The 41,561-nt window shown below is 32.4% G+C and carries 43 protein-coding genes; 6 read left to right on the forward strand and 37 right to left on the reverse strand.

All coding sequences use genetic code 11. The features are described 5' to 3' along the window. Positions 1-24: 24 nt before the first annotated feature. The 3 genes from sigG to spoIIGA all read right to left on the reverse strand — a co-directional run bounded on the left by sigG (position 25) and on the right by spoIIGA (position 3,023). A complete protein-coding gene (gene sigG, locus COC46_RS17410; protein ID WP_056471070.1) occupies positions 25-804 on the reverse strand; it encodes an RNA polymerase sporulation sigma factor SigG in 780 nt (259 codons plus the stop codon). Between the two features lie 583 nt (positions 805-1,387). Further along, positions 1,388-2,107: an RNA polymerase sporulation sigma factor SigE gene (sigE, locus tag COC46_RS17415; protein ID WP_088013032.1), complete on the reverse strand. Its 720-nt coding sequence runs from the start codon at positions 2,105-2,107 to the stop codon at positions 1,388-1,390. Between the two features lie 10 nt (positions 2,108-2,117). Next, entirely contained in the window at positions 2,118-3,023 is a 906-nt protein-coding gene (spoIIGA, locus tag COC46_RS17420; protein ID WP_255294954.1) for a sigma-E processing peptidase SpoIIGA, read from the reverse strand. Between the two features lie 213 nt (positions 3,024-3,236). Here spoIIGA and COC46_RS17425 point away from each other — a divergent pair, with 213 nt between their 5' ends. Beyond that, positions 3,237-3,905, forward strand: a complete 669-nt coding sequence (locus COC46_RS17425; protein ID WP_098811191.1) for a class I SAM-dependent methyltransferase — start codon at positions 3,237-3,239, stop codon at positions 3,903-3,905. 51 nt (positions 3,906-3,956) lie between these two features. On the opposite strand, the gene ftsZ is transcribed toward COC46_RS17425, so the two are convergent. The 17 genes from ftsZ to COC46_RS17510 form a co-directional block, all read right to left on the reverse strand. Continuing rightward, complete coding sequence (gene ftsZ / locus COC46_RS17430) at positions 3,957-5,102, reverse strand: cell division protein FtsZ (RefSeq protein WP_098811192.1); 1,146 nt, start codon at positions 5,100-5,102, stop codon at positions 3,957-3,959. 35 nt (positions 5,103-5,137) lie between these two features. Beyond that, entirely contained in the window at positions 5,138-6,418 is a 1,281-nt protein-coding gene (gene ftsA / locus COC46_RS17435) for a cell division protein FtsA (protein WP_098811193.1), read from the reverse strand. Between the two features lie 226 nt (positions 6,419-6,644). Beyond that, positions 6,645-7,394, reverse strand: a complete 750-nt coding sequence (locus COC46_RS17440) for a cell division protein FtsQ/DivIB (RefSeq protein ID WP_098811194.1) — start codon at positions 7,392-7,394, stop codon at positions 6,645-6,647. 169 nt (positions 7,395-7,563) lie between these two features. After that, the gene (gene murB, locus COC46_RS17445) at positions 7,564-8,472 is read right to left on the reverse strand and encodes a UDP-N-acetylmuramate dehydrogenase (protein WP_098811195.1); all 909 of its coding nucleotides are present in this window, start codon (positions 8,470-8,472) and stop codon (positions 7,564-7,566) included. Positions 8,473-8,551: 79 nt separating this feature from the next. After that, on the reverse strand, positions 8,552-9,640 hold the full coding sequence (gene murG / locus COC46_RS17450) for an undecaprenyldiphospho-muramoylpentapeptide beta-N-acetylglucosaminyltransferase (protein WP_098811196.1): 1,089 nt from the start codon (positions 9,638-9,640) through the stop codon (positions 8,552-8,554). A 433-nt stretch (positions 9,641-10,073) separates the two neighbouring features. Then, positions 10,074-11,147 (reverse strand): stage V sporulation protein E, encoded by a 1,074-nt coding sequence (spoVE, locus tag COC46_RS17455; protein WP_098811228.1) that lies wholly within the window; start codon positions 11,145-11,147, stop codon positions 10,074-10,076. Between the two features lie 64 nt (positions 11,148-11,211). After that, positions 11,212-12,564 (reverse strand): UDP-N-acetylmuramoyl-L-alanine--D-glutamate ligase, encoded by a 1,353-nt coding sequence (gene murD / locus COC46_RS17460; protein WP_098811197.1) that lies wholly within the window; start codon positions 12,562-12,564, stop codon positions 11,212-11,214. Next, the gene (gene mraY / locus COC46_RS17465) at positions 12,565-13,539 is read right to left on the reverse strand and encodes a phospho-N-acetylmuramoyl-pentapeptide-transferase (RefSeq protein WP_098811198.1); all 975 of its coding nucleotides are present in this window, start codon (positions 13,537-13,539) and stop codon (positions 12,565-12,567) included. A gap of 103 nt (positions 13,540-13,642) precedes the next feature. Next, positions 13,643-15,109, reverse strand: a complete 1,467-nt coding sequence (locus COC46_RS17470) for a UDP-N-acetylmuramoyl-L-alanyl-D-glutamate--2,6-diaminopimelate ligase (protein ID WP_098811199.1) — start codon at positions 15,107-15,109, stop codon at positions 13,643-13,645. Between the two features lie 25 nt (positions 15,110-15,134). Beyond that, positions 15,135-17,087, reverse strand: a complete 1,953-nt coding sequence (locus tag COC46_RS17475) for a stage V sporulation protein D (protein ID WP_098811200.1) — start codon at positions 17,085-17,087, stop codon at positions 15,135-15,137. Between the two features lie 134 nt (positions 17,088-17,221). Continuing rightward, entirely contained in the window at positions 17,222-19,414 is a 2,193-nt protein-coding gene (locus COC46_RS17480; RefSeq protein WP_098811201.1) for a penicillin-binding protein, read from the reverse strand. 11 nt (positions 19,415-19,425) lie between these two features. Then, on the reverse strand, positions 19,426-19,791 hold the full coding sequence (ftsL, locus tag COC46_RS17485) for a cell division protein FtsL (RefSeq protein ID WP_098811202.1): 366 nt from the start codon (positions 19,789-19,791) through the stop codon (positions 19,426-19,428). Between the two features lie 12 nt (positions 19,792-19,803). Then, a complete protein-coding gene (gene rsmH / locus COC46_RS17490) occupies positions 19,804-20,736 on the reverse strand; it encodes a 16S rRNA (cytosine(1402)-N(4))-methyltransferase RsmH (protein WP_098811203.1) in 933 nt (310 codons plus the stop codon). Positions 20,737-20,766: 30 nt separating this feature from the next. Beyond that, positions 20,767-21,198: a division/cell wall cluster transcriptional repressor MraZ gene (mraZ, locus tag COC46_RS17495; RefSeq protein WP_098811204.1), complete on the reverse strand. Its 432-nt coding sequence runs from the start codon at positions 21,196-21,198 to the stop codon at positions 20,767-20,769. 124 nt (positions 21,199-21,322) lie between these two features. Further along, complete coding sequence (gene bshC / locus COC46_RS17500; protein WP_098811205.1) at positions 21,323-22,951, reverse strand: bacillithiol biosynthesis cysteine-adding enzyme BshC; 1,629 nt, start codon at positions 22,949-22,951, stop codon at positions 21,323-21,325. A gap of 29 nt (positions 22,952-22,980) precedes the next feature. After that, positions 22,981-23,373, reverse strand: a complete 393-nt coding sequence (locus COC46_RS17505; RefSeq protein WP_098811206.1) for a DUF3397 family protein — start codon at positions 23,371-23,373, stop codon at positions 22,981-22,983. Between the two features lie 6 nt (positions 23,374-23,379). Continuing rightward, a complete protein-coding gene (locus tag COC46_RS17510) occupies positions 23,380-24,267 on the reverse strand; it encodes a 2-dehydropantoate 2-reductase (RefSeq protein ID WP_176545205.1) in 888 nt (295 codons plus the stop codon). A 147-nt stretch (positions 24,268-24,414) separates the two neighbouring features. Between COC46_RS17510 and COC46_RS17515 the strand changes: the two genes are divergently transcribed. Then, a complete protein-coding gene (locus COC46_RS17515; protein ID WP_255294952.1) occupies positions 24,415-24,828 on the forward strand; it encodes a GNAT family N-acetyltransferase in 414 nt (137 codons plus the stop codon). A 103-nt stretch (positions 24,829-24,931) separates the two neighbouring features. On the opposite strand, the gene COC46_RS17520 is transcribed toward COC46_RS17515, so the two are convergent. From COC46_RS17520 to COC46_RS17535, 4 genes are all read right to left on the reverse strand, one after another. After that, positions 24,932-25,513: an RsfA family transcriptional regulator gene (locus tag COC46_RS17520; protein WP_098811208.1), complete on the reverse strand. Its 582-nt coding sequence runs from the start codon at positions 25,511-25,513 to the stop codon at positions 24,932-24,934. An 85-nt stretch (positions 25,514-25,598) separates the two neighbouring features. After that, positions 25,599-26,357: an enoyl-CoA hydratase/isomerase family protein gene (locus COC46_RS17525; protein WP_098811209.1), complete on the reverse strand. Its 759-nt coding sequence runs from the start codon at positions 26,355-26,357 to the stop codon at positions 25,599-25,601. A gap of 175 nt (positions 26,358-26,532) precedes the next feature. Further along, a complete protein-coding gene (gene rpmF, locus COC46_RS17530; protein WP_025672195.1) occupies positions 26,533-26,706 on the reverse strand; it encodes a 50S ribosomal protein L32 in 174 nt (57 codons plus the stop codon). A 55-nt stretch (positions 26,707-26,761) separates the two neighbouring features. Beyond that, complete coding sequence (locus COC46_RS17535; protein ID WP_098811210.1) at positions 26,762-27,277, reverse strand: YceD family protein; 516 nt, start codon at positions 27,275-27,277, stop codon at positions 26,762-26,764. Between the two features lie 368 nt (positions 27,278-27,645). On the opposite strand from COC46_RS17535, the gene COC46_RS17540 reads away from it, so the two are divergent. Next, on the forward strand, positions 27,646-28,881 hold the full coding sequence (locus tag COC46_RS17540; RefSeq protein WP_098811211.1) for a nucleotidyltransferase: 1,236 nt from the start codon (positions 27,646-27,648) through the stop codon (positions 28,879-28,881). Between the two features lie 81 nt (positions 28,882-28,962). On the opposite strand, the gene COC46_RS17545 is transcribed toward COC46_RS17540, so the two are convergent. Both COC46_RS17545 and COC46_RS17550 read right to left on the reverse strand, forming a co-directional pair. After that, positions 28,963-29,988, reverse strand: a complete 1,026-nt coding sequence (locus COC46_RS17545; RefSeq protein ID WP_098811212.1) for a SepM family pheromone-processing serine protease — start codon at positions 29,986-29,988, stop codon at positions 28,963-28,965. Beyond that, positions 29,963-30,769, reverse strand: a complete 807-nt coding sequence (locus COC46_RS17550) for a patatin-like phospholipase family protein (RefSeq protein WP_255294953.1) — start codon at positions 30,767-30,769, stop codon at positions 29,963-29,965. The genes COC46_RS17545 and COC46_RS17550 overlap by 26 nt, the downstream gene beginning before the upstream one ends. Before the next feature lie 153 nt (positions 30,770-30,922). On the opposite strand from COC46_RS17550, the gene ylbJ reads away from it, so the two are divergent. After that, positions 30,923-32,164 (forward strand): sporulation integral membrane protein YlbJ, encoded by a 1,242-nt coding sequence (gene ylbJ, locus COC46_RS17555; RefSeq protein ID WP_255294955.1) that lies wholly within the window; start codon positions 30,923-30,925, stop codon positions 32,162-32,164. A 51-nt stretch (positions 32,165-32,215) separates the two neighbouring features. On the opposite strand, the gene coaD is transcribed toward ylbJ, so the two are convergent. Both coaD and rsmD read right to left on the reverse strand, forming a co-directional pair. Continuing rightward, positions 32,216-32,707 (reverse strand): pantetheine-phosphate adenylyltransferase, encoded by a 492-nt coding sequence (gene coaD / locus COC46_RS17560; protein WP_098811215.1) that lies wholly within the window; start codon positions 32,705-32,707, stop codon positions 32,216-32,218. A 17-nt stretch (positions 32,708-32,724) separates the two neighbouring features. Next, the gene (gene rsmD, locus COC46_RS17565; protein WP_098811216.1) at positions 32,725-33,282 is read right to left on the reverse strand and encodes a 16S rRNA (guanine(966)-N(2))-methyltransferase RsmD; all 558 of its coding nucleotides are present in this window, start codon (positions 33,280-33,282) and stop codon (positions 32,725-32,727) included. 368 nt (positions 33,283-33,650) lie between these two features. Here rsmD and COC46_RS17570 point away from each other — a divergent pair, with 368 nt between their 5' ends. After that, positions 33,651-34,040: a DUF7147 family protein gene (locus COC46_RS17570; RefSeq protein WP_098811217.1), complete on the forward strand. Its 390-nt coding sequence runs from the start codon at positions 33,651-33,653 to the stop codon at positions 34,038-34,040. A gap of 158 nt (positions 34,041-34,198) precedes the next feature. On the opposite strand, the gene COC46_RS17575 is transcribed toward COC46_RS17570, so the two are convergent. The 6 genes from COC46_RS17575 to COC46_RS17605 form a co-directional block, all read right to left on the reverse strand. Then, complete coding sequence (locus tag COC46_RS17575; RefSeq protein WP_098811218.1) at positions 34,199-34,471, reverse strand: YlbG family protein; 273 nt, start codon at positions 34,469-34,471, stop codon at positions 34,199-34,201. Between the two features lie 471 nt (positions 34,472-34,942). Continuing rightward, positions 34,943-35,398: a YlbF/YmcA family competence regulator gene (locus COC46_RS17585; protein ID WP_098811220.1), complete on the reverse strand. Its 456-nt coding sequence runs from the start codon at positions 35,396-35,398 to the stop codon at positions 34,943-34,945. Positions 35,399-35,459: 61 nt separating this feature from the next. Beyond that, positions 35,460-36,032 carry a histidine phosphatase family protein gene (locus COC46_RS17590; protein ID WP_098811221.1) on the reverse strand — a complete coding sequence of 191 codons (573 nt, stop codon included), beginning with the start codon at positions 36,030-36,032 and terminating at the stop codon, positions 35,460-35,462. 74 nt (positions 36,033-36,106) lie between these two features. Then, positions 36,107-36,385 (reverse strand): YlbE-like family protein, encoded by a 279-nt coding sequence (locus COC46_RS17595; RefSeq protein ID WP_098811222.1) that lies wholly within the window; start codon positions 36,383-36,385, stop codon positions 36,107-36,109. 10 nt (positions 36,386-36,395) lie between these two features. Continuing rightward, positions 36,396-36,812, reverse strand: coding sequence for a YlbD family protein (ylbD, locus tag COC46_RS17600; RefSeq protein ID WP_176545206.1), 417 nt, complete (start codon positions 36,810-36,812; stop codon positions 36,396-36,398). A 115-nt stretch (positions 36,813-36,927) separates the two neighbouring features. Beyond that, the gene (locus tag COC46_RS17605) at positions 36,928-37,971 is read right to left on the reverse strand and encodes a CAP domain-containing protein (protein ID WP_098811224.1); all 1,044 of its coding nucleotides are present in this window, start codon (positions 37,969-37,971) and stop codon (positions 36,928-36,930) included. A gap of 176 nt (positions 37,972-38,147) precedes the next feature. Here COC46_RS17605 and COC46_RS17610 point away from each other — a divergent pair, with 176 nt between their 5' ends. Next, positions 38,148-38,519: a YugN family protein gene (locus tag COC46_RS17610; RefSeq protein ID WP_098811225.1), complete on the forward strand. Its 372-nt coding sequence runs from the start codon at positions 38,148-38,150 to the stop codon at positions 38,517-38,519. 73 nt (positions 38,520-38,592) lie between these two features. On the opposite strand, the gene COC46_RS17615 is transcribed toward COC46_RS17610, so the two are convergent. From COC46_RS17615 to COC46_RS17625, 3 genes are all read right to left on the reverse strand, one after another. Beyond that, positions 38,593-39,057: a DUF420 domain-containing protein gene (locus COC46_RS17615; RefSeq protein ID WP_098811226.1), complete on the reverse strand. Its 465-nt coding sequence runs from the start codon at positions 39,055-39,057 to the stop codon at positions 38,593-38,595. 11 nt (positions 39,058-39,068) lie between these two features. Continuing rightward, on the reverse strand, positions 39,069-39,968 hold the full coding sequence (ctaG, locus tag COC46_RS17620; RefSeq protein WP_176545207.1) for a cytochrome c oxidase assembly factor CtaG: 900 nt from the start codon (positions 39,966-39,968) through the stop codon (positions 39,069-39,071). 519 nt (positions 39,969-40,487) lie between these two features. Further along, on the reverse strand, positions 40,488-41,384 hold the full coding sequence (locus COC46_RS17625; RefSeq protein WP_098811227.1) for a LysR family transcriptional regulator: 897 nt from the start codon (positions 41,382-41,384) through the stop codon (positions 40,488-40,490). Between the last annotated feature and the right edge of the window lie 177 nt (positions 41,385-41,561).

The raw sequence follows: 41,561 nt of genomic DNA on the forward strand, positions 1-41,561 counted from the left end.
AACAGTCGCCTCCGCTTTTCGTTATTATCCTTGAATATTCTTATTCATTTGTTTAATGGCTGATTTTTCTAGTCTGGATACTTGTGCTTGAGAGATTCCGATCTCTTCTGCGACTTCCATTTGTGTTTTTCCTTGGAAAAATCGTTTGCTTATGATCATTTTTTCTCGATCGTTCAGTCTTTTCATTCCTTCACGTAGTGCTAGTTCTTCAACCCATTGCTCGTCCTTATTTTTATCATCACTTAGCTGATCCATTACAAAAATTGGATCTCCGCCATCATTATATATCGGTTCAAATAACGAAACTGGATCTTGAATTGCATCTAATGCGAATACGATTTCTTCATGTGTAACACCTAATACTTCTGCGATTTGAACAGGAGTTGGTTCTTTTGAGTTCTCCGCTAAAAGTCGCTCTCTAACTTGTAATGCTTTATAAGCAATGTCTCTTAATGATCTAGACACTCTTATAGGGTTGTTATCTCTTAAATATCTTCTAATTTCACCAATAATCATCGGTACAGCATACGTCGAAAATTTTACATTTTGGCTTAAATCAAAATTATCAATAGACTTCATAAGGCCTATACACCCTACTTGAAATAAGTCATCCACAAATTCACCGCGATTATTAAAACGCTGAATTACACTAAGTACAAGTCGTAAATTACCATTTACGATTGTTTCTCTTGCGCTTCTGTCACCGCTTTGCATTGCATGAAATAACTTACGCATCTCATCATTCTTTAAAACTGGAAGCTTTGATGTATCTACACCGCATATTTCTACTTTGTTTCGTGTCATGATGTTCCCTCCTACTTGGAGTTGCTGTACTATAGGTAAGTATCTCCTTCAGTGGAAAATTTATGCACGAAAAAAAATATACAAAAATAATAAATTTATGTTTAAAATGACAGATTATGAAATGGTAAGTATAACAAAAAAGAAAATCATTTTATAAATGATTTTAGCAGATATTAAAAGAAAGTTTATAACAAGCTTCCAATAAAAAAAATAAAAGATTGTTGTGCCTCTTATTTCTTAATTTAGGTAGAATTAGCTGATAATTAGGGAAACTATAAAGCCATATAAGGTCATAATATACTTTGTTACTATGTAAAATTATGTTGTTCTAAATATATTTTCAAGTATTGAATTGTTATAGAGAAGTTGATTAGAACGGAAGGGTGCTCGACTCCTATGGGAAATGCGGGAAGGCTAAAGACCCCGCAGGCGTGCCGAGGAGGCTAAAGAATCTCGCTACATGGAAAGCCATCCTGGAGTGGAAATCAACTATTCTTCTTTTATAGAGTATTAATAGTCACCACCATCGCAAAAAAAAACCGATTAGAATTTGAGTCACAACTCAATCTAATCGGTTTTTACTTTAAACCATTTTATTAAACTCTTTTCGAAGTCTTTTAATAATTCGTTTTTCTAATCTGGAAATATATGATTGCGATATCCCAAGCATATCTGCTACATCTTTTTGCGTTTTTTCTTCAGTTCCATCTAGTCCGAATCGTAGTTCCATTATTTGTTTTTCACGATCATTCAGTTGATCTAATGCCTTTGTTAATAAAGATTTATCAACATTGGCTTCTAAGTCCTTCGTTATAATATCGTCTTCTGTTCCTAAAACATCCGAAAGTAATAATTCATTGCCATCCCAATCGATGTTTAGTGGTTCGTCGAATGATACTTCAGATCGGTTTTTATTATTTCGTCGTAAATGCATTAATATTTCATTTTCGATACATCTCGAAGCATAAGTAGCCAATTTAATTTTTTTCTCAGGATTGAAGGTATTAACGGCTTTTATGAGTCCGATTGTACCAATACTGATTAGATCTTCAATATTTATTCCCGTATTCTCGAATTTTCTAGCGATATAAACTACTAATCTTAGATTTCTCTCAATTAATAGTGATCTAGCTCCTAAATCCCCGTTAGGTAATTTCTGTAATAGTTTTTCTTCTTCTTCCCGAGTTAATGGCGGGGGTAATGCTTCACTCCCTCCAATGTAATAAACTTCATCGGCTTTCAAACCAAGCTTTACTAATAACTTATAAAAACCTAACTTTAGTTTTAAGAAAAATCGATTCATTTTCTACCTCCTATGCAATTTCATTAATTGTTCCCTGCATCATTTTTGGATGTAGGATACATTCATATAAATTGTCTGAAGACAAAGTAACATGACTCAATCCAACTAAAACCGAACTCGATGAATACCATTTCCCATTAATTTTCAACTTAACAACAGTAGGTTTTATTGCGACGAGGAATTGATTACTTTGACCAATACTTTTAAAAGGTATATAGGTTCCTTGAAAAAAACTTAAGACATCGAGCGCTTCAGTATTATGTAATGTATTTTCTGAACCCCTAACTAACTTTACAAGCTCAGTAGGTAATCCATAATCACTAGTTGAACAATCTAAAATAATAACTGGCTTTCTAGAAAGCGGCTCATGAAGTGAATTTCCACTATCCATTAACCCTCTAATTTTAATCGAAGTGTTACGCCATATAATTTCCATTTCATACATTTCGTTCAATTTCCATTTTGTAAACGATATCTGGTTGATTGATTTTCTGGCATAAAATAGTACGATTGGTAGCATTCCGATTACAAAATACCAACTTACTGGATCTCCATAAAAGGACGATTTGGTCAAATTGGATTCATTCGTAGCAAATAAATAATGTAAGCCTAAAAGTGCACCACCTAAAATGAATGTTGAAAAATAGAAGATACTAATTAACTGTAAAAAAGTGATAACCCGTTGTCTTCCAAATGCAAAAAATACTATGAAAAACGATAATAATATTTTCATAAAGGGTGAACCAAATACATAAGCATATGGAGTAAACGTCATTAAAACAACGATTGAACCTAATAGTGCCCCTAACAATGACCGCAATATAGATACATTTCTTTTTAGAATTAAGCCTGTCAACTGAATAATCAAGAAGTCCATTAACAAGTTTAATAACCAAACAAGATCGCCATATATCACCAATTTTGTTCGCCATCCTCTATATAGTATTCATTATATGTAAGTATAGGATGAGCACGGTAAGAAGTCTGTCAAAATAAGGGTTCTTCTTTGAAGAGTTTTTCGACAATACCATTACGAGATTTGGTTTGGACAGGTCAGGTTTTTCTATCGAAATCTTTAACCAATTTCCTTTCAACTTTCCATTAACCTGCCCTAAAAAGGAGTGATAATTTGGATAAATGGCTATATAATTCACCTATTTTTGAGTTTGACCAAAATAAACCATTAATAAGGCAACACTCTGCGTGGAAGGGACATGCAAAGTTCGCCTACGATTTAGTTCAATTCATGAAACCGAAAAAAATTGTAGAATTAGGTACTCACTATGGATTTTCTTTTTTCTGTTTTTGTCAAAGTGTGAAAGATCATAAGCTTTCAACTGAATGTTTTGCAGTTGATACTTGGCAGGGGGATTTGCATAGTGGTATGTATAGTAATGAAGTTTTTGATACAGTTTCTGAAGTAATTCAAAATCACTATCAAAAAGAAGCTAAAATGCTACGTTGTCCATTTGACGAAGCAATCCAAAATTTTGAAGAAGATTCGATCGACATTCTTCATATAGACGGTTTTCATACAATTGAAGCCGTGTTACATGATTACACTACTTGGCTTCCAAAAGTAGCGAAAGAAGGTATTGTTTTAATCCATGATACCGAAGTAAAAATTCGAGATTTTGGGGTTTATAAATTTTGGGATGCCATTAAACAACAATATCCCTCTTTTGAATTTACACACTCACATGGTTTAGGTGTTTTATTCCCTAAGGGGTGTAGCGAAAAGTTTAAAAATGTCATAAATGATCAAAAAAATTTAAAAAGTCATTATTCAAAAGAATGAAAAAAAACCAAGATAAGAGGTTAATCTTATCTTGGTTTTTTATTACTTTTATTAACGTCTTTTACGATTACGTAAGAACGCTGGAATATCTAAGTCATCAAGACTAGTAACATTTTTCGTCGTTTCAACAACCGGAACTTCTTCGCGGATTGGTTCGCGTTTAATAGTTGGTTGTGAAGTTTGAGTTGGTTGTGAAATTGATGATGGTCTTGCCATAGGTTTTGGAGTAGGTGGTGCTGTAATAACACCTTCAAATCCAGTCGCAATTACCGTTACGATAATTTCATCCTTTAAGTTTTCATTGATTACAGAACCGAAAATCATATTTACTTCTGCATCACATGCAGTTGATACAATATCCGCTGCTTCTTGAACTTCATATAAACTTAAGTTCGTTCCACCAGTGATATTCATAAGAACACCTTGTGCTCCATTAATTGAAGTTTCTAATAATGGACTTGAAATAGCCTTTTTAGCTGCTTCAGCTGCACGGTTTTCTCCACCAGCAACACCGATACCCATTAATGCAGAACCTTTATTCGACATAATTGTCTTAACATCTGCAAAGTCAAGGTTAATTAATCCCGGAACAGCGATTAAGTCAGAAATACCTTGAACCCCTTGACGAAGTACATTATCTGCTTCGCGGAATGCTTCTAGCATTGGAGTATTACGATCAACGATTTCTAATAATCGGTCATTAGGAATAACAATTAAAGTATCAACGCTTTCCTTCATTGCAGCAATTCCTGTAGCTGCTTGAGTCGAACGCTTTCTACCTTCAAATGTAAATGGACGAGTAACTACACCTACAGTTAATGCACCTAATTCTTTTGCTACTTGTGCAATTACTGGAGCTGCACCTGTTCCTGTACCGCCGCCCATTCCAGCAGTTACGAATACCATGTCCGCTCCTTTAAGAGCTTCTTGTAATTGTTCTCTACTTTCTTCCGCAGCTTTTTTACCAACTTCTGGGTTAGCTCCTGCTCCTAAACCACGAGTAAGTTTGCCGCCGATTTGCATTTTCACTTCAGCTTTTGATAGATTTAGAGCCTGTGCATCAGTATTTACAGCAATAAAATCTACACCTTGTACTCCATGTTCAATCATTCGGTTAACGGCGTTATTTCCTCCGCCACCAACACCAATTACCTTTATCTTCGCTAATGCATCTACATTTGTATCAAAATCTAACATGATTGATCCCCCTACTATTCAAATTCATCACAAAATTAATCCCATAAATATTTAAAAATGCTTTTAACTTTACTCATGACGCGTTCTTCATCCTGCTGTTTTGGTTTTGTATTTGAATTTGTAACAGCTACAGGTTTTCGCTCATTTGATTCGAATGCAATATTAGAGCTAAGTTTTTTTCCACGCATTTTTGATTTATAAAAAGCATACTTGATTAAACCAACGCCAGTGATGTATTGAGGCTCCCTGACACCGATATAGTCTGGTGTTGCAACTCTTACATTATTTTTAAATACTCTTTGAGCTAGATCGATTACCCCAGTCATCGTTACTGTTCCACCAGTTAAAACAAATCCACCAGGTAAATTGCTACCTCTCATTCTTACAAGTTCATTTTGAACCATATGGAAGATTTCTTCTAATCTAGCTTCAATTATGTCTGAAATTTCTTGCTGACTGTATTGCTGATGTTGTTCACTACCCATGATTGGAACACTTAATACTTCTTCAGGTAATGCAGTATCATAAAAAGCATGTCCAAATTTCACTTTAATTTTCTCTGCATCTTCTGTTGAAGTTTTTAGACCAATTGAAATGTCTTTTGTTATATGGTCTCCTCCAACAGGTAGTACTGAAGTTGCCATTAATACGCCTTCTCTAAAAAGAGAAATTGTCGTTGAACCGCCACCGATATCAACAAGTGCTACACCTAAGTTTTTCTCATCCTGCTTTAGTCCTATTGTACTTGCAGCCATTGGTTGTAAGCATATATCTGTTACTTCTAATCCCGCTCTTTCAACACAACGAAGTATATTATGTACCAATGTTCTAGAACCAGTAATTAATGTCCCTTCCATTTCCAATCGTACACCAATCATCCCTCTTGGGTCTTTTACCTCAGAAAGGCCATCTACAATGTATTCATGTGGCACAACATCGATAATTTCTCTTTCCGGTGGGATAGAAATTACTTGGGCCTGATCCATTACTCTTAGAACATCTTCATTGTCAATTTCTTTATTTTCCTTAGAAACTGCTACTACGCCGTTAGTACTAATTAATTGCACTTGATTTGCACTAACCCCTACAATTACTTTGTCAATGTGAATGCCAACCATTCGTTCTGCTTGATCAATTGCTTTTTTGATTGATTTGACTGTATCATCTATATCAACTATTGACCCACGTTTTAAGCCCGAAGATTTAACATTACCTACGCCAATAATGTTAAGTGTGTCGTTAACTAGTTCTCCTATGATTACTTTAATTGTTGAAGTTCCAACGTCAAGACTCACATAGATCTCATTGCTGTTCATGATGGCACCTCCTTTTTTTCTCTATCTATTATAATCGAACATCAATTCATTCTTAAATATCATATATGACATCTATTCAACATTTACGGGATTTTTTCCTCTTTTTTAAATTTGATTTTTCATAATCTTTTTAATTTTTTTCATTATTATCTATTTAACTATTAGTCTACACTAACAATCAAAGATAAAAAAGACTTGAAAGTACTGTTTACTAATGATAAATCTCCTAATTATTATCAGTACTATAAGGAGAAAAGTATGCCCCTACTTCTAAGTGAATGATCCCTTTTTGATTTTTAGGTATTGACTTTAAAATTAATGGGTAATTTGACATTTTATTTGAGAATTTTCGAATCGTCGTCCTTACCTCATACCCTTCATTTGTAAAAACCGTTATTAACAAAGGATCATCCTCACTTGGAGTATAATCAATTTCAGAAATTGAATTAAATATGCTTTGTGGCATTTTTTTCAATTCTGCAGCCATTTCCTGCAACTCATCGCCTTGTTTCCAATCAATCATTTCTGGAGCAGTTGTATTTCCTAGTGAATCTTTTACTAGTACGCCACTTTCTAACAATAAATACGTTTTCCCACCAAATATTCCTTGTCCAACAGGATGAAATTCTTTTAGTTCGATTTCTACTTTATTAGGAAATCTTCTATGTACGGTGGCAGTTTGAATTGTGTTACGACTTTCAAGCCTTTCTTCTACCTTTTTTGACCTAATCGTTAAAAAGTTATCATCAACGTTTAAATCGGCTAATTTTTGAATTTCTTTATCAGAATACAAATGATTTCCTTTAATTACTAAATTAATTTGTGAACCGATTGATGTTTGGAAATATAGTACACATAAAAGCAAAGAAAAAAACACAAGAATTGTCACAAGCAATCGTATATTTGATTTTTTACGCTTTTTATTACGTAAAACAGGTACACGGTCTTCTAAACTAATAATCTTATTTTCCTGCATAATTATGCCTCCATTATCAATGTTCAACTAATAATACCTTTTTAATTTACGTTGCTTAGAAGTAATTTAAGAATAATAAAAAATAGAACAGCAAATGAATGCCATTCTATCTTGGTCATCATATGCTAATGTAAATTATAGCATATAATTTGGTTAGGTTAGAAGAAACTTACATTTTTTTCCCAACTATTTCTACTTCTGTTTCAAGTTGCACGTTAAATTTTTCTAATATAGTTTTCTTGATAAATGCTATTAAGTCCAGAACATCTTTTGAAGTGGCATTTCCAGCATTAACAATAAAATTACCATGCATTTCAGAAACTTTAGCACCACCAATTTGATACCCTTTTAAATCTGCACGCTCTATTAAATTACCGGCATACTGTGGTAATGGATTACGGAAAATACTTCCTGCACATGGATAATTCCAAGGTTGTGTTTCTCTTCGATAATCTTTGTTTTTTTGCATTAACGCAGTTGAAGCTTCTTTTGAACCTTCTTGTAATTGAAGTTCTGCTTCTAGAACAAATCCTTTGCGTTTATGTTGTAAAACTGAAGTACGATAAGAGAACTCTAATTCTTCATTTGATAACCATTCCATCGTTCCATCTGGAAATAGTACATGTGCCCTAGAAGTTATTTTTGAAAAATCCGATTGATGAGCACCAGCATTCATATAAACGCCGCCACCAACACTACCTGGTATTCCACTTGCAAACTCTAAACCAGATAAACCTTTTCTGCTTAATTGAGTTGCTAATCGAATAACTGAATAGCCAGCACCTACAATTACTTTCGTACCTTCTACTTCGATATGATCTAAACAATCACTAATTTTAATGACGACACCTTCAATACCTTGATCCGATACAAGTAAATTTGACCCTCTTCCGATTACAGTCACATTTACTCCAAGTTTATTTGCAAGGTTAATAATCTCTTTAATTTCATTAACTGTTTTAGGAATGACCAAATATTCAGCTGGTCCCCCAATTTTCATTGTCGTATGGTTTGCTAAAGGCTCATTTATTAGAAGACTCGAGTCATTTAATATTTCCTTTAATTTTGTTTCAAACATCGATATATTTCCCCCTTTAGCTTATAGAATCCTCTGATACATTTTTATTTTTTTTCGAACTTGTTCGTGCAAGTTCTACTTACTTAATTTCTTCTATTAATTTTACTAGTTTATTTGCAGCATCTGGTACACCCATTTTTAATGATGCATTTTTCATCTCTTCAAGTTTAATAGGATTTAGTAATACTTTTTCAATTTCATTTACTAAATATTCACCATTAAAGTTTTTTTCTAATATAACAATTGCCGCACCGTTTTTCTCGAGTGATCTAGCATTAACTTCTTGATGATTATTTGTTACATATGGACTTGGTATTAAAATACTAGGTTTTCCTAAGGCTGTTAATTCAGCTAAAGTAGTTGCACCTGCTCTTGAAACGACTAAATCCACTTCTCTTAATATTTCAGGCATATTATGTAAAAATGGCTTAACAACAACGTTTTCTGGGTTTCCTACTTTATTTACTTCCTGGGTTACTGAATCGTAATGTACTTCTCCTGTTACATAAATCATTTGGTAATCTTTATTACCTAATTGATTGACACTTTTAAGAAACGCTTGATGAATTGGTCGAGCTCCCCTTGATCCACCAACAATTAATACAGTACGTTTATCAGGTTTTAAACCTATTGATTCTAATACTGTAGGATTTGGTTTTCCAATTACTTCAGAAGCTCTTGGATTACCAGTAAATACTACCTTTTCTTTATTAAAATATTCAGCAACCTCTTCAAAACAAATTGCAACTTTTGATACATAGCGATTTAAAAATTTATTGGTTAATCCGGGTATACTGTTTTGCTCATGGATAACTGTTGGGATTCCTAATTTTGCTGCTGCATAAACGACAGGTCCACAAACATATCCACCAGTTCCAACTACTACATCTGGCTTAAATTCACGGATTATTTTCTTACTATCAGATACACCCTTAAGGAATCGATAGACAGTTTTAAAATTCTCTAATGATAAGCTTCTTTTGAACCCTGTAATAACAATAGATTTAAAAGGTATGTTTTCTTTTGATACAATTCCTTTTTCTAATCCATTTTCTGTACCAACATATAAGCATTCTACATTGGAATCTTGTTTTTTTAACTCTTTAATTAGCGCAAGTGCTGGATAAATATGTCCACCAGTACCCCCACCACTAACTAAAATTTTCATAAAGATCCTCCTAAATTACAAAACATAAATAACTTCAAACAGTTTAAGTAGTTATTATACCAATTTTATCACTATCATTCTAACTGTTTTTTCCCTAAAAATAAAGAAACTCGCGATGCAATGGCTTAAAATCGCTGGTAAATATAGTAACGTGGTTATGAATGGACTATAGACTCAGCTGAAAAAGTAAAATAACAACCTGTTTTAGTCATATATCAACGAGTAATCACTCTATATCAACGAGAATTATTGTTATATCAACGGAGTTCACAGCTTTATCAATATAGTTCACTTCGTGTTCGTGTTTTTCAATAATCTATTTAACAACTCACTTTTATATAAAAATGGACATACATTTTTGCCGCTCTCCTAAATAAAAAGAGGTTGTCTCANNTTATGAGACAACCTCTTTTTTCAATTTGAGTCGGTTATTTTATGAGCGAGCATGTCTACTAATATTTAATAATACACCAACAGCTAAAAGCATTAACGTTAGTGATGAGCCACCGTAGCTTAAGAATGGCAATGTAATTCCTGTAACAGGCATTAAGCCTATTACTACGCCTATATTAATCATTACTTGTATTGCGATCATAGAGACAATTCCTACTGCTAAAAAAGTACCGAATAAGTCTGGGGCACTTAAGGCAATTCGGATTCCTCTCCATAGCAATAAAGAGAATAATAAAATGACAAAAGAACCGCCAATAAATCCTAGCTCTTCTGATAGAATTGCAAAAATAAAATCAGTTTGTGGTTCAGGCAAATACATAAACTTTTGTCTACTTTGTCCTAATCCTAAACCAAACAAGCCACCTGGACCAATTGCATAAAGTGATTGAATAATTTGGAATCCAGTTCCTAATGGATCAGACCATGGATCTAAAAATGAAGTAATCCTTTTTATTCGATATGGAGCAGAGGCAATCAAGCCAACAAATCCAGCCACCCCAACGATACCTAGCCCCATAAAATGAGCAATTCTTGCCCCAGCTACGAATATAATAATTACACAAGTACCAACCATTACAGTACCTGTTCCTAAATCTGGTTGAATCATAATTAAACCAAATGCAAGAAACACAAGTCCTAATGTCGGTACTAATCCTTTTTTAAATGACGTTATATTTTTCTGATTATCTGCTAAATATTTTGATAGAAATACCATCATTCCAAGTTTCATAAACTCAGAGGGCTGTATCGAGAAAGCACCGATCCCAATCCAACTTCGTGCTCCACCTCGTACTAACCCAATTCCAGGAATAAGTACAAGCACCAACAAGATAAAACAAGCAATTAATATTTTTTTTGCATGTGTTCTGAAAAGCCAGTAGTCGATATTTGAAACGATAAACATCCCAACTACTCCAACACTAGCAAATAATAATTGCCGCTTAGCAAAAAAGAACGAATCATGAAACTTATATGATGCCCATATTGCACTAGCACTGTAAACCATAATCATACCGACTGTTAATAATGATAGCGTTACGAGAACAAGAATCATGTCTGGACTATTATTTTTCTTTGTTGGCACTTAAATACACCTCAACTTTTGAATTAAACAAGCCTTACATTAGCTTATGCACTGCTTGTATAAATTTATTACCACGATCTTCAAAAGTCTTAAATTGATCCCAGCTTGCACATGCAGGTGACAATAATATAATATCTCCAACTTCTGAATGAGCGAATGCTTCATTTACAGCATCTTCAACATTATCTACCGATTTTACTGCTTTCATTCCTGCTTTTTCTGCTGAATCAATTAATTTTTCTGCTGTTTGACCATAAGTGACCATTTTTTTGACGTTTTTAAAATAAGGAATTAAATCGTCAAAGCTATTTCCTCGATCTAACCCACCAGCTATTAAAATTACCGGCTTTTGAAATGAAGAAATTGCCTTTTGTGTTGCTAAAATATTTGTTGCTTTTGAGTCATTATAAAACTTTCTTTTATTTATTTCTGTTACAAATTGAAGTCGGTGCTCAACACCAGTGAAAGTTGTTAATACCTTTTCAATCGCATTATTTTCAACATCAAGAAGTTTTGTAATTGCGATAGCAGCTAATATATTTTCTAAATTATGTTTACCTGGTAAGACAATCTTTTCAACTTCAATTACTTTTTCATTTTTAAAATAAATACAGCCATTTTGAACATAAGCACCATCTTGAACAATTTTAGTTGATGAGAACGGAATTATTTTTGCTCTTATTTGAGATGCCATCGCCATTACATTTTCATCATCAAAATTAACTACTGCAAAATCATTTTCAGTTTGGTTTTTAAATATATTGGCTTTTGCCTTGATATACTCATCTTTTGTACCATGGTAATCTAAATGAGCTTCAAAAATATTTGTGATTAATGAAATTTTTGGGCGGAACGCTTCAATCCCCATTAATTGAAATGAAGATAGCTCAGTTACAATAATATTTTCTTTTGTCGCATTTTCAGCCACTTCACATGCAACTGTCCCAATGTTTCCCGCAACTAGTGGATTTTTATTACCTTCTTGTAACATGTTTAATGCTAATGTAGTTGTTGTCGTTTTCCCATTCGAGCCAGTAATACCTATAAAAGGTGCTTCACTTACTAAATAAGCAAGCTCTATTTCTGTATAGATCGGTATATTACGTTTCATAGCCTCTAATAATAAAGGATTTGTATAAGGAATACCTGGATTTTTAACGATACAAAACGGTTGAACATCTAGTAAAGATATTGGATGTTCACCACAAACTACGTTAAAGCCTTCATTTTTTAGCTTTTGTGCAATTTCATTTTGTTCAAATGGAGTTCGGTCATTTACAGTAACCGTCGCACCTAATTTTTTTAATAAAATGCTCGCAGCATAACCGCTTTTTGCCATTCCTAATACTAATACGTTTTTATTTTGAAAATTCGTTACGTTTTTCAATTACATCCACACCTCAATATAGATTCCTATTAATGCAAAAAGCAATCCTACAAACCAAAATGTTACAACTACACGCCATTCTGACCATCCAGAAAGTTCATAATGATGGTGCAATGGACTCATTTTAAATACTCGTTTACCTGTTGCTTTAAAAGAAACAACTTGAATCATTACTGAAAGTGTTTCAATGACAAAAATACCTCCAATAATAACAAGTAAAATTTCTAAATTTGTAACAATTGCGACTGCCGCTAATGCCCCACCTAATGCTAATGAACCTGTATCCCCCATAAAAACCTTTGCAGGGTGTGCATTAAATACTAAGAAACCTAGTACAGCTCCTACAACTGCGATTGAAAATATTGCAACATCAAGTTGGTGTTGATTGTAAGCAAGGACTGCATATGCACCAAATGCGATTGCAGCTGTCCCCGACACAAGACCGTCTAATCCATCTGTTAAATTTACAGCGTTTGAAGTACCAACTAGCATAAAGATAATTAATAATACATAAATAAAGCCTAAATCAAATGAATAATCCGTCCCTGGAATAGAAATAGATGTAGAGACTCCCATTGCACGGATTGCGAAAAATACAATGATTGATACAATTACTTGGCAAATGAATTTTTGTTTAGAAGTTAATCCTAGATTTCTTTTTTTAACAACCTTGATATAGTCATCTAAAAATCCGATTACTCCAAAACAGATTGTGACAAATAATAATACATATGTACGAGTTGATAAAACATCAAAATACATAGATATAAAAAGTGCAGATAAACTTAAAGCAATTAATATGATAATCCCACCCATTGTTGGGGTTCCTGATTTCTTTTTATGAGATTGTGGACCTTCGTCTCGGATACTCTGTCCAAATTTAAGTTTTCTTAAGTACGGTATAAAAATAGGCGATAAAATGACTGCAATGATAAATGCTGTAATCATAGCAACTAAAATTGATGTTTCTAGCATTATTCGCCCTCCTTTCTAAAGTTGTCTTTGTTGTTTACTTAATAGTTTAATTCTTTTATAAGGAATTATGAAAGCAATTTTTCACATTACAAAGAAGAGGATATTATCCTCTTCTTTGTAAAATTGCTTCTTTAGCTTCTTCTACATCATCAAAATGTGAAACATTCGTTCCAATAATTTGATATGTTTCATGACCTTTACCTGCAATAACAATAATATCATGTTTTTTTGCATTTTGAATCGCAAATGTGATAGCTTTTTTACGATCTTCTATTACCGTTATATTATTATGCACTAATCCACGTTTCATGTCTTCTAAAATCAAACTTGGATCTTCAGTTCTAGGATTATCGGATGTAAAGATAGCATATGTTGAAAGATCTGCTGCAATTTTCCCCATTAGAGGTCGCTTTGTTCGATCACGATCGCCACCACAACCTACAACAGTATAGATATCATTTTTTGCAAATTGTTTTACTGTATTTAATACATTTTCTAAACTATCTGGTGTATGAGCGTAATCTACAATAACTGTAAAATCTTGACCTGCGTTAACTGCTTGAAAACGTCCTGGTACGCCTTCAATTGTTGAGACAGCGTCTAAGATTGTTTCGATCTCGATGTTTAATGCAATTCCTGCACCAATTGCTGCTAACACGTTATATACATTAAACGTACCAATTAAATTCATTTCCACAACATATTGTTTATTTAAAAAGTGTAGAGTAAATCTAGTTCCAGCATTCGTTAACTCAATTGTATCAGCAAACAAATCAGCTTCTTTACTTAAGCCATATGTTATTAAATTTGCTTGCGTAAACTTCATATATTCATTGGAAGCAGGATCATCATTATTTAGGATTGCAAACTTTGTTTTTTGTGACGAGAAGCTGTTTCCTAATTGAGAGAATAATAAGCCTTTAGCTTTTTTATATTCTTCCATTGTTCCATGATAGTCTAAGTGATCTTGTGATAGATTTGTAAAAACTGCGATATCATATTCACATCCATGAACTCGGCCTAAATGCAATGCATGTGATGAAACTTCCATTACGGCAGTATCAACATTTGCTTCTACCATTTTGGCAAACATAGATTGTAAAGTTAAACTATCTGGAGTTGTGTTTTTTGTTTCAAAAACTTCTTCTCCTATTTTCATGCCAATCGTGCCAATGACTCCCGTTTTTTTCTTATTATTTTTTACAATTTCTTCAATTATATATGAAGTAGTAGTTTTACCATTCGTACCTGTAATACCAACCAAATTTAGTTTACTTGTTGGATTATCGTAAAAACTGTTACCAACTACAGCCATCGAACGATTTGTATCTTTCACATAAGCTACAGGGATATTCGATTCGATTGGTTTTTGTGCAAGTATTGCAACTGCACCTTTTTCAATCGCTTGATTAACGTATTGATGTCCATCAACTGTATACCCTTCAATACAGATGAATAAATAACCTGGCTTAACATTTCTTGAATCCATTTCAACTCCAGTGATTTCCGGATTTTCAGATGGAAGACTTACTAAAGGTTTTAATTTTGACAGTAAAGTATGAAGTTTCATAGTAATTCCTTTCATTTTAACTAAATCATTTTTTATCTTTAGATTTAGATTTAGTTTCTTCTTTCGTTCCTAAATAAATTCTAATTTTAGAGCCTTCTTTTAGTTTTACACCTGCTTTTGGTGCTTGGTCAATAACAATATTTCCACTTCCACTATATTCAATAGTAAAAGTATCTAGCAAAGGTTGCAAATCTTTTTTCTCTAAACCAATTAATTTTGGCACTTCATACGTTGGTGTATCACCGTATACAAATTTTTTCTCAAGCTGATTTTTTCTTGGTGGAACACCTAAAACTTGCATACTATCACGAATAATATTCCCTACAATTGGAGCAGCTACAAGTCCCCCGAACTGAACTGTACCTTTAGGATTATCAACTGCAATATAAACAACTATTTGCGGATCGTCAGCTGGAGCAAATCCAACAAATGAAACGATAAAGCTATTATCATCGTAATGTCCATCCTTTACTTTTTGAGCCGTACCAGTTTTCCCTCCAACTCGGTAACCTTCCACATACGCATTTCTACCTGTTCCTTGTGCTACAACACTTTCTAGTGCTAATCTAACCTTTTTAGACGTTTCAGGAGTAATGACTCTTCTTTTCGAAACAGGTGTTTTTCGGCTCACCACTTCATTTGTAACCGGATCAACAAATTCCTTGGCGATATATGGCTGATATAAAATTCCTCCATTAATAGCTGCCGAAACTGCCGCAACTTGTTGAATTGGTGTAACAGATACACCTTGACCGAAAGCAGTAGTTGCTGCTTCAACTGGACCAACTCGATCCATACTGAATAAAATCCCTGATCCTTCACCTTGTAAATCAATTCCTGTTTTTTGCCCGAAACCAAAATTACGAATATATTTAAATAAACGATCTTCTCCTAATCGATTACCTAATTCTACAAATCCTGGGTTACAAGAATTTTGAACTACCTCAAGGAAAGTTTGAGAGCCATGTCCCCCTCTTTTATGACAACGTAAACGAGCTCCAGCTACTTCAGCAGCTCCATCATCATAAAAATGTTCTTTATTCAAATCTACTAAGCCCTCATTTAATGCCGCTGCAAGTGTAATAATCTTAAATGTAGAACCCGGTTCATAGTTCGACCAAACAGGTAAATTCCGATTATACACTTCAGGTGGTACATTTTTAAAATTCGTAGGATTGAAGCTTGGACGACTACTCATGGCAAGTATTTCACCAGTATTCGGGTTCATCGCAATCCCAATCATTGAATCTGGGTTATATTGAGCCGTTGCATTATTCATTTCTCTTTCAAGAATAGTTTGAATACGCGAATCTACAGTTAATTTTAAATTTAATCCATTAATTGGTGGTATATAGTCATCTGCAATATTTGGCATTCTATGTCCTTTGGCGTCGGAATAAAATTGTACACTTCCTTTTTCACCACTTAATTGTTTATCGTAATAAAGTTCTAAACCGTTTAACCCTTGATTATCGATTCCTGCAAATCCTAAAACATGAGAAAGATAGTCACCAAATGGATAATATCTCTTGGAATCCTCTGCTATGTATACACCAGCTATGTTTAGATCTCGAATTTGTTTAGCTTTCTCATTAGTAATTTTTATACCTTCTGTGCGAATGTGTTCCATACTAGATCTTTTCGTTAATATCTTATAAAGTTTTACTTCGGAGATTTTTAAAATTGGGGCAAGTTTTTCAGTCGCTTCCTTAGGATCTTTTATTTGTCTAGGAACGACTAATACAGATGGAGCACTTTTATTAGTAGCAAGAGCAACACCATTTCGATCTAAAATTTCACCACGCTTTGGCTCAAAAGGAATATCTCGACTCCACGAATTTTTTGCTCGTTTAGTTAAAAGATCCCCCATAGCAAATTGTACATAACCAAGCCTTGTTGCAATAACCGTAAATATTAGCAAACCACAAATGAATACAACAAACAATCGTTTTCGAACTGTTACATTAGATACTCGCATGGAAACGAACACTCCTCTACATTATGTTCGTTTCAATATATGCTTGTACCAATTACAATAGACCTTCTAGCTATTGATTGTCCTAGAACGGCCTATTGTAATTTTTTATTTAATTGAATGTTATTTCCACTTTTTTACTCTTGCACATCAACTTTTACATCTTTTTCTTCATCGACAGATCCATTAGGTTTATTTAATTCAATGGTTAAATAATCATTGTCTCGTAGCTCTGAATCTTCTTTAATACTCTGACTCGTTACATAACCAGAGCCATTCGAAGAGATTTTTAGCTTAAATAATTTACCTAACCGATTAACATCCGCCTTTGACCATCCAATAATTGACGGCATCGTATTTGTACCATCTGTTTTAATATAAATTTTAGTACCTCTTACAACCTGCGTTTTTGACTTAATGGATTGACCAGTAACTTCTAACCCATTACCTAATAATACAGGTTTTAAGCCTTCGGAAGTAGCTAATGATTTTGCTTCATCTAATGTTAAACCTTTTAAATCAGGAATCTCTATACTTTCTTTATCAATTAATTTATCAACTTTCGCTTTTTCAATCGGTTCAACCTTCATATATTCTAATGCGCCCTTTGTTACTGTTCTAAATATTTCAGATACACCATCCGAACCTAGTTCAGTTGCTTCAAGCTTAGGACGAAGCATAGCTACATATACGACTAATTTCGGATCATCAGCTGGTGCCATACCAATAAATGAAAATAAGTTTTGGCCATGTCCTTTAATATATTTCCCGTTTTCGTCAACAACTTGGGCTGTCCCGGTTTTACCTGCTACAGAATACCCTTCAATTGCATAGTTATGTCCAGTACCGTGTGACGCTGTAACGACTGTTTCTAGTAGCGCTCTTTCTTTTTTTGCAGTTTCTTCCGTAATTGGATTACCAACTACTTGAGATTTATAATCTGTTATGACTTTATTCGTATCATGATCAACGATTTTATCGACTATATATGGCTTCATCATTTTTCCATCATTGGCAATTGCACTAGCAGCTTGAATTATTTGTACTGCTGTAACTGTAGAACCTTGACCAAATGCAGTCGTTGTTTTTTCAAGAGGGTAGTTATAGACTAATTTCCCACTTGACTCGCCAGGTAGATTAATATTTGTTTTCTTCGTAAAACCAAAGTTCTTATAATATTGTAAAAAGCGATCTGCACCTATTTTTTCATTTAAAAGGATCGAAATACCTACGTTAGAAGACCTTTGAATACCTTCATCAAAAGTTATTGAACCCCATCCATTTCGATTTACGTCATGGACAGTACCGCCTCCTGGTACTTTATATCGTCCAGATTGGAAGTATTCATTTCCATTATAAACACCTTCATTCATTGCAGCACCTAAAGTGAATATTTTCATTGTGGAACCTGCTTCAAAAGCATATGAAACCGGGTCATTCGTATAGTTTGTAATGTCGTGAAGATTCGGATTAAAGCTAGGTCGATTACTCATTGCAACGATTTTACCTGTTTTTGGATCTGAAACGATGGCCATAATCTTTTCAGGCTCATATTTTTTATCAACTTTCGTCATTGCATCCTCTAGTAAACTTTGAATCTTTGTATCTATTGTTAAATACACATCATTACCATTGTGCGGGGGAACAACCTTCTCATTAGCATATGGTAAAATATTTCCTTTTCGATCGCGTAAAAAGCTTCTTTTTCCATCCTTTTCAGTTAACTCTTTATTCAATGATTTTTCTAATCCCATTTCCCCTATTAAGTCACCATTATCATTTACATTCGTGTAACCTAATATATGAGATGCAAAAACACCATTTGGATAGTAACGTTGCTGTGATGGAGTAAAAACAATACCAGGTAGTTTTAATTTCTCAATTTCTTCTTTTGTGCTTTGAGAAATATTTCTTCCACCTGGTCCTAATTCAACTTGATATTTGGGCTTACCTAATTTTGCTAATAAATCCGATTCATCGATATCTAAAATTGAAGATAATTCTCTTGCTGTTTTTTCTTTTTCTACAACATGCCTTTTCACTTTAGAGTTTTTTGATGCACTTGGATCTAAAACTGCCGACACAGTGTAGGATGTCACTTCTTCTGCAAGTGGAACACCATGCGAATCATAAACGGTTCCCCTTTTTGCAGGAATTTTTTGAGATGTATTATAATTTTCATCTGCATAAACTTTTAAATTTTCCCCTTCAACTGTGTCTGATAATTGAATATAGGAAAGTCTAGCTACAAGCGATATAAAAAGGAGAAAAGTCAATAGAAAAAACCAACGAATACCAAAGTTAGTGTATTTATTCTTTTTCTTACTCATATCACAATCTCCTAGTTGCTAGTGTCGGTATATTTTACATTGTTACTATCAATATTCAAGCCTAACTCTTTTGCTTTTTGCCATATACGCTCATATGTGCTTAATTCATCAATCTTCATTTTCAGCTCTGAGTTATGCTGATTTTCCTTCGCTATTTCATTTTTTACATTTTGGATTTTTAAATTTGTATCATATATAGCAGCTTGGGTTTTAATGATTTTCGTACCAATGAAAAAGCATGCAAAAATAAAAACTAGGTAAAGTAGTTTTTCAAAAGGAGTTATTTTAGATACTTTCTTTTGTTTTTTCTTGTTAGAAGGTCTTTGTTGTAAATCAGTAACTTGTTTTTGTTGTAGCTTTCTAGCCAAATTACTCATTATATTCCCTCCTTATAATTTTTCTGCAACTCTTAGCTTCGCAGACCTTGCGCGTTTATTAAATTCAACTTCTTCATCAGTTGGTAAAAGTGGTTTTCTGTTCACTAATTTTAACTTTGGTTTAAATTCATCAGGAATAATTGGTAAACCTGGTGGTAATGGCGGAAGTGAACTAGCTTCCTTAAAAATCGTTTTACAAATTCGATCCTCTAATGAGTGGAAAGTTATAACGCTAATTCTTCCTTTTGGTTTTATTAGAGTAATTGCATCTTTAAGTGCTTCTTCAAATACACCAAGCTCATCATTTACAGCGATACGAATTGCTTGAAAAATTCTTTTTGCTGGATGACCACCAGTTCTTCTAGCAGGTGCTGGGATTGCATCTTTAATGATTTCAACTAACTCAAAAGTTGTTTCGATCGGTTTTTTGGCTCTTATTTCTTCAATCTTTCTAGCCACTTGTTTAGAGAATTTTTCTTCTCCATATCGGAAAAATATTTTTACAAGTTGCTCATATGGCCAGTCATTTACAACTTCATATGCTGATAATGTTTGTTCTTGATTCATACGCATATCAAGTGGTGCATCTTGATGAAAACTAAATCCGCGCTCGGCTACATCTAATTGTGGCGATGAAACACCTAAGTCAAATAAAATTCCATCGACTTCATAAATTCCTAAATTATGAAGCTCCTCTTTTATATGTTTAAAATTACTTTTTACAATTGTTAATTGATTTTCATATTCTTTTAATCGCTCTTTTGCATGCTTAATTGCTGTTTCATCTTGATCAAAAGCGATTAATCTACCCTTTGATGAAAGTTGTGATAATAAATATTCACTATGACCTCCACCGCCAAGAGTACAATCTACATAAATGCCATCCTCATTTATATCTAAAGAATCAACAGTTTCTTTTAATAAAACCGTAATATGTTCAAACATGATGCTTTCACTACTTTCAATTTGTTAATTTTATAAGTCAAATCCGATTAAGTTTTCTGCTAACTCACCAAATGACTCTTCTGATTCATTCATATATGTATTCCAAGTTGATAAATCCCAAATCTCAATACGATTTGTAACACCAACTACAACACACTCTTTTTCTAATTTTGCGTAATTACGTAAATTAGGTGTTATATTAATTCTCCCCATCTTATCCATCTCACATTCCATTGCCCCAGAGAAGAAAAAACGGGTAAATGCTCTTGCATCTTTTTTCGTTAGTGGTAGTGTACGCAGTTTATCTTCAATTAAACTCCATTCGGCCAATGAATAGCCAAATAAGCATTGATCCAAACCTCTTGTAACAATGAAGTTTTCACCAAGCTTGTCTCGAAATTTTGAAGGTATAATAAGACGTCCTTTTACATCGATATTATGTTGATATTCACCGATAAACATCCTATTCCCCCACTTTCTAACACAAACTTACCACATTCCCCCACTTCTTACCACCTTTTCTATAAAATTCTTTAAAATAACAAAAAATCCTGCTATCTATGCAGCAGGATTTCAATATTTCTTATTAAATTTTCACGATTTGATGAGCGTGATCCCATGATACCTCTAAACTACAAAGTTCATGAACAAAATCAAAGCCGTACTTATTTATATAGTAGAAAATATTTAGAACTCGCTCCTGCGGTTTTCCATTTGGAGATATCGAACAAATGATTCGATCCCATTTCTCAATCTGCTCTTCATGCTGTTTTAAGATTGATTCTTCTATTTTTCGTTCTAAAAGAAGAATTTGTTCTTCTATTTTTATATAGTTCTTTTTAGAAAAGTCCTTTAAGTTCGGTGTTACTTTATTCGTTACATCTTGAAGAGGTTTGTGCAATTCTTCTAAAGATTTTTTCGCATGACCAAACACTTCTTTATAATCTAGTTGTACTTGATCTTTAATCCATTCTACTTTCTTCTCCTCGATTGAAGAATTCAGTGCATCGTTTATATCTAACGAAAAATCTTCTAAAGCCGAGACAATATTTCTTTCGAAAATAGTAAACATATGTCTTAAAAATACTGGTGGCATTTGTAAGTTAAAAACCGTAAAAATGTCTTTTAGTTCAGCCCAGTAAGCAACTTCACCAGGTCCCCCTACAAATGCTAATGTTGGGAATAGGTATTCCTGCATGATTGGACGAGTAACAACATTATTACTTAATAACGCTGGCTGATCATTTGCTATTTCAATCAATTCTGTTTTGGAAAATTGATAATTTTTATTTTTCGTTTGAAAAACTTCCTCATTTTCAGCAACTTCAAGTAGCTGTCTACCTTCATTACTATGGTAAAAAAGATGAATGCTCTGCTCAGCTATTTGTAACGTTTCATGGTAACCCGCTTTAGTTAATCTGCTTTTAGTATCCTTTAAAACGCTTCTTACGATTTGCTGCTTTTGTATCATTTCATTAAATAATGATGACTCTAGCTCTCTTACATTCGGATCATCAGCATCAATTAAGACAAGCCCTTCATTTTTGAACAACTTGAAAATAATTTTCGCAAAAAAATCTACATAAGTTGTAGATTGCTCAATGATTGAATATAGTTCTCCAAGTAGTTCCCTTGAATAATTCGTTTCATCAAAAGTTGTAACTATTTTATCAATCCATTTTCTCATTTCCATTTTATCTATTTCAGTTCTTGAAGCAGCGTTTGAATAAGTAGATTTTTGATAATATGTTTGTTTTTTTATTGCTTTGTTCTCAATTGTATGAATATGATTGATTTCATCTATATCGTGGTCTTCACCCGCAATCCAAAACACTGGGACAACTGTTAAACTATGTTCTTTTTCATATTTCTTAGCCAATTGAATAATAGAAATAATTTTATGTATTGAATACAATGGACCAGTTAATAAGCCTGCTTGCTGACCGCCAATTACTACAAATGAATCTTCATTAAGTAATTTTTTCACATTTTCAAATGATGCATTACTTGCTTTATGTTTTTGATGAAACTTCTCAAGTGCATTAACTAATCCTGTGCGATTATAAGAACGTTCCATTACATTTTTAATTCTATATTCCATTTCTTCCTTTACTAATGGGTTTTCGCCAAAGAAAGAAGAAATTACCTCTTTTCCATTTACAAAATCATTCAGCAATTTATTTTGCCCGACTAAATGGACTTTACTAATTTGCATTACGAACTTCTTCCTCTCTCGTTCTTCAATTAAGCATTATACTCGGTTATTTTTAATACTAAACCAGCCAACATGGTAATAAAGTGAAGAATAATAAATAAAATACAAGACATTCTCCAAAACCCTTTTATTAGCTTATTAAACCGTATATCTCTTTTTGCTTTCCATTGAAGAATAATACTAATAAATAAGATAACCAATAATAAATTAATTAATATCCAACCTGTTGCAGTCGGAAAAAACATATTTAATACAAAGTAAAATGAACTAATATATAGAATTGTAGATAAATCTAGCGTAAAAAGCAAAAGTTTACGCTTGTTATTTTTAAAAAATAACTTTAAAAACATATAAATAAATATGGTAGAAAAAATTGGAAATTCAATTAATAATGAAATAAAGAAAATGAAAAATTTTTCCAAAAAGAATTACCCCTTTTTCTTCTCAAGTCCTTTTATACTATTGTACACAAGTTCAATTGTTGGTACATTTATTTTTTTATCAATTGCCAATTTTTTAACAAATCCTAGCATACTTTCAATTTCAGTTTGTCTACCGTGAAATAAATCCCGATTCATTGATGAATAGTTCTCAGAAGTTTTTTCGCATATTTCAACTAATTTATCCCACTCATTTTGGCGATTTAACTCTAGCACAGTTGCAACCTCATTAAATAATAATTTACAAATTGGTTTAAAATACTCATTAGTGATTATTTCGCCATTTCTAACATTAAATATCGAGGTTAATGGATTAATAACACAGTTAATAAGGCATTTTTGTTTAAGGATGTACTCCCAATCATCTTGGCATTTAAATGGAAACTCAGCGGTGTGTAGACTTGATAATCGCTTTAAAGCATCGATATTACCCTTTAATTGCCCAAAACGAATCATGCCTTTACCAGTATGTGTGACTTCATTTAGCGAAGTTTTTAATGCACCGTGTTCAACTATACCTATAAGACAGTTTGGTATGGATAGATTTTTAACTATTTCAATGTGAGACATGCCATTCTGAAGAAATAATATATTTTCGCCCTCATATTGATCTAAAGTGTTTACAATTTGATTCAAGTGATATTGCTTTACGCAAACGACTAATAGGTCGAACGTGCTGATTTTAGGCAATAATTTATTTGCTGTTATACACATTTGTTTCTTTTTATCATCTACTAATAGTATAACACCTAAACTATTTATTTGATTAGCCTGGTCTTCTGTTCTTGTAAATAATGTAACATCATGTTTATTTTGATATAAATACGATGCAGTAAGAAGTCCTACGGCACCGCCACCTATTATTCCAATTTTCATTGATTTCTCCATTCGAAAAAATTTTTTTACATTATTACTTTACTGATAATAAATTTACACTGAATCCATCTTTTTTTAAATTTAATTGTACGATATAATTATATTTAAAATATTACAAATTTACATTCTTTTTAAGGGGGAGCTTTTTTGAACATCAAGATAGAACGTTTACAAATAAATTTTAAAACACTTGAACAATTTCAGCAATTTTCCGGGTACGGCTTACAAGAATTATCAATGCTTGAAGATCTTGAATCAAATTTAATTGATAACGAGTTCCAATCTCCTTTTTATGGTATCTATTTAGGCAAGGCTCTTATTGCTCGTATGAGTTTATATACACATAGTGACCATAATGAAGAAATTATTGAAATTAATAAAATGGAAGTTCTTCCTTATTATCAAAAGAATGGTTACGGAAAAGAACTAGTTAAATTCGCTAAATCATTTAATAAGACAATAAAAACAATACCAAGAGCAAATTCAAATGAATTCTGGAAAAAACAAGGATTCATCGAATCAGATTCTGAATTTGTCATTTGGAAACCAGAAAATAAGTAAAAGATCTTAAATCTCTTTGGCAGCTACGTCAAGTAAGATTCATCGCTTGTTAATGAAAAAACTCAACTTCCCTTTTGGAGATGTTGAGTTTCTTTATCTATTTTTATTTTACTTTTGTGTCATTTTTAGAACTAATACTTACTATTTTTCGTCTTTGATCTAGGAAATCAAATAAATTTTCATATTCATTTTGGAGCTCATTTAGTTTTTCAACTAATTGTTGTTTCTCTACTTTCAACTGTTCGTTTTCTTGTTTATACCTTAATAGCTTTTTTTCTAAAGATTGTATATCTTTCATTCGTCCACCAGCATCTACTTTTAATCTTAAATATTCTAGGAATTTATAGACGGATTCAAAGGTTATTTCAGAATGGTTTTTTTCTGCTGCAGGTTCTTCATGGGTGTCTTCAGTAACTGGATCTGGCTCGTGTTTTAGTTCTACTTCATTTGATGGAACAGCTTGTTTCTTACTACTTGCTTTTGCTTGTTCAATCTCTTCTTTATAAAATTTTCGGACGAAAGAATTCCATCGATAACCACAAGCAGCAGCTGTTCTTGACAAGTTCTTTGCGACAACTTTAAATGCCATTAATTGAGTTGACCCCTCATTTATCATTTTTAAAACTACTTCAGCTAAGTAGTTATCTTCATCTTTTGTCCATGCATCCTGGCGATTTGCAACCATTTGCAATCCCCTCCAATTTCTTATGCAATAAGCAGATTTTACTAATTCATATGCACAAAAAAATGAAGGTAGAAGATTACTTTTCCTATTTTTTTGTAAATTGTTCGATATTTTTTATATGTTCATCAGAAAACCAAAGTGGCATAGCAGAAAGAACTTCTTCCTCCATACGTTTTTTAAGGTTTTGTTCTGTCCATTTACGGATCAGTATTTTTTTATTTTGATGATGGATTTGAGCAGGTATACTTCTAGATAAATTAATGAAGCTTTCATTATGTAAACTTGTTAAATCTTTCGAGAGTTCGTGAATAAAACCAATTTTTTTAGCTTGAAATGCGGTATAAATATTTGAGGATGATAATAAAGTGAGCCAATCTTGATGGTTCATTTTTTCTTGAAGAACAGTACCTCCACCCCATGAAGTCGGGATGCCCATTCTTCCTTGAATAAATCCTATTTTTGCATTGTGGCTTGCGTATCTAAAGTCGAATGCACTCGCGAGTTCACATCCACCACCTAAAGCATACCCGTTAATAAAACTGATTGTAATTTGAGGTAATGTCGCAATTTGATAAATAACATCACACATTTTTAAGTTAAAAGATTCCAAACCTGATAAATTATTTTTAAACTTTAAGATCGTGTTTAAATCTCCACCCGTACAAAAAAACTTCATACCTTCACCAGTTAAAATAACTAGTTTGCTTTGAGATTTCATTCGGATTTCTTGTATAGTTTCAGAAAGTTTTTCTACCGTGTTTTCATTTATGCAATTCCCGTAATTTGGCCTATTTAAAAATATATAATCTATTTCATCTCTTTTATATGTAATTACTTCAGACATTGCAATCCCTCTCTCTTTACCAAGTTTCCTATTAGTTTTTATTATACTATAGGGGAAATGAAAAGGGCATAGTTATAGGTAGTATGCGTGAAGAGATATGTTACTGATTTATTTTCTATCATGTTTTAAAACAAAAGGAAAAGCACATAGTTTCCTATGTGCTTTAAAGACTAGCTTATTTGCTTAGTACTTGTTTTCCTTTGTAGTGTCCGCATGATTTACATACACGGTGTGCTAATGTTAATTCGCTACAGTTTGGGCATTCAACCATCCCAGGTACCGCTAATTTAAAATGCGTACGACGCTTTCTTTTTACAGTTTTGGACGTTCTTCTTGCAGGTACTGCCATTGATCCCACCTCCTTAAAGTGAGTGTTTGTTATGAAGCCGGTTATCCGGTACTTCTCAATTATCTTGTTTGTCAAAAAATTTTGCTAATCCAGCAAGTCGAGGGTCAATTTTTTGCTCTACTTCGACATGTTCCCTAACTTCCCAATCTGTTCCTGACGTTGGAGCTGTTTCTTTACCCTCAATATCCTCTGCAAAAACTTGCATTGGTATTTCAGCTAAAATACATTCCTCGATCACTGGGGTTAAGTCTAACACATCACCCTCTAGGATGTGAAAATTCTCATCTTCACTTTTCCATTCTGATGTTGTAAAAAATGTTTCTGTTGTGGTAATCGACAAAGGATATTTTACATCAACTAACGTTCTTACACAAGGTAAAATTAAATATCCAGTTATTGTTAAATGAAACGTATATCTGTTCGTTCCAAAATCAACTCGTCCAGTAACTCGAATTGGAGAAACCTCTCGAATCTCAGGATTACGTTCCTTTATTTGACTTACATCAATTGTCTCATCTAAATTTAAACCTTTATGTCTTAATTTCTGCAACTGGTGCACTGACCATTTCATAAATAACCACCTCAAGGCAACAATAAAAATTATATATTCCTTATAATCATTTGTCAATATTTTTTCTTTACACACTTGAAAAGCGGAGGCGACTGTTCAGCCCCGACAAGCATAAGACGATTTTCGACTAAGATTTGCAGTAATTCATTTACCGAAATCTTATCATTTCCCCTTAATCTTTTGGCTATTTCTTATCTCTTTCTATTCCCTTAAATCTTTGATCCTTCTCCAATTATGTAACCCATCTAATATATTATTTTCCACAACAAAATTCAATATAATTCACCCTATGTTGCGAATTATTTCTTAAAACTGGTATTCTTAGTGTATAAATTCGTGAATTTAGTAAATATTGGAGGTGTATTTTCCTGAATTCGGTTGGTGTAGTAGTTGAATATAACCCTTTGCATAATGGTCATGTTTTTCACTTAACTAGTTCTAAAGAAACAACTAATGCTGATGTTGTTATTGCTGTAATGAGTGGTCAATTTTTACAAAGAGGCGAGCCAGCGGTTGTTCCAAAGCATGTTCGAACAAAGTTAGCTTTACAGGCAGGTGCAGATCTTGTTATTGAATTACCTTATAGCTATTCAACACAGCACGCTAGCATTTTTGCCAAAGGTGCTATTTCAATTCTAGATTCCTTAAAATGTGACTACGTATGTTTTGGAAGTGAAGAAGGTAGAATCGAGACATTTTACGATTTAATTACTCAAAAGAAACAGCTTACTTCTTCAATCAATTCAAGTATTCGTACTTTTCTTGATGAAGGATTAAGTTATCCTGCTGCATATAGCACTGCTTTACAAACTAATCTCGAAACATCCAATTTAGATGTTTCATTGCCGAATAATATATTAGGTATACATTATTTGGAGGCAATTGAACATTTCAATAGTAAGATGGAAGGTAGAACGATTAAGCGAATTGCAGCAAATTACCATGATGAAAATACGAATCATCATAGTATTGCAAGCGCTACTGCCATTAGAAAAATTCTTAAAGGTGAGGACCAATCAATTGCTAACTTTGTACCTAACTTTACGAAAGATTCAATTGAAGAATACATAAATGAGTATGGTACTCTACATTCATGGAATGAATATTTACCATTTTTGAAATACAAGCTTACAACTTCAAGAAAAGAAGAACTTGAAGAAATTTACGAGGCTGTCGAAGGTTTAGAAAGAAGAGTTTTAAATTCTGTGCTAAGCTGTCTTGATTTTCAAGAGTTAATGACATTGATTAAAACTAAAAGATATACATGGACTCGAATTCAAAGATTATTAACCCATATATTAACGAATACATCAAAAAAAGAAATGTCTACAATTTTAGATCAAGATCGAGTTCCATATATCCGTTTACTTGGTATGAGTTCAAAGGGAAAAACTTACTTAAATAGCAAAAAAAAGGTGATTGATATACCAATTTATACAACTATTAATCAGCAAAATCAAAAAGAACTAATTACTGATTTAAAAGCAACTCATACTTATGCCTCTATGCTTTCATTAAACAATCAGCAAAAATTAATAAAAACAGAGTATTCTCTATATCCAATCATTTTCGATGAAAATACAAACTATTTTAGTAGATCATAGTACTGATAAAAATTTGGCAGGAATAGGTCCACCTATAACCTGCCTTTTTCGATTTATTGTATATAAAACGTCATAAAAGGATTATTTTTTAGTCTTTAATTTTTCTAGATAAGCGATTGCTTGATCATATGTATCAACTGGAACTATTTTCATTTTCAAGTGATTTTTTTTTGCACCTTTAACGGCTTCATTATAATTAGAATTCTTTTTACCATTCTCATTTGGTGCAAAGAAGATTTCTGCTCCAGCATTAGAAGCTGCAATTATCTTTTGAGAGATTCCACCAATTGGACCAACGACACCATTTTTATCAATCGTACCGGTTCCCGCTATTTCATGTCCTCTTGCTAGGTTTTCGACTTTTAATTGATCATAAATTTCTAGCGCAAACATAAGCCCTGCTGAAGGTCCGCCAATTTTTTCAGAATTGATTTTAACTTTTGGATTTGTTGTTAGATTTAAGTTTTCTGCAATCGAAACACCAATTCCAGCATGATTTGGTTCATCTTTAAAAGCTTTTGACTGGATTGTAAAGTTTTTGATTTTTCCTTTTCGACTTACTTCAAGCTTAAATTTAGTACCAGGCTTGTTACTTTTCACTCTCGATGTAAAATCATTTAACGAACGAATCTCATTCCCATCTATTTTAGTTATGATGTCTCCAAGCATTAATACATGATAAGCAGGCATATCCTCAAGCACTGAAACGACTATTATCCCGTTTTCTGTAACTTGATATGATTTTTTTGCCTGCTTATATGCGTTTAAGATTGCAGCTTGCTTTGACTCTTCCATATATCTTAATTGTCGAAACTGATAATCTTCATCACTCTCACCTTTTACTTTAATTTCATTTATTTTGTATAAGTGGTAATTGTCATTAAACTTTGAAACAATATATGAGTAGATATTTGCCTTACCCATTGATATAGTCGTTAGCATAAATTCACCTTTATCTTTTTTTGCACCTTTAACCTTTACATATGGTCTAAGGGGCTCGGCTAATCCAGGTTTGGTGACATAATACGGGAATGGAATGAAATATAAAAGAATTAGTGTAATACCAAGTACTAATATTACATTAAGAATTCTTATCCTTTTTTTCACTATTGTTCTCCTTCCATTGCTCGATCTTTTCAAGAATCTCTGGTATTAATCTTTCTGCTGCCTCTTCACCTATTTTGATTATATTTTCAAGATCTGTAAAATTTCTAGAGTTAACATGATCTAATTTAGGTCTTATCATGATATTAGACGCGAACTCTCTATTTCTAACGAGTTCGTGCTGCATAATCTCAATACTTTGCATAATGACATCATAAATTGTTGAAACTTCACCACTTACTTGTATTGGTGAAGCATCTACTCCAATAATAAAGTCCGCTCCCATCTCTTTTACAACTGATACTGGAATTCGATCGATGACCCCACCATCAACTAAAAGTCTTCCATTCCAAGTTTCTGGTACAAAAATTCCGGGAATTGATATACTCCCCCGAACCGCAGTAGCGATATCTCCTTTTTGAAATACAATTTTTTCACCTGTTAATAAGTCAGTAGCAATTACAGATACAGGTAAGTCTAAGTCTTCAAGCTTTCTTCCAAATGAAAGTACTTTTATCAACTCTTTTACTCTATTCCCAGAAATCAAACCCATTTTTGGTACAACATAGTCAATATAGTATTTTGATTGAAATACTTTCGCAATTTTATATAGTCTGTCTACATCTGTTCCGGCACCGTATAAAACAGCAACTAATGCCCCTATACTACTTCCAGCAATCAGATCTATAGGAATATTATGCTTTTTTAAAACGGAAATTACACCAACATGTGCAAATCCCCTTGCACCACCTGAACCTAATGCTAAACCAATTTTCGGTTCCAAGTTGTTTCCCCCCAATTAAACTCTTTGGTCTAAAATTGAATTCCATCAACGTATATTTAAATGTACAAGTTTTTTTTATACATATATTACTATCTTATTTACTATTTATTGGTCTTACTACAATTAGACAAAAATCTAAATGTTTTTCAGTCTATCTTTGGAGGTTTATATGTGAAAAAGAGTTATTTCATTACCTTACTAATTTTCTTAATACTTATCTTTCTGACATCGACGATTATTTTACATCCAGAGGTAGCGTTTAAGGGGTCGATTAGAGGATTAAATATGTGGTGGGGAATCGTATTTCCATCCTTGCTTCCATTTTTCATTTTAAGTGAACTTCTAATTTGCTTTGGAATTGTTCAATTTATAGGTGTGTTTTTAGAACCAATAATGAGACCTCTATTTAGAGTGCCAGGGGTTGGGGCATTTGTTTGGGCAATGGGGATGGCTTCTGGTTTCCCTTCAGGTGCAAAGCTTTCTGCCAAACTATATAAAGATGGAGAGTTAACAAAATTAGAGGCTGAGCGACTTAATTCTTTTACAAATTCGTCCAATCCCTTATTTATTTTTGTTGCAATATCTGTTGGTTTTTTTCATAACGCAAAGATTGGAATCGTTCTTGCTGTTAGTCATTATTTATCTAATGCGATTGTAGGCCTCATTATGAGGTTTTATGGCAGAAATCAACCTAACTATTCTCGCAAAGAAAGAATGCATTCTAACCGCTTTAAATACGCATTTAAGGTTATGCATGAAAAACGATTAAGTGAAAAAAGACCGATTGGAAAAATACTTGGTGATGCAATCGGTTCTTCTGTACAGACATTGTTAATGATAGGTGGATTTATTATCGTTTTTTCCGTCTTAAATATGCTTTTAATCGAAATCGGATTTATATCCAACGTCGGAAAATTAATCGCATATGTCTTCTCAAATTTGAGCGTAAATCACAATTTATCTATACCTTTTTTATCGGGTTTATTTGAAATTACTTTAGGATCTAAATTAGTAAGTGAACTAAAAAATAGTACATTATTACAACAAGTAGCTCTTACAAGCTTCATTTTAGGCTTTGGAGGATTTTCAATACAAGCCCAAGTAGCAAGTATTATTTCTGAAGTGAAAATGAGTATTAAGCCATATTTAATTGGTCGATTATTACAGTCTGGCATCGCACCTATTTTGGCCATTATTTTTTGGAAGCCACTATATCTTAATCAGTTATCCGCTTATGCTACGAATACTACTTTACCTGTAATAAAGATTTTTACAGAGAAACAGGTAAACATCGAATCAATGATTTCAAACGGTTCATTAATAACATTAATTTCTCTCTACATTTATGTCATTATCTTAATTTATAAAATGTATTCAAAAAAATTATCCTCTTAAAGTATGATATGTTGTCAAATAAACATCTAAAAAAAGAAACCTCAGTTTAAATTAAACTTGAGGTTTCAAAAATTTTTCAGTTAATGCAGTATTTACACAATCTGGAACTAAATCTTTTACATTGCCACCATATTTCGCGACTTCTTTTACAATTGAAGAACTTAAGAAAGAATATTGATTATTTGTCATAACAAAAAACGTATCAATTTCATCAACTAATTTTTTGTTCATTGCTGTAATTTGCATTTCATATTCGAAGTCTGATACAGCTCTTAGACCTCTTAAAATCGCAGATGCGTTAATTTTTTTCGCATAATCCATTAATAGTCCACTAAATGAATCAACCCGTACATTTGGAATCGTTTTAGTAGCTTCTGTAATTAATGTTGTTCTTTCTTCTAAAGTAAATAATGAATTCTTGGCCGAGTTATTTAATACGACAACGATTACCTCATCAAACACTCTTGCTCCACGTTTAATAATATCTAAATGTCCTAAAGTAATTGGATCAAAACTTCCTGGACAAACAGCAACTCGCTTCATGTTGTACCCCCTAAAAATTACTCCATACAAATATGATACACTGATACGCCACAAATTCCATATTTTTCTGCTTTTGTTCGTTCGAATTTCCCTATTTTTTCTGGTAATTCGACATCAGTGGCATGTTCTACTAAAATTGTACCATCTGATGCAAGTAAGTTTTTATCATCAAAAGTTTCAATCAGCGAGACAATTTGTTGTTTTTTATAAGGTGGATCTAAAATAATTAAATCAAATTCTATCTCTCTTTTAATAATGGCTTTAACAGCTCTCTCAGCATCATTACGATATACTTCTGCTCGATCAGAAAGATTACAGGTTGCTAAGTTTTCTTTTATTGTTTTAATCGCCTTCATTTCACGATCTACAATTATCGCCTTTTCCATCCCTCTGCTTAATGCCTCAATAGATAGTCCACCACTACCACCGAATAAATCTAATACAATCCCCCCATCAAAGTAAGGTCCAATAATATTAAACATCGCTTCTTTCACTTTATCAGTAGTCGGTCTTGTACTCATACCAGGTACTGCTTTTAAACTTAATCCTTTATTTTTTCCTGACACTACTCTCATTCAATTTACACCTACTATTTATTTCAATTTACGAAAATATCCTATCATAATTTTACTAAAACAAAAAACATTTCTTTCCATATTCTCCTACTAATGTATAAAATCATTCACTTTGGTAATAACTAATTTTAACAACATCTCAGTTGATGTTGTTGCCAACCGCGGAGAAGACTTACGTTTCCCCATAAGTTCTTCCTCCGGTTTCTCCTCTCCCTTTGCCTTCTTTTAAGTGATTACACTTTAATAAGAGGGGCCCTGCAAATGCGGGGTTTTTTTTTATGCTTTTATCCTGTAGAATAAATGTTGCATTTATTACCACACTTATTTTAAATAATACATAAAGTATTTATGTTATAGGGGGCACACTCATGATTCAACGCATGATTGAAATTGGAGAAGGTTATTCAGATCTATATGAACTATTTGAAATTGCAAAATCGCAAAAAGATAGAGTTAAATTTTTACTTAAATTAACTTCTGAAAATAAAGGCACAAATTGCTGCTCTTTTGCTGTAATATTAAACCCTACTTCTATTGGAGAATTCCAACCAATATATTATTGTAGAGAAGGTATTACATTAAAGGAAAATACAGTTTCAAAACGAGTAGAGCTATTTGAAGAATTAGCAACAACTTTAAACAAAGAAATCGTTACATTACAAATTCGACACTCTAGCTCATTCCATGAAAACGATTTATTCCACCAATACATTATTGGTATCTTACGTTTAAACCACTTAATACCACCAATGAAATAGTTAAACAGGATTACTTTAAAGCAAGATCTGTGTGGGGCGAGGGAATCAATCTTTACCCTTTCACTTTCTTTTACCCTGTCACAATAAAAACGATTGAACGGTTTTTTAATTCGGTTGGGGTTACCCTTCCAAAATTAATAATTACCATTCAATCGTTTTTAATCTACTTGATAATCATATTCCTTAGCCTGATCTGGTTTTGCATTTTCGTATTCAGTCTTAATAAAAGGCTTATATGATAATTCAATTCGTTTTACAAAATGAAATTTTTTCAATCTCTCTATTGTTCGATCTATATCATCCATATTGCAATATAGGACAACGTATTTCAAACGTTTAGAGACAAAGTGAATATTTCCAAATTTACGTAACATTTTTGCTTGTTTTAATGATTGTAAATAAATAATAATACCTTGTCTTTGCACGAACATAGCTTTCTCCTTTAAAAATCCGTTAAAAATAGAATATCATATCCCAAATTTCTTTTGCAATGAAACTTTCATAAATAGTTTTTAGAAAGGATTGAAAATTATGTTAGATGATGTTTGGGAGCAATTTTTTAACTGTCTTTCAAATTATAAACAAATTGTTCATTATTCAAACAAACAAATTTGTGGTGCGAATTTTCTATATTTACAAACAGATAGCTTTCAGTCAGAGGAGTCTATTAGGAAACTACTGCTTTCTTGCTCAAAAACAATTACTGAACAGTTTAAACTAATCTATCGAGTTGAATTTACCCGTAAAGAAAATAATCAATACGTATATAACCATCGATTTTACGTTCCAAATAAAAAAATGTTTTGTTGTGGAAACAATTGTGCGAACTGTACTAGGTTCCGAAAATAAACTAACTAAAAAAAGACTCACTATTTAAGAAATAATGAGCCATTCAATATTTTTTACCTCGTTTTACATCCACACTTTCCACCTGTACCGCATCCACCAGTGCTACATCCTCCACCTGTGTTTACGAAGAATGGATTTCCTGCTGGAACTTTTACAGATGGCGAAACTGCCTGAGCAATTAAGTAGCTAGTCTCATCTAAAAGCAACTGAATTGCATCTTCTGCTTGCTTAAAAGCAGCGATTGTATCGTTTAATTGAAGTTCTCTTTTAACTTCACTCATTTTTTTTCGAATTTCTTTATAATCCGGATGATATTTTCCAAAACGCTGCACATCCTCATATAAATCCTTCGTTTTCATAAAACGGCTAATAATATCTTGAGCAGTTTTATCGTTGTGTAATGCAATATATGAAGTTCGATACTGATCTGCAACATCTGAGTCTACGATCATTGAAGCAAGTTCTTCTGAAACTGTTATAAGTTGCAAGGTTTCCATTGTTGCGTACATTTCCTTACACCTCCAAGAATAAACTATAACATATTTAATTCCTTAAATAAAAGAACTTGTCTTAAGCCTTTATATGATCAGATATATTAAATTCATTTATCTTCCATTTACCATCTTTGAATTCAATAAAATTCGCACATGCATTTTTTAAAGTTGTCCTAAAATTAACTTTCACGGGATCAATTGCATGCAATATTGCTTTAATCGTATGAGAATGAGCAACAATGACAATTCGCTTTCCTTCATTACTTTGAGCAATATCTTTTAAAGCATTAAAAGCTCGATCAATTAATTCTTCATTTGTTTCCATACCTTTTACATTATTATTATAAATGTTTTCATGGTAATCTGAAATAGGTTTTCCGCTAGCCTCACCAAATTCTCTTTCTAAAAATCGCTCATCCTCAATAATTTCATCAACTTTAGCAAACTCTGCAATTGCTTTGGCAGTTTGTTTCGCTCTAACTAAAGGGCTTGAAATGATTGAATCCCACTTTTGATCACTTAAAAATAATGCACTATCATTTGCCTGTTGTTTACCTATTGTATTTAAAGGAACATCTTCTCTTCCTTGAATAATATTGTTAAAATTCCAATCAGTTTGTCCATGTCTTACTAAACAAATTTCTGTCATAACTGCTACTCCTTTTAAAAACTTGCTTTCTCCATTGTAGCAAAAAGCTATGACAGAATGAACTAATATTCTTTTTAATCTTCCTTCGATTCATTATCCGAAGTGTCACTACTTGTATTTTGCTCCTTCAAAACTTGAAACATGTCAATCATAAATGATGCCATTTGAACTTGATTTGACAATTTATCAACTCGTTGTGGAATAGTTTTACCAAAGAACTGAAGAGAGGCCAGCCTAAACTCGTCTGTTAGCCCAGGATTTCTAGAAAGTTTACGATACCATTTTGGTTGTTGTCTTATAAACTTTATATAATCTTCATCACTTTGAAGAAACTCTAAAACATCTTTTCTCATTTAGATCTCCTCAATCCTGTCTAAAATTAAACTGTTGTGAAGCTGACTTTTCTTCTCTTTGAATAGTTGTAGCAGCAGGAGATTTAAATTGAGATATAAGTTGCTGGATGTTCGTTAAAGTAGAGTTTACATTTGTTAAATGGTCTTGTATCTGATCTGGATCCAAATTTTTTACAAATGATATTACTTTTCCAACATACCCTTCTTCTGAGGGTTGTTCCTTTTTGGCAGTTTTCTTTTGAGACTTTGAAGAATTTCCATTCCTATATTCATCCCACATTTCATGCTCTTCGCCTTTATAGTACCAATCTTCAAAATACTGTTGCCATGTTTTTTTTCCTGCTTTTACAGCCTCACGAAGTTTTGGATGTTCCATTACGAATTGCCTAAATTGTTCGATAGATGGACGATTATTTTCAGTTCCCATACATATCACTCCAATTAAAAGCATTTACTACAAAATTATGTCTACGGAATAATTTTGTGCTTGTATGGAAATAAAAAAATCAAGCACAAACTTTCGCTTTTGCTTGATTTAGTTATTATTTTATAAAATTTTGAGTGTAATATTTATTAAATGCGCCGACACCAAGTGTAGTGTATTCCTTTTTATACATATTTACCCGATGACCTTTACTATTAATCCATCCATATACTGAAGCAATACCGTCAACATAATTAGCTGCAATATTTTCACCAGCTAATCGATAAGGAACATTCGCATCATTTAAACGATCAGCTAAACTGCCATACAAATTAGAATAGTGATCAAAATATTTATTTTGAACCATATCTTTACTATGACCTAAAGCTACTTTAGCAGCTTCTTTATTCCATTTTAAAGTACTCAAGTTCATTCTTTTTCGATATACATTCGTTAAACTAAATATTTGTCTTTCTTCTTCACGGTCAACAATTGCTTCTTGAAATGCATTTAATTTTTTAGCGTTTATTAAATTACCACTATAAATAAGCTCATACGGTTTATGCTTAACTAAAGTTTCTGGGGATAAATATCGAACTCCTAATAAACTTCCCGTAAAACGGTCAAAATAAAGTTGAGCAAAACAATTATTTAGTGAAACAAGTGGGCGTTCGTGTAAATCCGTAGTCGATAATTTAAAAGTATACTCATTACTTAAGATCGAAAAGGAAACTTTATCATGTAAAGTCACATTATCCATTGTTTCTTCGTAGTGGCTACCCATTACAAAAGGAGATATATCCACTTTATTACCTGCAACAAAAATGGTTACAACTTTGTCATTTAATATACCGAATTGAGCATATTTAGTGGTATCAGAATCATAAATTAGCCAACTGTAATCATATTGAGAGGGAACTTTTCTTGACGGCTTACCAAAGGTTTTTAAAATTTCTTGTTCACTTTGACCAATATACTGAGAAACGGAGTATGTAATATTTTTAGTACTTGCATTTTCAATCATCGGCATATTCACTTCTTCTACTCTCTGATATTGTTTAAACGATTTAATATTGGTGACCCAATCTTTAATAAGTGGACTGAACATAAAAACTGTTATAAAACTTATTGTAAAAAAGAAAAGTTTTATAAGCTTTTCCATTTATATCTTCCCTTCCCAATTGTTAACTCTATCTCTATATATCCATTGTAGCCAAATTATTCAAAAAAATATATAAATTAGTTAAAATACATTTATCAGCTTTTCATTGCTAATTATTGTCATAGATAATATTATATTAGTAGGGATTTTTTCTAAGTAATTTAGGGGGTAATAACATGAAATTTGAGAATACAAATTTAGAAAATCATGTAGTAAATGTAAATTTATTAACTGAAATCATGGAAGAATTAGGCTTTGTCCTTGCAGGTCAATGGGATTACCAAAGAGTAACTTACGATTATAAATTTGAACAACGTAATGAAATCTACTACTTACGTGTTCAAGGTTTCGCAGTAGAAGGACATGTAGAGTCAAGTAAAGGTAAAATCCAATTACTTACTCCACTTTTAGGTAAATACTATTATCCTCACGGTGTTGAATATGGTGAAGGTGAAAGCTTCCCAGAAAGTATTGTTGCGAAAAGTAAAGACTTACTTAAAAAAGCTGAAGAGCAAATTTCTCTTGTAAGCAAGTTCATTATTCTATAATTATTAAAAAGAGTGAGTAAAAAGAAGTACAACTTCTATTACTCACTCTTTTATTTTTCATTTTATTTTTTACTTAAAACCCTAAAACAGCTTTAATAACTGAAGTAGTTTCTCCGCCCTTGTAGAACACGTATAGTAGACTATAAACTGCTACACCTGTTATTGCTGTAAAAAACCAAATAATACTTGTTATAGGCCCTATTTTTTTGTGTAGCTTTAATTTATTTTTAAATCCTGAAATGATTGATACTAGTCCAAACACTCCTCCAGTTGTTGCTAGGAATATATGGAAAAACAAAAATAGATGGTAATACAACTTTAAACTTTTTGGTCCTCCAAATGATGTATTTCCAATAAAAATTGTTCTAGATGCATAAACAATGAAGAATGCGAGCGCAAATACTCCAGCAAAGAACATAACCTTCTTATGTCCTTCTACATTTCTTTTTGCAATAAGTGCCCAGCCAATTGCAACAAATATTGCACTAATTACAATAAAGCTTGTACTTATTGTTGGTAAAATTGGTAACGAATTCAATACTTCCACCCCTACGATTTTTTAAGCAATAATGGATTACTACTGATTGGATCAATTTTATTTCCATTTTGTTCTCTTTTAACCCATTTAAAAAAATTAAAACCAATAACAAACCCATAAACTATTTCCTGGATAATTTTCATGATCACTCCGCCAACTTGCTGATCTTCTCTAGCTGACATAAAGTTTAATACTTCTGGACCTGAAATGTTTAGCGACTTTAATAAGTCCGGTGATACGCACAGCTCCATTGCTTTACTCCATACTGCTGGATCATTATATGTTGCGTAAAATGGATGACCTGCAAAAATAATAAGCGCACATGCTGGTGTTAATAAAATACCATTACCAAACATATAACCGATTTTTTGGATATCCGATAAAGTTTGTCTTTCAGGTAAGTTATTAATAACAGGAAACCACATAAATACAGCCATTAAAAATAATATATTTGTAAATAAAAAGTGATAAACATTATTCGTTTTGACAGAATCAAACACTAGTGGATAATGATAAATAGAAAATACTACATTAAAAATAATTAAAGCAATCAATGGTTTTGTAGCAAATGAAAAGAACGAATTAATTAATTTTGGTTTAAGTGTGTTTCTCCATAACCAATTTGGAATTCCATTAATAAGAAAGATCGGTGCAACTAAGTATAAAACTGCCATTTCAGTCATATGTGCACTAAAAATAATATGTCCTATTAAATCAATTGGACTACCTTGAGCGATATAAACTAACAAAATCCCAAGAACAAAATACACTTTTTGTTTAGTCTCAGTAACATGGTTTTTATCTTTAAATTTATTAATTATGTAAAAATAACCTAAAACGACTAAAACTAAAAACACAAATAAATATGGACTCCAAAGTGCTTTAAACCCGAACATCCCTAAGCTAATCATGAATGCACACCCTTTATTTATTCTATTCACACTTATTATTTTTACCTAATGCCTAAAATTATATTGAGCTATTTAACTTAATGTTGATTTTATAACTTTAAACAAATACGTTTGCAAGGCAAAAAAAATTTATGCATTACTTCTATCATATAATATTTAATGAAATTATCCAAACTATTATACTACTAAATTATATAACAGTAATAATGATTTATTCAAATTAAAATACAATGTGAAATTGTTATTAAATGATATTTTCTCTAGGTAACGGGTATTAATAAAGTTCTTTCGCGTATGCTTTTTTCTAGAAGACGTTGATTGGAACGAAATGATGCTCGACTCCTATCGGAAATACAGGAAGCCTAGATACCCCCCAGGCTAGTCGAGGAAGCTAAAGAATCACGCTCCATGGAAAGCGAGAATCCTGTAGTGGAAATCAACATCATACAGCTTCCTTTAAATTGAAAAATATTGTTGTTTAATTGAAAAAATCTTTATTCAACAGCTTTAAGCCACGTATCATGACGTGGCTATTTCTTTAACGATTTCGATAAATATTTTGCTTATGTCACTAAGTTTTTTATATTTAGGATAGATCACCCACAAATCTTTATAAACGAATTCATTATTTTCTTTGTAAGGTATAGATTTTATAACACCACTTTTAATGTCCGGATGAAATTTAGCTCCTGATTCATTTGAATACACAAATACATTATGTTCTTTAACAGCCTCTGTAAGAATACTCATGCTGTTTGTAGTAAACTTGATTTTATTTTTATTCTTTTTAATTAACTTTGAATAGTAATAATCAGAATAGTTTGTATAACATGCTGTTTCCATGTTTAATACATCAGCTTCTGTTACGAACTCATAATGATATAAAAGGGAGTTTTTACCGACAATAACATGTACTCGATCGGTCCGAATTAAATCATAATTAATATTTTTTTCACTCTCAAGTATCTCTAAATCTTGTGGGAAAAAGCAAAAGTCATATTCAGTATGTTTAATCGTTTCCATTATGAGCGTCGGTTCTTTTTCCTCAATATCAATTGTTACATTCGGGTGCTCAACATGAATTCTGTTCAATGCTAGTTGAAGCACAGTTGAAAAAGTAGGGGTAGCGATTATTTTCAAATGAATCTTTTTGTTGTTTTTATAATCAAATAACTCTTCATTTAACTTACTAATGATTTGTAAAACTTCACTGGCTCTTTTAATTAAAATCTTGCCTTCTTCTGTTGGAAATGTTCCTTTTCTTGATCGGTTAAATATCGTTATTCCCAATTCAGTCTCTAATTGAGAGATCGATTGACTAAGTCCTGAACTTGTAATATGTAATCTTTTTGCAGCTTTAAGTATAGATTTCTCGCTTGCAACTTTCACTATATATTCCATTTGCTCAAAATTCATAAATTCTCCTCGAATACTACTAGTTTACATACTTATTTTTTCTCCCAATTGAAACTGTATACATTCCTAATAGGAAAAGTGGTGTATATTAAATGGACTCATCCATTATGCAGCTAAAGTTGTAGTAGGTTAATCAACTAAGAAAAACGATTAAACCTAAATCGAGTAGGAGGGAGT

Origin of the sequence: Bacillus sp. AFS041924 (assembly GCF_002577195.1) — a bacterium.
In the GTDB taxonomy this organism is placed as follows: domain Bacteria; phylum Bacillota; class Bacilli; order Bacillales; family Bacillaceae_G; genus Gottfriedia.

Coding starts and splice junctions, on each gene's coding strand:
- COC46_RS17610 (WP_098811225.1), top strand. CDS start 38,148: ATGAAATTTGAGAATACAAATTTAGAAAATCATGTAGTAAATGTAAAT.
- murG (WP_098811196.1), bottom strand. CDS start 9,640: ATGAAAATTTTAGTTAGTGGTGGGGGTACTGGTGGACATATTTATCCA.
- COC46_RS17625 (WP_098811227.1), bottom strand. CDS start 41,384: ATGAATTTTGAGCAAATGGAATATATAGTGAAAGTTGCAAGCGAGAAA.
- COC46_RS17520 (WP_098811208.1), bottom strand. CDS start 25,513: ATGGTTGCAAATCGCCAGGATGCATGGACAAAAGATGAAGATAACTAC.
- COC46_RS17575 (WP_098811218.1), bottom strand. CDS start 34,471: ATGTTCGTGCAAAGACAAGGTATTATTATTTATTTACAATCATTAAAA.
- COC46_RS17605 (WP_098811224.1), bottom strand. CDS start 37,971: ATGGAAAAGCTTATAAAACTTTTCTTTTTTACAATAAGTTTTATAACA.
- COC46_RS17480 (WP_098811201.1), bottom strand. CDS start 19,414: ATGAGTAAGAAAAAGAATAAATACACTAACTTTGGTATTCGTTGGTTT.
- COC46_RS17440 (WP_098811194.1), bottom strand. CDS start 7,394: ATGCAGGAAAATAAGATTATTAGTTTAGAAGACCGTGTACCTGTTTTA.
- sigG (WP_056471070.1), bottom strand. CDS start 804: ATGACACGAAACAAAGTAGAAATATGCGGTGTAGATACATCAAAGCTT.
- rsmD (WP_098811216.1), bottom strand. CDS start 33,282: ATGAGAGTAGTGTCAGGAAAAAATAAAGGATTAAGTTTAAAAGCAGTA.
- COC46_RS17570 (WP_098811217.1), top strand. CDS start 33,651: ATGATTCAACGCATGATTGAAATTGGAGAAGGTTATTCAGATCTATAT.
- COC46_RS17470 (WP_098811199.1), bottom strand. CDS start 15,109: ATGAAACTTCATACTTTACTGTCAAAATTAAAACCTTTAGTAAGTCTT.
- COC46_RS17510 (WP_176545205.1), bottom strand. CDS start 24,267: ATGAAAATTGGAATAATAGGTGGCGGTGCCGTAGGACTTCTTACTGCA.
- spoVE (WP_098811228.1), bottom strand. CDS start 11,147: ATGATTCTTGTTCTCGTAACGCTATCATTATTAACAGTCGGTATGATT.
- sigE (WP_088013032.1), bottom strand. CDS start 2,107: ATGAATCGATTTTTCTTAAAACTAAAGTTAGGTTTTTATAAGTTATTA.
- murB (WP_098811195.1), bottom strand. CDS start 8,472: ATGTTTGAAACAAAATTAAAGGAAATATTAAATGACTCGAGTCTTCTA.
- ftsL (WP_098811202.1), bottom strand. CDS start 19,791: ATGAGTAATTTGGCTAGAAAGCTACAACAAAAACAAGTTACTGATTTA.
- COC46_RS17595 (WP_098811222.1), bottom strand. CDS start 36,385: ATGAGAAAAGATGTTTTAGAGTTTCTTCAAAGTGATGAAGATTATATA.
- COC46_RS17585 (WP_098811220.1), bottom strand. CDS start 35,398: ATGTACGCAACAATGGAAACCTTGCAACTTATAACAGTTTCAGAAGAA.
- coaD (WP_098811215.1), bottom strand. CDS start 32,707: ATGAAGCGAGTTGCTGTTTGTCCAGGAAGTTTTGATCCAATTACTTTA.
- mraY (WP_098811198.1), bottom strand. CDS start 13,539: ATGCTAGAAACATCAATTTTAGTTGCTATGATTACAGCATTTATCATT.
- COC46_RS17525 (WP_098811209.1), bottom strand. CDS start 26,357: ATGTCTGAAGTAATTACATATAAAAGAGATGAAATAGATTATATATTT.
- rpmF (WP_025672195.1), bottom strand. CDS start 26,706: ATGGCAGTACCTGCAAGAAGAACGTCCAAAACTGTAAAAAGAAAGCGT.
- ftsA (WP_098811193.1), bottom strand. CDS start 6,418: ATGAACAGCAATGAGATCTATGTGAGTCTTGACGTTGGAACTTCAACA.
- mraZ (WP_098811204.1), bottom strand. CDS start 21,198: ATGTTTATCGGTGAATATCAACATAATATCGATGTAAAAGGACGTCTT.
- ftsZ (WP_098811192.1), bottom strand. CDS start 5,102: ATGTTAGATTTTGATACAAATGTAGATGCATTAGCGAAGATAAAGGTA.
- rsmH (WP_098811203.1), bottom strand. CDS start 20,736: ATGTTTGAACATATTACGGTTTTATTAAAAGAAACTGTTGATTCTTTA.
- ctaG (WP_176545207.1), bottom strand. CDS start 39,968: ATGATTAGCTTAGGGATGTTCGGGTTTAAAGCACTTTGGAGTCCATAT.
- bshC (WP_098811205.1), bottom strand. CDS start 22,951: ATGCAAATTAGTAAAGTCCATTTAGTCGGGCAAAATAAATTGCTGAAT.
- ylbD (WP_176545206.1), bottom strand. CDS start 36,812: ATGGGAACTGAAAATAATCGTCCATCTATCGAACAATTTAGGCAATTC.
- COC46_RS17590 (WP_098811221.1), bottom strand. CDS start 36,032: ATGACAGAAATTTGTTTAGTAAGACATGGACAAACTGATTGGAATTTT.
- COC46_RS17475 (WP_098811200.1), bottom strand. CDS start 17,087: ATGCGAGTATCTAATGTAACAGTTCGAAAACGATTGTTTGTTGTATTC.
- COC46_RS17535 (WP_098811210.1), bottom strand. CDS start 27,277: ATGAAATGGTCAGTGCACCAGTTGCAGAAATTAAGACATAAAGGTTTA.